Here is a 51,741-nt window from a genome sequence, read left to right as displayed (position 1 = left end):
GACAATCGCGTCAATCAGCAACTCGGGAATGCCGCACAGACCAAACCCGCCCGCGGAAATCAGCATGCCATCACGCAGCAAACCGTCCAGCGCCGCAGACGCGCTACCGTATACTTTCTTCATAGCGGACACCTCTTTCAGCCGTTTTGCACGGATATGAGGCGCAGCGCAGGCAAGAGTCAACGTGCCTGCCCCGGAAAGCGGCGGTTATTAGGATTACTACGTATGGGGCGGGTTTGATCCTGCCGCCACACCTATCTGAAAATAGCCATCTCTGAGAACGCCGTCATATCTGCCAGTTTTCAGACAGCATTTCTTGAAAGCACCGCTCGGATCCACAGGGGCAGGGATCGTTGCGTCCCAGTTTTTCGACCAGATAGACCTCGCCGCCGTGGGTTCTGCGCACGCCGCGTTTGACTTGGGTCTCAGACAGGAAACCCCTGCGGCGTTTCGACGTCCGCTCGAAAGGACGGCAGATCGTCATATTTGCGATGGCCGGTCATGGTCGCCTCCTTTCCTGATCCCAAAAGAAGGCACGTCTTAGCCGTGTCGCCGGGTGGCCGTCAACATCAGGCCGATTTTGCGGCCTTCTTCTTTGCCGGGGCTTTCTTGCGGCCCTTGCCTTTCTTGGCCGCCTTTTCCGCGATCAGTTCGACGGCCATTTCCATCGTGACATCCGCGGGCTCGACGCCTTTGGGCAGGGTCGCGTTCACCTTCTCCCATTTCACATAGGGGCCATAGCGGCCATCCATGACATTGACCGGGCCGCCATCGTTGGGATGTTCGCCCAACTCCTTGAGCGGTTTGGCCGCCGCGCGGCCACCTCCGCGGCTGGCAGCTTTCTTGGCCAGTTCCTCGACCGCGCGATTCATGCCGATGGTGAAGACGTCGTCGACCTCCTTGAGGTTGGCATAAAGGCGGCCGTGCTTGACATAGGGCCCATAGCGGCCGATCCCCGCCTCGATCATCTCGCCGTCATCCGGGTGTGGACCGACCTCGCGCGGGAGGCTGAGAAGTGTCAGCGCCTTTTCCAGATCCATGTCGTCGGCGGCCCAGCCCTTGGGCAGGCTGGCGCGCGGGGGTTTCTTGTTGTCCTCGGTGGCTTCGCCGCGCTGGACATAAGGTCCGAACCGGCCCGAGCGCAGGCTGATCTCGTCGCCCGCATCCTCGCCCAGTACCCGGTCGCCGCCCTCGGCCGCATCACCGCCGATGGGGCGGGTGTAACGGCATTCCGGGTAGTTGCCGCAGCCGACGAACCCGCCGGACTTCGACGTCTTGAGATGCAGTTTGCCCGTGCCGCAGAGCGGGCAGATCCGCGGATCGCTGCCATCTTCGCGCGGGGGGTAGAGCGTGGGGGCCAGGGCCTCGTCCAGCACGCTGAGCACCTCGGTGATGCGCAGTTCGGACGTCTCGGCAATCGCCGCCGAGAAATCGCGCCAGAACTTCGCCAGCACCTCTTTGTAATGCGCGTCTCCGGCGCTGATCACGTCCAGTTCTTCCTCGAGATCGGCGGTGAATTCGTAGCCAACATACTTGCGGAAGAAATTCAGCAGGAAAATGGTGACGATCCGGCCCTTGTCCTCGGGGATCAGGCGGTTCTTGTCCTTGCGGACATATTCGCGGTCCTGGATCGTGGTGACGATGCTGGCATAGGTCGAAGGCCGGCCGATCCCCAGCTCTTCCATGCGTTTGACCAGTGTCGCCTCGGTATAGCGCGGCGGGGGCTGGGTGAAGTGCTGCTCGGGCGTGACCTTGCGTTTCTCGGCGGTCTCGCCCTCCATGATCTGCGGCAGGCGCTTGTCATCGTCATCCACGACCGCGTCGTCGCGGCCTTCCTCGTAGACCTTCATGAAGCCCTCGAAAAGGATCACCTGACCGGTCGCGCGCAGGCCCACCTGGCCATCGGCACTGGCGATATCCACGGTGGTTCGCTCCAGCCGGGCCGAGGCCATCTGGCAGGCCAGCGTGCGTTTCCAGATCAGGTCATAGAGCTTGCGCTGATCCGCGTCGGTGGTCTTGATCTTCGATGCGTCGCGGGTCATGTCCGTCGGGCGGATACATTCGTGGGCTTCCTGCGCGTTCTTGGCCTTGTTCTTGTACATGCGCGGCGACTTGGCGACATAATCCTCGCCATAGCGGTCCTTGATGGCGTCGCGCGCGGCCATTACCGCCTCGGGGGCCATGTCGATGCCGTCGGTCCGCATGTAGGTGATGTAGCCCGCCTCATAGAGCCGCTGCGCCGCCGACATGGTCTGGCGCGCGCCCATGCCGAACTTGCGGCTGGCTTCCTGCTGCAGGGTTGAGGTCATGAAGGGCGCCGACGGATTGCGCGAGGCCGGTTTCGCCTCGACCGACTTGATCGTCAGGTCGCGGCTCTGGATCGCCTGCACAGCCAGTTCCGCCTGGGTTTCATTGGCGATGTCGTACTTGTCCAGCTTCTTGCCTGCCAGCACGGTCAGCCGCGCCTCGTATTCCTGGCCGCGCGGCGTGCCCAGGATCGCCCTGACAGACCAGTATTCCTGTGGCTTGAATGCCTCGATCTCCATCTCGCGCTCGACGATCAGGCGCAGGCAGACCGATTGCACACGGCCCGCGGATTTCGCACCCGGCAACTTGCGCCAGAGCACCGGCGACAGGTTGAAGCCCACCAGGTAGTCCAGCGCGCGGCGGGCCAGATAGGCCTCGACCAGGGGGCCGTCCACCTGGCGCGGGTTCTCCATCGCCTCAGTTACCGCGGATTTGGTGATCGCGTTGAACACCACGCGGCTGACCGGCGTGTCCTTCTTGATCGCCTTGCGTTTCCTCAGCGCCTCTTCGAGGTGCCAGCTGATCGCCTCGCCCTCGCGGTCCGGGTCGGTGGCGAGGATCAGCGCATTGTCGTCCTTGAGCGCGTCGGCGATGGCCTTGACATGTTTGCGGCTGTCGTAGCCGACCTCCCATTTCATCTCGAAATCGTTCTCGGTATCGACCGATCCGTCCTTGGGTGGCAGGTCACGTACATGTCCATAGGACGCCAGAACGGTATAGTCCGAGCCCAGATATTTGTTGATTGTCTTGGCCTTGGCGGGGGATTCGACAACGACAACGGGCATGGAAACTCCTTTCGACTCGGGACGAGGCTTATGGCGGCGGAACATGTGGGGTGGCAAGAGGAATTGTCAATGCACCCTGAAAAAGGCCTGTTCAGATTGGTGTTCGGTGGGAAGGTGGCGGCGATTGCGCACCGGGAGGCATACCGAGGATGTGCGGACACTGCCCGGTGCAGAGGTCAATCGGCCAGAGCGAGCAGCCCGCCGGCCTGGCGCTTGATTCGGCCTTCGAGCTCCAGGTCGACAAGCACAGGCGACACGTTATGTGCCGGTGCCGCAAGATCGCGGATCAGCTGATCCTCGGCGATGGGCGAGGGGCCCAGCCTCTGGAGGATCAGCGCGTGCAGGGTGGCCGTGTCGGCCTGCGGCCGAGAAACAACCGGCGCGGCCTGTGGTTGCTCCAGCGCGATTTCCATCTGTTCGGACACCGTTTCCGTCTGCGGCAGCGCCTCGATCACGTCGTCGGCATTGCGCACCAGCCGGGCCCCGTCGCGGATCAGCATATTGCAGCCGGCGGCGCGGGCATCGAACGGGTGGCCCGGTACGGCCAGCACCTCGCGCCCCTGATCCAGTGCGTTGCGCGCGGTGATGAGGCTGCCGGATTTCGCCGCCGCCTCGACCACGACCGTGGCGCGGGACATGCCGCTGATGATCCTGTTGCGGCGGGGAAAGTGGCGCGCTTGCGGGCTCAGCCCCATCGGCTGCTCTGACAGCCGCAGGCCGGATTGCGCGATGTCCCGGGCCAGATTGGTGTTTTCGGCCGGGTACATCACGTCGACGCCGCCGCCCAGCACGGCAATCGTCCCGGTGTCCAGCGCGGCCTGATGCGCCGCCGTGTCGATACCGCGTGCGAGGCCGGAGACGACAATATGGCCTTTTTCGCCCAATCCCGCGGCCAGGGCGCGGGCCATGCGCAGCCCCAGCGACGAGGCGTTGCGCGCGCCCACCAGGGCAATCATCGGGCGTTGCAACAGGGAAATGTCACCGATGGACCAGAATAGCGGCGGGGCATCGGAAATCTGCAGCAGATCCGGCGGGTATGCGTCGCTGCCGGCGCAGACAAGCTGCGCACCGGCGTCCCTTGCGGCCTTCAGCTCGGCCAGGACAACGCCTTCGGGGCAGATCTCGTATTCCTTGACGCCGGCGGCGCGGGCCACCTCGGGCAGCGCCTCGAGCGCGGCCTGCGCGGTGCCATGTTCGTGCATCAGCCTGAAAAAAGTGGAAGGCCCGACCCGGCGGGAGCGCAACAGACGAAGCCACGATATCCGATCATCTTCCGTGGTGGGTGGGAGTGGGGGGTGAGTGGAAGGATGTTCTAAATCCTCGGTCATCGTGACTCCGCCTGCTTGCAACACCAGTTCTATGTTCAGGGTGGTTAATGGGCGGTAAATCAGAATAAGCAGGGCGACCTGAAATGACGGAAACGACTCTAAGCCATTGAAATATAGATATTAAAAATTTGATTGAAATGAAGCTTGAAAGCTTGGGGGTTGCCCGGAATGTCCTTGGGCTCCCCATTTATGGCGAGGCAGAATTGGCGCCGCCCCATACCAGGCCCCGATAATCCGTTAAAGCTGCGCAAGCGGGTGCTCGCATGATTCCGGTTTACCGCGAAGGCGGCCGTTCATGGAGCGGGTGATGTGGCGGCCCGAAGCGGTCAGGTGCGAGTGCGCTGCCCGGTGACCAGCCACACGCGGTGGGGGATCTGCAGCAGGTCGACCGGGAACTTGCGGGCAAGCAAGGCGGCGTGCTCTGAATCAAAGCGCGTCACCGCGGCTGCGTCAAGGCTGGCGGATATGCCGGCACTAGCCCGGATGCGGCCTCGCCAAGCGGCGTGACTGTAGGGCTGTGTGAGGTCGAAGGACGCAGTTTCGATCCCGGCGAAACCGGCTCTGGCCAGATCGGCAAGCCAATCGGGATAAATACCGCTGCCACCCGCCCCGGCCCAATCGGGATTATGGGCGAGAATTAGGGCCTCGGTCGCGGCAACAACCGTTCCGGGCAAGGGCAGCCAGTCGAAATGTGCAATGATCATCCTCCCTCCGGGCCGGAGCAGTTGCGCGGCCCAGGCGGCGACACTCGCCCGGTCGAACCAGTGCCAGCATTGCCCGGCTGTGATCAGATCGAAGCTGCGCGCTGAGAATGGTGGTGCTTCGGCAGTGCCACAGACATAGGTGACAGAAACATTTGCCCGCGCATCGAGTGTCTTTGCCTGATCCAGAAGCCGCTGCGCCGGGTCGAGACCGGTCACCTCGAGACCGGTCAGCGCCAGCCCGCGGGCCACGGAACCGGTGCCGCACCCTAGATCAAGCGCGCGCTGGCCGGGCCGGGCAAACCCGCGATCGCGCAGAAGATCGAAAAAGGCGTGCGGAAACCCGGCCCGGTGCGCGGCATAGTCGGCGGCGGTTCGACCGAAATCGACGGCGGCGCCAAAATCGCGCATCGCCTGTGGGTCGATCGTGCCATCGCGGCCGCTCATGCGGCGGACCCGCCCACCGTCAGCCCGCCGATCATCACCGTGGGCTGGCCCACGCCGACGGGCACCCATTGGCCCTGCTTGCCGCAATTGCCCATACCGGGATCCAGCGCCATGTCGTTGCCGAGGGCGCGAATGTGTTTCAGGGCGGTTGCGCCGTCGCCGATCAGCGTGGCGCCCTTGACCGGCGCGCCCACCTTGCCGTTTTCGACGCGATAGGCTTCGGTGCAGGAAAACACGAACTTGCCATTGGTAATGTCGACCTGTCCGCCGCCGAAGCCCACCGCATAGATGCCGTCCCTGAGATCGGCCACCAGATCGGCCGCATCGGCATCGCCGCCCAGCATGTAGGTGTTGGTCATGCGCGGCATCGGCGCGTGGGCAAAGCTTTCGCGCCGCCCGTTGCCGGTGGGGGCAACGCCCATCAGGCGGGCGTTTTGCCGGTCCTGCATGAACCCCACCAGGACGCCGTCCTTGATCAGCACGTTCCTGCCCGAGGGCGTGCCCTCGTCATCCACGGTGATGCTGCCGCGCCGGTCGGGGATCGTGCCGTCATCCAGGACGGTCACGCCCTTGGCCGCGATCTGCTGGCCCATGAGACCGGCAAAAGCCGAGCTGCCCTTGCGGTTGAAATCCCCCTCCAGCCCGTGGCCGATGGCCTCGTGCAGCAGGATGCCGGGCCAACCGGGGCCCAGCACCACGTCCATCACGCCCGCCGGGGCCGGCACGGCATCGAGGTTGACGGTGGCGATGCGTAGCGCCTCGCGTGCCTTGGCCTGCCAGTCCGACGGGTCAAGCAATCCATCCAGGCCCACGCGCCCGCCACCGCCCGCCGTGCCGGTTTCGCGGCGGCCGTCCTGCTCGACGATGACCGAGACATTGACCCGGGTCATCGGCCGCGTATCCGATACCTCGGTCCCGTCCGGGCGCAGGATCGTGACCTCCTGATGCGCGGCGGCAATCGTGGCCGACACCTGGACCACGCGGGAATCCAGATCGCGGGCAAAGGCATCGATCTGGCGCAGGGTTTCCAGCTTGACCGGAAATGCCGCGCCGCTGATCGGGTCGACATCGGTATAGAGGCGCTTGTTGGTGCGGGCAGGGGCATCGGCCAGCGTGCCGCCGCCGGCGCCCACGGCAAGACGCGCGGTCTCGACCGCCCGTGCCAGCGCCGCCTCCGAAACCTCGGAGGAATGGGCATAGCCTGTGACCTCGCCCAGCACCGCGCGCAACCCGAACCCCTCGGAGGCGTCGTAGCTTGCGGTTTTCACCCGGCCGTCGTCAAAAACCAGCGCCTCGGCCCGGCGCCGTTCGATGAACAACTCGCCGTCATCTGCACCGTCGGTCGCCGACCGAAGCAGCGACAATGCCGCGTCGCGGTCAAGCGCGGTCTTGAAAGGGCGGAAGGAATTATCGCTCATGAGGGCCTCTTGTACGTGGGCAGGGACAAATTTTTTGATCCAAATCAAAAAAAGCGTCCGTTTGCCGCAATGGTCATTCTTGTCTGTTGACGTAGAATATGGTTTCTAACGGCGACGAAACAAAGGGATTCCGTGATCTGTCTGGTCCCATCCGTACAGACCGCCGGGAACCGCTTCAACCGATCTGGGTGCATTATGCGTTTTACAAAACCACTGCTGGCCGCGATGGCCGCTTCTTCTGCCCTCCCCGCTGCTGCGCAGGAAAACCTTGAAATCATTGGCAGGCCGGAAACGGGCGGCGTCGGGTTTCAGCCTGCCGCAACAGAACTGATGCGCGATATCGTGTGGCTGGACAGCATGGTTTTGGTCATCATCACGGTGATTTCGCTGTTCGTGACAGCGTTGCTGGCCTTTGCGATTGTCCGCTACAACAGCCGCGCCAACCCGAACCCGGCGAAATTCACCCATAATTCGCCGCTGGAGGTTGCCTGGACCGTCATCCCGATCGTGATTCTTGTGCTGATCGGCGCGTTCTCGTTGCCGGTTCTGTTCAAGCAGCAGGAGATCCCAGAGGGCGAGATCAACATCAAGGTGACGGGTTACCAGTGGTACTGGGGCTATGAATACACCGATCACGAGTTCGGCTTTGAAAGCTTCCTGATCGGCGAAGGCAAGGTGCTGAACGACGAGGTCGTGGCCGAACTGGAAGCGGCGGGCTATACCCGCGACGAATTCCTGCTGGCGACGGATACAGCCGTGGTCGTGCCGGTGGACAAGACCGTTGTGATGACCGTGACCGGCGCCGACGTGATCCATGCCTGGACGATCCCGGCTTTCGGCGTCAAGCAGGACGCGGTGCCGGGCCGGCTGGCGCAGCTCTGGTTCAAGGCCGAAAAGGAAGGCGTCTATTTCGGTCAGTGTTCCGAACTGTGCGGCAAGGACCATGCCTATATGCCGATCACCGTCAAGGTTGTCAGCCAGGAAGCGTATGACGCGTGGCTGAAGGGCGCGATCGACGAATATGCCGGTGATCCGTCGACCTTGCCTGCCGCGGTCAAGCTGGCCTCGGCCGAGTGAAATGACGGTGGTGGGATAACCTTCTCACCATTTCGGGGAAGCTGATGAGCGACGCGAGCCTGAATACCACGACAGCGCAGACCGGCGAAGCCGGTTTCGGCGACTTCTTTGCCCTGCTCAAGCCGCGGGTGATGTCACTTGTGGTGTTCACCGCGCTTGTCGGGCTGCTGGCGGCGCCGGTGGGAGTGCATCCCGTCATCGGCCTGGCGGCGATCCTCTTCATCGCGGTGGGCGGTGGCGCCTCGGGCGCGTTGAACATGTGGTGGGACGCCGATATCGACCGGATCATGAAGCGGACGCGGGGGCGGCCGATCCCCGCCGGGCGGATCACCGAGGGCGAGGCGTTTGCCTTTGGCATGACGCTCAGCGTGATGTCGGTGGTGATGCTGGCGCTGGCGGCGAATTTCGTGGCTGCGGGCCTGCTGGCCTTCACGATCTTCTTCTACGTCGTGATCTACTCGATGTGGCTGAAACGCTGGACACCGCAGAATATCGTGATCGGCGGTGCGGCAGGGGCCTTTCCGCCGATGATCGGCTGGGCCGTTGCCACCGGTGGCGTCAGCGTGGAAAGCGTGCTGATGTTCACGCTGATCTTCATGTGGACACCGCCGCATTTCTGGGCGCTGGCCCTGTTCATGAAATCCGACTACGAAAATGCCGGCGTGCCCATGCTGACCGTGACGCATGGCCGCAAATCCACGCGGCGGCACATCCTGGCCTACACGCTGCTGCTGGCGCCGATCGCCATCGGTACAGCGTTTACGGGTATCGGCGGGCCGATCTATCTGGTCGTGGCCCTGGTACTGAACGCGCTGTTCGTGAAGGGCGCGGTGGATATCTGGCGCCGGGACGAGATCGCTGCCGAGGCCGATGGTTATCGTGCCGAGAGGAAATTGTTCAAGCTGTCGCTGTACTACCTGTTCGGCCATTTCACCGCGATCCTGTTGCAGGCCACGCTGGGCGGCTACGGGCTGGGAGGCTGGTCATGAGCCTGTCCAAGCAGCATGAGATGCACAAGCGCCGCTTCAGCCGCAACCTGGGCCTTGGCCTGGTGCTCGCCGGGTTCGTGGCGCTGGTTTTCGGGCTGACGATCGCCAAGGTTTCGAATGAAGATTTCGCGATCCCCGCGGCCGAGGAGGCCAATTGATGGCGATGGATGCAAAAACCAGAACGGTGACGCGGCTCGTGGGGGTCGTGGTGCTGATGGGCGGGCTGGCCTGGGCGTCGGTGCCGTTCTATGACTGGTTCTGCCGGGTGACCGGTTTCGGCGGTACGCCGGGCGTGGCGACGGCCGGGGCCGATAACGTGCTGGACCAGACCATCAAGATCCGCTTCGACGCCAGCAAGGAACGTGGGATGCCGTGGGAATTCAAGCCCGTGGCGCGTGAAATGGAAATCAGGATCGGCGAGACCGGTCTGGCCTTTTACGAGGCCTACAACCCCACGGACAAACCCATCGCCGGACAGTCGAGCTACAATGTCACGCCCTACGAGGCCGGGGGATTCTTTGTCAAGATCGACTGTTTCTGTTTCCAGGAACAGGTCCTGCAGCCCGGCGAGCGGGTCGAGATGCCCGTGACCTTCTATGTCGATCCCGAGATCGTCACCGACCGGGACGCGAAATACACCCACACGATCACGCTGTCCTATACATTCTACGAAATCGACCTGCCGCAAGAGCAAGCCGCCCTTGCGCAGGATGCTGAAACCGATAAAAACACGAACTGAGCCTTCCAGCGAGGGAACCGAAGATGGCACATGAAAAAAACCACGATTATCACATTCTGAACCCCTCACTCTGGCCGTTCCTTGGCGCGTTTTTCGGGTTCGTGATGCTCTTTGGCGCGGTCCTCTGGATGTCGCCGCGGATCGACAACAACCAGCCCTGGGTGTTCCTGATGGGCTTTGCCGGCGTCTGTTACGTGATGTATGGCTGGTGGGCCGACGTGGTGACCGAAAGCAAGGTGGGCGATCACACCCCCGTGGTGCGGATCGGCCTGCGCTATGGCTTCATCATGTTCATCATGTCCGAGGTGATGTTCTTCTCGGCCTGGTTCTGGACCTTTTTCAAGCACGCCATGTACCCGATGGGGCCGGAAAGCCCGATCAAGGATGGGGTCTGGCCGCCCGCGGGCATCGAAACCTTCGACCCCTGGCATCTGCCGCTGATCAACACGCTGATCCTGCTCTGCTCGGGCTGTGCGGCGACTTGGGCGCACCACGCGCTGGTGCATGAAAACAACCGCGAAGACATGAAATGGGGCCTGATCATCGCGATTGCGCTTGGCGCCCTGTTCACGGTCTTCCAGGGCTATGAATACAGTCACGCAGCCTTTGGTTTCTCGGGCAATATCTACGGCGCGTCCTTCTTCATGGCCACCGGCTTCCACGGTGCGCATGTGATCATCGGCACGATCTTCCTGTTCGTCTGCCTGCTGCGCGTCTATCGCGGCCACTTCACCCCGGAAAAACATATCGGGTTCGAGGCGGCGGCCTGGTACTGGCACTTCGTCGACGTGGTCTGGCTGTTCCTGTTCGCCGCGGTCTATATCTGGGGCGGCTGAGCGGTGGCTTAGCACCCACCCGACGACACAATCGAAGCGCGCGGAGATTTCGCGCGCTTTGTCTTTTCTAACGGAGCCGCAACGTGCGCCGCATTCTCATACCTCTGATCTTCGGGCTGGCCGGGGCGGTCGTGCTGATCTGGCTGGGCGTCTGGCAGGTGCAGCGGCTGGCCTGGAAAGAAGGGGTTCTTGCCGAGATCGAGGCGCGGATCGCGGCCGAGCCGGTGGCGCTGCCCGCACGGCCCGACCCGGTGGCCGACCGCTATCTGCCGGTCCGGGTCACGGGCACGCCGGGGAGCGAGGTGCTGCGGGTCTTGGTCAGCCGGAAACAGGCCGGGGCGGGATACCGGCTGGTGACGGCGCTTCGGACGGCAGATCGCGCGGTTCTGGTCGATCTGGGGTTCATCAAGGTGGACGCACCCCTGCCAGAGATACCCCCAGGCCCGGTCACCGTCATCGGCAACCTGCATTGGCCCGACGACCGCAACAGTTCGACCCCGGATAATGACGTTATCGGCAATATCTGGTTCGCACGCGACTTGGACCAGATGGCCGACCGGCTTGGCACCGAACCGCTGCTGGTAGTGGCACGCGATTGGTCGGAAACGGACCTTGGCGCGACGCCGCTGCCGGTGGACACGAGCGCCATTCCGAACGATCACTTGAACTATGCAATCACCTGGTTTTCCCTGGCCGCGATCTGGCTGGCGATGACCGGATATTTCCTCTGGCGGACCACCCGCAAACCGAAAGGCGATGTGACGTGAGATATATCTCGACAAGGGGCACGGCCCCGGTTCTGAGTTTCGAAGAGGCGATGTTGACGGGGTTGGCGCGCGATGGCGGGCTTTACCTGCCCGAGATCATCCCGCAGATGAGCCGCGCCGACATCGCCGCGCTGGCGGGCGTTTCCTATGAAGAGGCCGCCTACCGGATCATGCAGCCCTATATCGGCGGGGCGTTCGACGAGGAGGAGTTCCGCGCCATCATCGCCCGCGCCTATGCGGGTTTCGGCCATGCAGCCCGGGCGCCGCTTGTCCAGCTTGACAGTGGGCATTTCCTGCTGGAGCTGTTCCACGGGCCGACGCTCGCGTTCAAGGATTTCGCCATGCAGCTGATCGGCCAGCTGTTCGAGGCGTCGCTGAAGCGATCGGGCAACCGGGTCTGCATCGTGGGGGCCACGAGCGGGGATACCGGCAGCGCCGCGATCGAGGCCTTCAAGGGGCTGGACGCGGTGGACGTGTTCATCCTCTATCCGCATGGCCGTGTCTCCGAGGTGCAGCGGCGTCAGATGTCGACGCCGGCAGAGGCCAATGTCCACGCGCTGGCCGTCGACGGGCATTTCGATGATTGCCAGGCACGCGTGAAGGATATGTTCAACGATTTCGACTTCCGCGATGCCGTGGGACTGGCCGGCGTCAACTCGATCAACTGGGCACGGGTGCTGGCGCAGGTGGTCTATTACTTCACCTCCGCCGTCAGCCTCGGCGCGCCACAGCGCCCGGTCAGCTTCACCGTGCCCACCGGCAATTTCGGCGATATCTTCGCGGGCTACATCGCCAAGCGCATGGGCCTGCCGATCGACCGGCTGGTGGTGGCCACCAACCAGAACGACATTCTGCACCGCTGCCTGAGCACCTCGGATTACAAGCCCGATGGCGTGATCCCCTCGATCAGCCCGTCGATGGACATTCAGGTCAGCTCGAATTTCGAGCGTGCTCTGTTCGAGGCCTACGGGCGCGACGGTGCGGCGGTCAGCCAGTTGATGGATGAGCTGAAGGGCGGCGGCTTCAGCGTGTCGCAAGGCGCGCTTCAGGCGCTGCGCGAGAGTTTCGACAGCGGGCGCTGTGACGAGGATGAAACCCGCGCCATGATCCGCGACGCCCATGCCCGGACGGGCGAACTGCTGTGCCCGCACACGGCGATCGGCGTCAAGGTGGCCGAGGAACACCGCAGCCCGGGAACGCCGATGATCACGCTGGCCACCGCCCACCCGGCCAAGTTTCCCGACGCGGTGGAAGGCGCCAGCGGCACGCGTCCCCCCTTGCCGGAACGTATGTCGGACCTGTATGAGCGGTCGGAACGGATTACCCGGGTGGAAAATGACCTGGGCGCCATCGAGACACTCATAAAGGAACGGACCGGGAATTGACTGTCAATCTTACTACGCTTTCAAACGGATTTCGCATCGTCACCGAGCATATGCCGGGGCTTCAGTCAGCCTCGATCGGGATCTGGGTTCTGGCCGGCGCACGGCATGAGGAAGCCAGCCAGAACGGCATCGCGCATTTCCTCGAACACATGGCCTTCAAGGGCACCAAGCGGCGCAGCGCGTTGCAGATTGCCGAGGAAATCGAGGATGTGGGCGGCTATATCAATGCCTATACCTCACGCGAGGTGACGGCCTATTATGCGCGCGTCCTGCAAGACGACGTGCCGCTGGCGCTGGACGTGATTGCCGATATCCTGCGTAACCCGGTTTTTGATCCGAACGAGATTGAGATCGAACGCGGCGTGATCCTGCAGGAAATCGGCCAGGCGCTGGATACGCCTGACGACATCATCTTTGACTGGTTGCAGGAAAAGGCCTATCCGGACCATCCGCTGGGCCGCACGATCCTGGGGGCAGAGGAACGGGTGCGGGCGTTTTCGCGCGGCGACCTGCAGGGTTTCGTCGATCAGCATTACCGGCCCGGGCAGATGATCCTGTCGGCGGCGGGGGCGGTGGATCACGCCGCGCTGGTCAAATCCGCAGAGGCGCTGTTCGGCGACATGGCCGCGGCCCCGGCGCATCTGGCGCCGGTGGCAAAGTTCACCGGGGGCGAAAGCCGCCATGTGAAAGACCTGGAACAGGCGCATTTTGCCCTGGCCTTCGAGAGCCCGAATTACAGTGATCCGGCGATCTACACGGCGCAGATCTATGCCAGCGCGCTTGGCGGGTCCATGTCGTCGCGGTTGTTCCAGGAGGTGCGCGAAAAACGCGGCCTCTGCTACACGATCTACGCGCAGGCCGGGGCCTATGCCGACACCGGCATGACCACGATCTACGCCGGCACCTCGGCCGCGCAGATGGCCGATCTGGCGCAGATCACCGTGGACGAGATGAAACGTGCCGTGGATGACATGACCGACGTCGAGGTGGAGCGTGCCCGCGCGCAAATGAAAGCGGGCCTGCTGATGGGGCTGGAAAGCCCGTCGAACCGGGCCGAGCGCCTGAGCCGGATGCTGCAGATCTGGGGCCGGGTGCCCGGGCTGGATGAAGTCGTCGCGAATATCGACGCGGTGACGCTTGCGGATGTTCGCAGACTGGCTGAACAACTGGCCAGCAAGGCGCCCGCGGCGATGGCGCTATATGGCCCGGTTGAGGGCGCCCCGACGCTGGATGCCCTGCAGGAAAGGCGCGCGGCCTGATGTTCATCCCGCGCCGCAAGCTTCGGATCGAGACCGAGCGCATGACCTTGCGTCAGCCGCTCCTGAGCGATTTCCGGACGTGGCGCAGCCTGCGCGAACAATCTGCCGAGTTCCTGACGCCCTGGGAACCGGTCTGGGCGGGCGACCACCTGTCACGAAAGGGGTTCACCAACCGGGTCTACTGGGCGCAGCGGTCGATCAGCAACGGCTCGGCGGTGCCGCTGTTTCTGATCCGGCGCGAAGATCAGAACCTGCTGGGGGCGATCACGCTTGACAATATCCGCCGCGGCCCGTCGCAAGCCGGTACGCTGGGATACTGGATCGGTGAACCACATGCCCGGCAGGGCTACATGCAAGAGGCGATCCGGAGCGTCGTGCACTACGCCTACGAGCGGCTCGATCTCAGCCGGGTCGAAGCCGCCTGCCTGCCGGAGAACGAAGCCTCTCGTGCGCTTCTGGAAAAATGCGGCTTCAAGTATGAAGGCGTGGCGCAGAGCTATCTGCAGATCAACGGCCGCTGGCGCACCCATGTTCTCTATGCCGCGCTGCGTCTGGACCGCCGGGGCAGAACGGACGCAGGCTAGGCTCTGGGCCCTGGTGTGCCGCGGTTGAGACAAGACGTAATGAAAACGGTGGTTGCAAGCGCTTTGCTGAAACCAGGGCCGTTTTCTTCAAAGAAAACGGGGCGGAAAATTTGAAATTTTCCGATACGGAATTTTCTAAAATTCCGTCGCCGTCTACGACAATCTCGTTCTTCATGCGAACAAAGTAGAACTCAGACTCAATGCCCCGTAGAAATCAATCCGGGGCGTGCTATCATCTGGGAAAAGCGAGGGCGCTCATCCGGTTCTTTCTGACATATATCTTTCTCTTGCTGCCCGTCGCCGTGGCCGCGCAGGAACGTCCGCCCAGCCATTGTCTTGCCTTTGCGGATCGGGTGCCCGGGGTGACCTGGTTGCAGCAGGCCGCCTTCCTTGACCCGGTCGAGGATGGCACCGTTCGCCTGCGCTATCTTTCGCACGCGAGTTTTCTCTTGCAGACCCCCGGCGGGCTGTCGGCGGTCACGGATTTCACCGGCTTCGTCGGCAATGTCGATTTCATGCCCGATGTGGTGACGATGAACCACGCCCACTCGACCCATTACACCGCCTATCCAGACCCTGCCATTCCGCATGTCCTGCCGGGATGGGGGCCCTTTGGCGAAGGCATCGATCATTATCTTGATCTGGGCGAAATGCTGATCCGCAACATTTCCACGGATATCCGCTCGGGCGGGGGCGTCGAACCGAAGGGCAATTCCATATTCGTGTTCGAGGCAGCCGGGCTGTGTATCGGGCATCTGGGGCATCTGCATCACGAACCTTCTGCCGAACAATATGCCGCGATCGGTCGGCTGGACGTGGTGATGGCCGCGGTCGATGGCGGGGTCACGCTGGACCTGGCGACGATGCTCAAGGTCATGGACCGGTTCCGCGCGCGGATCGTCATCCCGATGCACTGGTTCGCAGATGGCTCGCTGGGCCGGTTCCTGAACGGGATGGAGGGCGATTTCGACATCGTCGATGCGGGCGGTTCCGAGTTGTCGCTGTCGCTTGATCATCTGCCCACCCGGCCAACGGTGATGGTCCTGCGCCCCTCTTTCCTGCGCAAGGATGAATGAGCCGCGGGTCTGGACCCGGCTTGCGAAGGTGCTAGAGATAACCCATGAAACTCAACCCCGCCGTTCCCGCCTTCGTGGACCATCTGCGCCGCCAGTTGCCGCCATCGTGTTTTCGTGAGGCCGCACCGCACTACCTGGAAGAGCCGCGCGGCAGGTGGTCCGGGCAGGCGGGGGTTGTGCTGGCGCCAGCCACGGTCGAGGACGTGGCCACGGCCATTCGTGCCGCGTTCACCGCCGGGGTGGGCGTTGTGCCCTATGGCGGCGGCACCGGACTGGTTGGCGGGCAGATCCTGCCAGAGGGACCGGCGCCGGTGCTGCTGAGCCTGGAGCGGATGCGCGCGATCCGGGGCGTTTACCCGCAGGAAAACGTGATGGTGGCCGAGGCGGGCACAATCCTGTCCGACATTCACGATGCCGCAGCGGCCGTCGACCGTCTGTTCCCGCTCAGTATTGCGGCCAAGGGGTCGGCCCGGATCGGCGGCAACCTGGCGACCAATGCCGGCGGGGTGAACGTGCTGCGCTATGGCAATGCGCGTGACCTCTGCCTGGGGCTGGAGGCCGTGCTGCCCAACGGTGAGATCTGGCACGGGCTGAAACGGCTGCGCAAGGACAACACCGGCTACGATCTGAAGAACCTGCTGATCGGGTCCGAGGGCACGCTGGGGGTGATCACGGCGGCGGCGCTCAAGCTTTTCCCGCGCCCCGCGGGCGAGGGGACGGCGCTGATTGTGGTGCCCGGCCCCGGGGCGGCGCTGGACTTGCTGGCGCTGGCGCGTAATCACCTGGGCGAGGGGGTCAGCGCATTTGAACTGATGCACCGGACGGGCCTGGATTTCCTGGCCGAGACGCTGCCCGATCTGCGCCAGCCATTCGACGCGCCGCCTGACTGGTTCGTTCTGATCGACGTGGGCCTCGCGCGGGGGCTGGACCCGGCGGCGGCGCTCGAAGATCTCTTCGCCGACGCGGTGCAGGCAGGGTTGGTCAGCGACGGGATGATCGCCCAGTCCGAGGCGCAGCGGCACCAGTTCTGGGAGGTCCGCGAACAGATCCCCGAAGCCAACCGGCGGGTCGGGTCGATCAGTTCGCACGACATCTCGGTGCCGATGGGCGCGATCCCCGAATTCATCCGCCGCGGTGGCGAAGTCATAGCCAGGCTGGGCGATTTCCGGGTCAATTGTTTCGGCCATCTGGGCGACGGAAACCTGCATTACAATGTCTTCCCGCCAAAGGGTCAAAGCCGGGATTCGTACCTGGACTTGCGCGAGGCGATCAAGCGCGCAGTGCATGACCTGGTTCACCGGATGGGCGGGTCCGTCAGCGCCGAGCACGGGATCGGCCGGCTCAAGGTCGATGACCTGGAACGCTATGGCGATCCGGTCAAAATGTCCGCGATGCGGGCGATCAAGGCCGCGCTGGACCCCAAAAGGATCATGAATCCCGGCGCCGTGCTGCGCCAGCCCGCTGACTGAAGATTTGCGGTTGTTTCCGGCCGCGGCGCGCGGTTAACTGCGCGTCGGATGCCCCGGGCTTGCCGGGGTGAGGGGAAAACTGCCTGCAATGTCAGAGCTTTGGGACGGGATCGCACAGGCCTTCTGGCTGATTGTCACGCTGGATGCGGATCTGGTGGAAATCACGCTGCGGTCGTTGCAGGTGACGCTAAGTGCGTTGCTGATCGCCAGCCTGATCGCCCTGCCGCTGGCAGCCGTGCTGTCGGTGCGGCGGTTTCCGTTCCGGCGGATCACCATCGCGGTGCTCAATGCGCTGATGGGGCTGCCGCCGGTGGTGGTGGGGCTGATCGTCTATGTGTTCCTGTCGCGGGCGGGGCCCTTCGGGGTGCTGGGCCTGCTTTTTACGCCCACGGCGATGATCATCGCGCAGGTGATCATCATCGTGCCGCTGATCGCCTCGATCGCCCACCAGTCGCTGCGCGATCTCTGGGCTGAATACCACGATCTGCTGATCTCTATGAACACCACCCAGACGCAGCGAATCAAGACGCTGTTATGGGACAGCCGCCGGGCGCTGCTGACGGCGGCGCTGGCCGGGTTCGGACGCGGGATCGGCGAGGTCGGCGCGATCATGGTCGTCGGCGGTAATATCGACCACGCGACCCGGGTGTTGACCACGGCCATCGCGCTGGAGACCGGCAAGGGCAATTTCGCGCTGGCACTGGGCCTGGGTTTCGTGCTGATCGCCCTGGCGATTGCCATCAACCTGACCATCCACTGGCTGAGCCATACCGAGCGGGAGGGCAGGTGGTGAGCGATCTCTTTCCCCTCAACGTTTCTGGTGCACAGGTGCGCCGGCGCGGCAAGGTGCTGGTCGGGCCGATCGACCTGACGCTCGGTTCCGGTGGCGTGACCATCGTGATCGGGCCGAACGGGTCCGGCAAAACCAGCCTTCTCAAGATGTTGCACGGTATTCTTCGCCTGAACGGCGGTCAGATTGACTGGGCCTGCAGTACCGAGGAGGCGCAGCGGCGACAGGCCTTTGTCTTTCAGACCCCGGTGATGCTCCGCCGGACGGTGCTGGAAAACCTGATCTATCCGCTGCGCCTGCTGAAATTGCCGAAAGCCGAAGCGCGCGCGCAGGCCGAAGCCTGGGCAGAACGGATCGGGCTGTCCGAGGCGACAGCGCGGCAGGCCACGGTCCTGTCGGGCGGCGAGCGGCAGAAACTGGCCCTGGCGCGGGCGCTGATCCGCAACCCGGACCTGCTGTTTCTGGACGAACCCTGCGCCTCGCTCGACGGGCGGGCAATGCGCGAGATCGAGGCCATCCTGCAGCGCGCGGTCGCCGATGGTACGCGCCTGATCATGTCCACCCATGACATGGGGCAGGCAAGACGCCTGGCCAGTGAAGTGATTTTCATCCTGCACGGGCGCGTGCAGGAATTCGGCCCGGCGGGCGGGTTTTTCGACCAGCCGGAAACGCCGCAGGCGCAGGCCTTTCTGAATGGTGACATCGTGGAGTGAAGGAGACCAGAGCGATGACAAGACTGATTACGGCACTCATCGCGGCTATGGCCGTGGGCACCGCCGCCCTGGCGGAAGAGATGAAGATGGCGGTGACAACGTCATTTCACAATTCCGGACTGGCCGAGGTGCTGCTGCCCGAGATTCGCAAGGACACCGGTATCGAGGTGCACTTGCTGGTGGTGGGCACCGGGCAGGCGCTGCGCCTGGGCGAGGCGGGCGACGTGGATGCCATTCTGGTCCATGCCAAGGCCGCGGAGGAGAAGTTTGTGGCCGCAGGCAATGCCCCCCACCGGACCGAGATCATGTACAATGATTTCGTGGTGATCGGCCCTTCTGCGGATGCGGCCGGGGTCGGTGGCGCGGCGGATGCAACCGACGCGCTGCAAAGGATCGCGGGGACCGGGGCGGCTTTTGTCAGCAGGGGCGATGACAGCGGCACCCACAAGAAAGAGCTGAGCCTGTGGACGGCCGCCGGGATTGCACCCGAAGGCGAATGGTACAACGCCGTGGGCGCGGGCATGGGTGCGGCACTGAACACCGCGTCGGGAATGGGGGCCTATATCCTGTCGGACCGCGCGAGCTGGCTCAATTTCGGCAACAAGGGTGATCTTGCGCTGCTGTTTTCGGGCGATCCGGTGCTGTTCAACCAATATGCCTACCTGCCGGTAAATCCGGAAAAACACCCGCATGTCAAATCGGGTCTTGCCGATCAGCTTGAGGCATGGCTGGTATCCGACCGGGCACAGGAACTGATCGACGGCTATCGCCTCAACGGTGAGCAGCTCTTTACCTTCAACGCAGACAGGTAACACGCGGGCCGGGAGAGATTATTGCAATCTTTCCCGCGCCTTGCGCCTACATCTTGATGCGGGCCATGTCGGGGTCGTAAAGCGGTGCCAGATGCACGTTTGCGGGCACACGTTCGGTTGCGACCTCAAGTTCGTAGTCCCCGGACAGCACATGGTCGGCATCGACACCCTCGGCATTGCGCACGTAGCCCAGCCCGATCGACTTGCCGACCGTATGGCCGAACCCGCCCGAACTTAACCAGCCGACGCGCTTGCCATCGCGGTAGATCGTCTCGCGCCCCAGCAGCACGACGTCCGGCGCCACCGTGAATGTGGCCAGCATCTTCTGCACGCCGCCGGATTTCTGCGCCTCGGCCGCGGCGCGGCCCTTGAAATCGGTATTGCTTGCAAGCTTCACGGCCCAGCCCAACCCGGCCTCGAACGGGGTATGATCCGGCCCGATATCCGACCCCCAGGCGCGATAGCCTTTTTCAAGCCGCAGCGACTCGATCGTGCGGTAGCCGGCATTGACCAGCCCGCGTGCCTTGCCCGCCCGCATCAATGCATCATAGACGGTCTGCGCGTATTCGACCGGCAGGTGCAGCTCCCACCCCAGCTCGCCCACATAGGTGATGCGCAGGGCTTGCACCGGGCATCCGGCGATGCCGATGGTCCGCACGGTGCCGAATTTGAACGCGGCATCCGACATGTCCGCACGCGTGACTTCCTGCAGGATATTGCGTGCCTCGGGGCCCATCAGGGACAACACCGCGTTGGACGAGGTGACATCGAAGAGCTGGCAATTCATGCCGTCGGGGATGTTGCGGCTGATCCAGTTGAAATCATGGGTCGCGAACCCGGTACCGGTGACGATGTAGAATTCATCCTCGGCCACCCGTGCGACGGTCAGGTCACATTCGATCCCGCCCTTGTCATTGAGCATCTGGGTATAGGTCAGGCGGCCCACCGGCTTGTTGATATTGTTGGCGCAGATCCAGTTCATCGCGGACAGGGCATCGGGGCCCTTGAGGGCGAATTTGGCAAAGGAGGTCTGGTCGAACAGCACCGCCGCCTGCCGCGCTGCCGTGTGCTCGCGCGCGTTGGCGGCAAACCAGTTCTGGCGGCCGAAGCTGTAGGCATCCTTTGCGGTCTCGCCGTCCGCCGCGAACCAGTTGGGCCGTTCCCAGCCCAGCTTCTCACCAAAACACGCGCCTTGCGCCTTGAGCGTGTCATAGAGCGGCGATTTCCGGCAGGGGCGGCCGCTATCATGTTCCTCGTGCGGCCAGGCCATGGTGTAGTGCTTGCCGTAGGCCTCGACTGTGCGGGTGCGCACCCAATCGGTGTCGAAATGCGGGCGGCCAAAGCGGCGGATATCGGCAGACCACAGGTCAAAGGGCGGCGCGCCCTTGTGCGCCCATTCCGCCAGCGCCATCCCCGCGCCCCCGCCTGAGGCGATGCCGAAGGCGTTGAACCCGGCGCCGACATAGAAATTCCTGAGTTCCGGCGCCTCTCCGATGATGAAATTGCCATCGGGGGTAAAGCTTTCGGGCCCGTTGGTCAGCGTCTTGATCCCGGCGGTCTGCAAACCCGGAACCCGGCCAAGCGCCTGTTCCATGATCTGCTCGAAATGGTCGAAATTGCTGTCGAGCAGGGTATAGTGGAAACCCTCGGGGATACCCTCTACCGCCCAGGGGATCGGGTTGGGCTCGTACCCGCCCATGACCAGCCCGCCGACCTCTTCCTTGTAGTAACACAGCCGGTCCGGGTCGCGCAGGGTCGGCAGGGTCGAGGGTACGCCCATCGGTTCGGTCAGCATGTATTGATGCTCCATCGACACCAGCGGCACGTTGACGCCGAAGCGCGCGGCGAAATCGCGGGTCCATTGACCGGCGCAGCAGATCACTTTTTCGCATTCGATGCGGCCCTGATCGGTGATGACCGCGCGAATCCTGCCGTTTTCGATTTCAAGGTCGGTCACCTTAGTATCCTCGAAGATCGCGGCACCGGCCATGCGCGCGCCCTTGGCCAGCGCCTGCGTGATGTCCGAGGGGTTGGCCTGTCCGTCAGTGGGCATGTAGGCCGCGCCGACAAGGTCCGAGATGTCCATCAGCGGCCACAGTTCCAGCGCCTCCGCCGGGGTCAGCAGCTCCATCTCCAGCCCGAAACTGTGGGCGGTTGTGGCCTGCCGCTTGACTTCGGTCCAGCGTTCCTGATTGCAGGCCAGCCGCAGCCCGCCATTCATCTTCCAGCCGGTGCCAAGGCCGGTTTCCTCTTCGAGCTTGGTGTAGAGATCGACCGAATAGCCCAGAAGCTGCGTGATATTGGCGTTTGACCGCAATTGGCCTACCAGCCCGGCAGCGTGAAAGGTGGTTCCGCTCGTCAGTTTCTTGCGTTCCAGCAGCACCGTGTCGGTCCAGCCCAGTTTCGCCAGGTGATAGGCGGTGGAACAGCCAATGATGCCGCCGCCGATGACGACTGCCTTGGCCGTGGTGGGAAGCTCTGCCATGATGGTGCCTCAGCTATTGTTGAAATTTCGGTGCGCGGCGCGGAAACGGTCAAGGTTTTCAGCCGTGTACGCGCCATAATCAAAGTCGATTTCCGAGGTGATCTCGGACACCATGCTCCACATCGTTTCGCGCAGGAGCGAGGCGCATTTCATCGCCGAATAGCGGTTCAGAAGCCCGCCGGTGACAGGGGCCTCGAAATAGGTCTCGAGCATCCAGGTTTCCTGCGCCTCGCTGAGCCCGTTATTCGAGGCCAGCCCGCCCAGATCAAAAAGCGGCGAATTGAACCCCGCATAATCGTAATCGATCAGCCACAGGCGGCTGCCGTCATCCAGGAAATTGCCGCAAAGCAGATCGTTGTGGCCGAAAACGATGTCATAGGGACCAGCGGCCTGTTCCAGCTGTCCCGCAATCTTGACCAGTTCCGGCACTATCGCCGCATGGCTGCTGTCGCGTTCCAGCAGGGTCGCGCCATAATCGCGGATGACGTGGAACACCCAGAAGACGAGTGACGGCCCGCGCAGGTGTTTCGGCACCTCGCGGTGGCAGCGCATCACCAGGTCAAGCGCATGGGGCAGCATCGCGGGGTCGCGCACGTCCTCTTCGGTAAGCGTCTTGCTGTCAATGTATTCCAGCACGGTGATCCCCGGCGCCGAATGAACCACGGCGGGCGAAATACCGGCGGCATGGGCGGCGCGGCTGGCGGACAGTTCGTTGAAGCGCATGACCTGGTGCAGCGGGATGTCGTCGCCCACCCGCACCACGTATTTGCGCCCCGCATCCTCGACCAGGTAGTTCACGTTGGTGATGCCGCCGTCCAGCGGCGTGGCGGTGATCTCTCCCTGCCAGAAGGGCAGGCTGCGGAAATCGGCGTGGCTCATGGCTCAGCTCTCCAATCCAAAGCGTTTGCGGGCGCCGCGGGCGCTGGCATTGACCAGCCGGTCGGCGATGATGGCGATGAAGGCGATGGCCAGCCCGGCGACGATGCCGCGACCGGTATCCGCCTTGGTCAGCGCGATATAGACCTCTTGGCCCAGATCGCGGGTGCCGACGAGGGCGGTGATGACCAGCATCGACAGGGCCAGCATGATGGTCTGGTTGATGCCCAGCAGGATCTCGGGCAGGGCCAGGGGCAGGCGCACGAGGCGCAGAAGCTGCCGGGGGGTGCAGCCCGAGACGATGCCGGCCTCGATCAGGTCGTGGCTGACATTGCGCACGCCGTGGGCGGCATAGCGCACGGCAGGGGCGAGGGCATAGAGGACGATGGCGATCATGGCGGTGAAATCGCCCACGCGGAACAGCATCACCACCGGGATCAGGTAGACGAAGCTGGGCAGGGTCTGCAGCGTGTCGATCAGCACGTTGATGACCACGCCGGCGCGCTTGTTCAGCGCGGCCAGAACGCCAAGGGGCACGCCAATGAGCGTGGCGATGATGACCGAGGCGCCGCAGAGATAGACAGTGACCATCGCCTTGGGCCACAGCCCGGTAATGGCGATCAGCCCGGACATCCCGCCGCAGAGAAGCGCCAGCCGCCAGCCGCCCGCGCGCCAGCCCAGCAGGACCAGCATGGCGATGGTCCAGGGCCAGGGAATGCCCAGAAGCGTGCGTTTGATCGGCAGCAGGAACCAGGTGAGGAAGAAGACCTTGATCGCCTCGAACGTGTCGAAGAAATTGACGTTGAGGTACTTGACGGTGTCATCCCAGAAGGCGCCGGTGGTGATGGTCTGCGATGGCGGATAATCCATCAGGGCAGGGGCGAAGCGCCCGAATGCCCAGGTCAGCACCAGCAACACCAGCACGATCACCGTGCGCTTGTGAGATACCAGCCAGCTCTGGCCGGTGACCGGGTGGTGGATCTGGCCCATGCGTTCGGCGAAGGCCTGGCTTAGCCGGTCGACGGCAATGGCCAGCACGACAATGGCGATACCGGCCTCGAACCCCGCGCCGATATCCAGTCGCCTGAGCGCCGCCAGCACGTCAAAACCCAGCCCGCCGGCGCCGATCATCGACGCGATGATGACCATGTTCAGTGTCAGCATGATCACCTGGTTCACGCCCACCATCAGGCTGTGCGAGGCCGAGGGTACCAGCACGCGCCACATCAGTTGGCGTGGCGTCGTTCCGACCATGCGCCCGAAATCGACCAGTTCCGGATCGACCGATTTCAGCGCCAGGATGGTGACCCGCACCATCGGCGGCGTGGCATAGATGATGGTGGCCACCAGCGCCGAAACCGGGCCGAATCCGAACATGAACAGGATCGGCACCAGATAGGCAAAGATCGGGATGGTCTGCATCAGGTCCAGGACCGGCATCAGGATACGCTCGCCCAGGGGATGGCGATAGGCCCAGACCCCCACCAGCAGCCCGCCGCCCGCGCCGATCGGCACGGCAATCAGGACCGAGGCCAGCGTGACCATCGCGCTGTCCCATTGGCCGAAGACCGCAAGATAGACGAAACAGGCGCCCACCAGCGCGGCCAGCAGCCAGTCGCGACAATACTGGCCAAGCGCCATGACGGCGACGGTCACGACGACCCAGCTGACAGGGGGCAGGATGGTGCGTGTCTCTGCCCCGCGCCCGGTCGTGTAGCCGTCCGCCAGCAGGGACAGGACAAAGCGGTACGGCTGTTCGATCAGCCAGGCGATGAACCGGGTGACATCGGTAAAGGATAGCGGCCCGATGGCGGCCTCTTCGACCAGCCATTTCATCGCGGCTGAGATGTATGTCTTGAACGGGATGATCCAGGCCGAGGGGAATTTCACAAGCCAGCGCGCATCCAGCGCCTTGGACAGGTCGCTGCCATAAGCGCCCAAAAGGATCGTGACGGCGATCAGGGCCAGCGTGATCAGAAGTGCGGGGCTGAGCCGTCTGGTCATGTGCCACCCCCGGAGCCGAACAGGACATGCGCGATGGCCTTGCGGTCGATCGTGCCGACGATGGCGCCGGAGGCATCGGCCACGGGCACCGGCCCCTCGGCCATGATGATGCGTTCGGCCACGTCCGAAATGCGGGCGCTGGCGGGGATCGGCATGCCCTCGGCGGTGCCGCTGCTGGTCATCAGCCCGCCGGCTGTCAGCACCTTGTCGCGCGGGATGTGGCGGGTGAACTCCTCGACGTAATCCGAGGCCGGGTTGACCACCAGTTCCTCGGGCGTGGCCACCTGGATGATTTTGCCGTCCTTCATGATGGCGATCCGGTCGGCCAGGCGCACGGCCTCGTCGAAATCATGGGTGATGAACACGATGGTCTTGTGCAGGCGCGCCTGCAGGCTCAGGAATTCATCCTGCATCTCGCGGCGAATGAGCGGATCAAGCGCCGAAAACGGCTCGTCCAGGAACCACAGGTCCGGTTCCGTGACCAGAGAGCGCGCGATGCCGACGCGCTGTTGCTGCCCGCCGGAAAGTTCGCGCGGGTAGTAGTCTTCGCGCCCTTCAAGGCCGACCAGCTCGACCACTTCGCGGGCCTTTGCCTCGGCTTTCGGTTTAGGAACGGCCTGCACGGTCAGGGGGAACATGACATTCTGCAATACGCTCAGATGCGGCAGCAGCGCGAAATGCTGGAACACCATGCCCAGCTTGTGACGCCGGATTTCGATCATTTCCGCGTCGCTGGCGTGCAGCAGGTCCGCACCGTCAAACAAGACCTCGCCGCCGGTGGGTTCGATCAGCCGCGACAGGCAACGTACCAGCGTCGACTTGCCCGAGCCCGACAGCCCCATGATGACGAAAATCTCGCCCTCGGCGATATCGAGGCTGGCGTTGCGCACCGCTCCGATGATGCCGGCGCCGCGCATTTCCGCGTCCGACGGGTCGGGATTGTGACGCAGGAACCCGTCGGCCTCTGTGCCGTAAAGCTTCCAGATGTTGCGGCACGAAAGCTTGAAAGTCGAATTCATCAAGAGACCCCGATTCTGACCGTTGAACCGGCAGAATGATAGCAAACCTGTTGAGATTTAGACCGGGGAAGACTCGCGTGCCCGCCCCGGCCTGGGGAGATTACTGCCCGATCCAGCCGGACCAGCGGTCCTTGTTCTCGGCCATCCAGTCGGCAACAACCGTATCGACATCGACACCTTCCAGGTCGGCCCGGCCGACCATGGCGCTCATCTCTTCGTTGCTCAGCTTGTAGGCTTCGATGATCGGATAGGCGCCGGGCCATTTTTCCTGCAGGCCTGCCCAGGCGGCCTTCCAGATCGGGCCGCGGGGCTTGCCGCAATCATAGGCCATGTTCGGGTTCACGCCCACTGACGGGTCTTCGTAGCATTCCGGTGTGTAGGGCGGAAATTCGACGAATTCGCCTTCGTATTTAGCCGGGGCCCAATGCGGCACGTAAACCCACAGAATGACCGGATCTTGCCGTTGATAGGCAGATTCCAATTCGGCAAACAGCGCCGCGTCGGTGCCCGCGTGCACCACTTCGAAATCCAGCTCCAGCGCCTCGACCCGTTCATCGTCAAACCCGCCCCAGGTGACGGGGCCGCCTACATAGCGTCCGTTGGGCGAGGTTTCGGCGGTGGCGAATTCCTCGGCGCAGTCTTTCAGCGCCTCCCAGTCGGGCAGGCCGGGGCAACGCTCCTTCATGTACATCGGATACCACCATTCCTCGATCGCCATCAGGCCGGTTTCGCCCACATTGACGACATTGCCGGTGGCAGTGGCCTCGTCCAGCGCGCCGCGCCCGGTGGTTTCCCAGATTTCCATGGCAAGATGCAGATCGCCGGTCTTCAGCCCGGCAAACTGGGCGATGTAGTCGGCCTGTACATATTCGACGTTGTAACCGGCCTCTTCCAGGATGCTGCCCATGATCTTGGTGTTGATCAACTGGCCGGACCAGTCGTGCAGCGTCAGCTTGATCGGGTCGGACGAATCTGCTGCCCACCCTGCCGAGGCTGTTGCGGCGGCTATCGCCATCGCGCCCAAAATTTTGAAATTAAACATTTTATTACTCCCCGTCTGTTTTGCAGTCTTTGGTTTTTATGTGATTGCAGGAAAATCCTGCGGCAAAATTTGGCTTTAGTCAATCATTACCACATTTTCCCACATAATTGGCCCAATTATCAGGTGAGCACGCCCTTTTCAGTGCAAATTTGACTTGGCGTGCGTTGCTTTTTGTGGCTTTCTGGGGGTGTCAAACAATCAGGATGATCATGCAGACACAGGGAAAGACCACCAACCAGCGCGAAGAAGAAATCCTCAACGAGCTGAAGAAGGCCGGGGGATCGTGCCGCGTCAGTTTCCTGGCCGAGGTTCTGGGTGTCACCAACGAGACCATCCGCCGGAATATCCGCACGCTGGAACAGAGCAACATCGTCCGCAAGGTACATGGCGGCGTGCACCTGGTCGAGGATCTGTCGGAGGCGACATTCGAGAGCCGCATTTCCACCCACGCCGATGTCAAGGCGCGGCTTGGGTCAGCTGTGGCCGACACGATAAGCGACGGGGATTCGGTGTTTCTGGATATCGGCTCCACCACCGCCTATGTGGCGATGGCGCTGAAACAGCGAAGCGATCTGTTCGTGGTGACCAATTCCGCCTTTGTCGCCAGCACCCTGGCCACGCGCAACGGCAACCGCGTCTTTCTGGCAGGCGGCGAACTCAGGGCGCATGACGGCGGCGCCTTCGGGGCCGAGGCACTGGACCTGATCGGCCGGCTGAAGGTGCAGTTCGCGATCTTTTCCGTGGGGGCGGTGAATGCCGAGACGGGTTTCATGCTGCATGATCTCGAAGAGGCCAATATCGCCCGCGTGGCGGCGCGCAATGCGCAAGTCAAAATCGTGGTGGCGGATAATGGCAAGTTTAACAAGCGCGCGCCCGTGGCGTTGGGCACCTCGCCGGGTTTTGACGTGTTCTATACCGATACGCAGCCGCCTGCGGCCATCAGGTCCATGCTGGAAGACCGCGAGGTTGACCTGGTGGTGGTTGACTGACCTTCATGCGGTCCGCCAAATGAAAAGGGGCGGCACCTTCGATAGGTACCGCCCCTTGCCTGCTCTGCCCTGTATCAGTCCCAGCCGACTTCGTTGAAGATCTTCTGTGCCTTACCGGCGTTGCGGCTGAACGCGGCGGTGGGGGTGGTCTCGTCCCCCTTGAATTCGCCCAGGCGTTCGGTGGTTTCGGTGCCGGTTGCCCCGGTCACGGCGGGATATTCGTGGTTTTGAACCGCCAGGTGTTCCTGGGCAAAATCACTGGTCAGGAATTCGACCAGCTTGGTGGCATTCTCGGCATTCGGCGCGTTGGCCAGAATCGCCGCGGTGGACAGGTTCACATGGGTTCCGCGATCATCCTGGTTCGGCCAGACCCAGCCGATATTGTCGATGCCGCTGGTCAGCCCGTCCACATCCTTGGAAAAACCGCGCAGGAAATAGTAGTGGTTGCCGACCGCCACGTCGCATTCGCCTGACACGATGCCGCGCAGCTGATCGGTATCGCCACCCTGTGGATCACGCGCCATGTTGGCCAGCACACCGGCGGCCCATTCCCGGGCAGCGTCCTCGCCATGGGTTTCGATCATCGACGCCATCAGCGACTGGTTGTAGATGTTCGAGGACGAGCGAATACAGATCGTGCCTTTCCATTTCTCATCCGCCAGTTCCTCGTAGGTTGCCGGCGGGGTATCGACGCGATCCTTGGCGTAATAGATGATCCGCGCACGCTGAGAGATGCCGAACCAGAGGTTGTCGGGATGCTGGAAATGCGCCGGGATCTTCTGTTCGACCACATCCGAGGAAAATGCCTGCAGCAGGCCGGCTTGTTCGGCGCGGTCCATCCGGCCCACATCGACGGTGATCAGCACGTCCGCCGGGCTGTTGTTGCCTTCGGCCTCAAGCCGGGCAATCAGCTCGTCCGCCTTGGCCTCGACCCGGTTGACCTTGATGCCTGTTTCTTCGGTGAACTTGGCATAGAGCGCATCATCGGTGTCGTAGTGGCGCGAAGAATAGACATTGACCTCCTGTCCGATGGCGGGCGTGGCCAAGGCAAGGGCGGCGGCAAGGGTAAGGGTCCTCATGGGGCTTCCTTTTCTGACAAAATTACTCGGCAACCATTCTTATTTCCTACTAAAATAGTCAAGTCAAAAATCTGACTCTGCACAAATCCGCTGAACGGCTGAGGTTTCACGCCGGTTTCGTCGCTGGGCCAAGCTGATATTGCTGATCCTGTTGGGCGGTACGTTGCGTAAAACTTGCGCGCGGACACAATCCCTCCCATTCTGGGGCGCACAGAACAGGACATGCCCGGCGCTCCGGGCGATTTGGGAGGATCGTAGATGAGCTTTGCCACTCGGGCGGATGTGCTCGCCATTCAGGATGAAATGCCGTGGGAAGCGCGTGAGCGACCCGAGACGCTGTACCAGATGTTGCGGCAGACGGCCAAGGCATTCCCCGACCGGGCGGCGATCTCCTACCAGCTGTTCTCGGGGCCCGATGACAAGGCACAGACCCTGACCTGGCAGCAGTTCCATGACCAGGCCTGCCAGGCGGCAAACCTGTTCCGCAGTCTGCGGATCAATGAAACGGACGTGGTGGCGCTGGTGCTGCCCAATTGCCTTGAAACCGCGATGGCCACGATCGGCGGGATGATCGCGGGGATCGTCAACCCGATCAACCCGCTGCTGGAACCCGAACAGATCGGCGCCATCCTGCGCGAGACAGACGCCAAGGTCGTCGTCACGCTCAAATCCTTTCCGAAAACCGACATCGCCCAGAAGACCGCCGAGGCCGTGCGCCATGCGCCGGGGGTGCACACGGTGCTTGAAATCGACCTCAATACCTATCTCAGCCCTCCCAAAAGCTGGATCGTGCCGCTGGTGCGCCCCAAGAATCCGGCGGGCCACCATGCCGATGTGCTGAGCTTCCAGAAAGAGATGGCGAAACAGAACACGTCGCTGGATTTCGAGGACCCGGATGCGGACAGGGTAGGGGCCTATTTCCATACCGGCGGAACGACCGGGATGCCCAAGGTGGCGCAGCACCGCTATTCCGGCATGATCTACAACGGCTGGCTTGGTCACACGTTGCTGTTCAAGGAAACCGACGTCGTCATGTGTCCGCTGCCGCTGTTTCACGTCTTTGCCTGCCATGTCATCCTGATGGCGATGATCAAATCCGGCGCGCATGTGGTCTTTCCCACGCCGGCCGGTTTCCGCGGAGACGGCGTTTTCGACAATTTCTGGAAGCTGTGCGAACGCTGGAAGATCACCTTTGTGATTACCGTGCCCACCGCGACCGCCGCGCTGATGCAGCGCAAGGTGGATGCCGATCTGTCGACGGTCAAGAACGCGTTTTCAGGCTCGGCGCCGATGCCGCTTGAGCTGTTCAAGCGGTTCGAAAGCGCTACGGGCATGACGGTGATCGAAGGGTACGGCCTGACCGAGGCGACCTGCCTGGTCTCGTGCAACCCGCCCACGGGCCAGAAAAAAGTGGGCTCGGTCGGGGTGCCACTGCCCTATACCAACGTCAAGATCTTCAACAGTTCCCCGGATGGTCCGGTGGAATGCGGCACCGACGAGGTGGGAGAGATCTGTATCGACAATCCCGGGGTTTTTGCGGGGAACACCTATACCGAGGCCGCCAAGAACCGAGACCTCTATCACAAGGAGAAATTCCTGCGGACCGGCGATCTGGGCCGGATCGACGAGGATGGCTATCTGTGGATCACCGGGCGCGCCAAGGATCTGATCATCCGCGGCGGGCACAATATCGACCCGGCCGATATCGAAGAAGCGCTGATGGCCCATAAGGCGGTGGCAATGGCCGGCGCGATCGGTCAGCCCGATTCCCATGCCGGAGAGATCCCCTGCGCCTATGTCGAACTGGTCGAGGGCGCCAGCGTGACCGGCAAGGAACTGCGTGAGCACTGCAAGATCCATGTCCACGAACGCGCGGCCGTCCCGAAATATATCGAGGTGCTGGACGAATTGCCCAAGACCGCCGTCGGCAAGGTGTTCAAGCCCGACCTTCGAAAAATGGCCATCACCCGGATCTACAACGCCGATCTTGAAAAGGCCGGGCTGGCGGCGCGGGTCGTTCAGGTGGTCGATGACAAGAAACGCGGCCTGGTGGCGCAGCTGGAAAAGACCGGCGATGTGGACGAGGCGAAACTGGGCGAAGTGCTGGGCAGCTACACCCGGCCCTGGGAATGGGCGGAGTAGGGGGCGGTCACGCCGTCCCGGTACGCGACCCCCCCCCCGGTCTTGGCCGGTGTGCTTCACCATGACACCCCGCCCGGGCGGTTCGCATCGGGCTGGCCGCGCATCGCCCTTGCCCGGGCAAGCTCTTTGGTGTGGCGGCGCAAGGCGCGGCTTGGCAAACAGCAAAGAAAATGGCAGGTTTCACGTCCCGTAGCCAAATTGCCGCGCCAGGCTCAGATGAACAAATGGACCCTCAGAAACGCGCGTCCGGGTGATGCGAACCGATGCCTGGATATCGAGGTTTCGGCATATGAGGGCGCTGAGGCGGCGACCCTTGAAAAAATCGCCAGGCGCATCGCCACCTACCCCGAGGGGTTCCTGATCCTGGAGGTCGGGCAGAACGTGATTGGCTTCGTCAATTCCGGGTGCGCGCATGAGGTCACTCTGTCGGACGAGGCGTTCAAGGAACTGACGGGGCACGATCCGGACGCACCGAATGTCGTGATCTTGTCCGTCGTGGTCGATCCGGATTACCAGGGCAGGGGCTGGTCAAATCTGCTGATGGATGAATTTGTCAGGCGGATGCTGGAAATGGGCAAGCGCACGATTCATCTGATCTGCAAGGAACACCACATCCCCCTGTACGAGAAATTCGGGTATCGCTACATCCGGCCCTCGGCCTCGGATCATGGCGGGATGCCATGGCACGAGATGTCGATGAGCTTGCACAAGCGGCATTGACCACCGCGCCGCCCCGCTACCTGCCGAAAACTGATTGTTGGCCCGGCCGGGACACCGGTGGGCCATCGGTTGGCGGCTTTGTGGGGGCGTGCGCGACCCGCGGGCGATACCGGGGGCCGATGTCGGAGCTATAGCGCGGCCGGGGGTCAGGCAGCCCGTGCTGAGCTGACGGGTTGCTGCCCGCAACCGAAAACCCCCGCACAATGGCGGGGGTTTGTCTTGTGGGTGTGCTGTCCGGATTATTGCGGAATGTCGCCTTCCAGCCCCTCGACATAGAAATTCATGCCTGCCAGCGTGCCGTCATCGGCAACCTCGCCCTCGGCCAGCCAATCGCTGCCGTCCTGCTTTTTCAGCGGGCCGGTGAAGGGATGGTAGTCACCCGAGCCGATGGCCTCGACCATCGCCAGCGCCTCGGCTTTCACGTCTTCGGGTACCGCATCGCTGATCTCTCCGATCTCGACCATGCCGGGCCCGATCCCGTCCCAGGTGTTCACGGTTTCCCAGGTGCCGTCCATCACCGCCTGGGTGCGGGCGATATAGTAGGGCGCCCAGTTGTCGATGATCGAGCTGACCCGAGGCAGGGGCGCGTATTCGCTCATGTCAGAGGCCTGGCCGAAGGTGATGACATTCCCGGCCTTTTCAGCGGCGGCCTGTGGCGCGGTGGAATCCGTGTGCTGCAAGATCACGTCCGCGCCCTGTTCAATGAGCGCGGTGGCCGCATCGGCCTCTTTCGCCGGGTCGAACCAGGTATAGGCCCAGATGATCTTGAACTGGACGTCCGGGTTGACTTTCTTGGCGTGGATATAGGCCGAGTTGATGCCGCGGATCACTTCGGGGATCGGGAATGAGGCGATGTAGCCGATGATGTTCGATTTGGTCATCTTGCCCGCGATGTGCCCTTGAACCGCGCGACCTTCGTAGAAACGCGCGGAATAGACCGACATGTTGGGCGCGGTCTTGTAGCCGGTCGCGTGTTCAAATTTCACATCCGGAAACTTGTTCGCCACGGCCAGGGTCGGCTCCATATAGCCAAAGGAGGTGGTAAAGATCAGGTCCGCCCCCTGCAGCGCCATCTGGGTGATGGCACGTTCCGCATCCGCCCCCTCGGGCACGCTTTCCTGATAGACGGTTTCGACCTTGTCGCCGAAATGCGCCTCGACCGCCAGGCGGCCCTTGTCATGTTCATAGGTCCAGCCGCCGTCACCGATGGGGCCGACATAGATGAACCCCACCTTGGTCTTGTCCTGTGCTACCGCCGTGGTCGCCAGCCCAAGCGCCAGAGCCGCGCCGGTCAGAAGTTTCGTCAGTTTCATGTAAGTCTCCCTGTTGGTTTCGTGCGGGTCTCAACCCGAGGCGTGGAAGATGCGGCCAAGCGAGGCGGGCGCGCGCGAACGGTCCGCCGACATGATGACCAGCACCAGAATGGTGATGAGATAAGGCGACATTGAAAGATACTCGACAGGAATATCAACCCCTGCCGCCTGCAGATTGAGCTGCAAGACCGTAACGCCGCCAAAAAGATAGGCACCCAGCAAGACGCGCCCTGCCTTCCAACTGGCAAAAACCACCAGCGCCAGCGCGATCCATCCCGCACCCGCAGTCATGCCTTCGGTCCATTGGGGCACACGGATGAGGCTGATATAGGCGCCCCCCAGCCCGGCGCAGGCCCCGCCGAAGAGGATCGCCATGACCCGCACCCGCACCACCTTGTAGCCAAGCGCATGGGCGGCATCGTGGTTTTCCCCCACCGCGCGCAGCACCAGCCCGCCACGGGTGTATTTCAGAAACGCCCAGATCGCCGCCACCAGCGCCAGCCCGACATAGACCATCAGATCGTGCGCAAAGAGGATCGGCCCCAGCACCGGGATGTCGCTCAGGAGCGGGATGTCCAGCTTGGCGGTCGCGGGTGGCTTGATCCCGACATAGCCCTGGCCCATCAGCGAACTCAGCCCCAGCCCGAAAAGCGTCAGCGCAAGGCCAGAGGCGACCTGGTTGGCCAGCGCGAACTGGGTGAGCAGCGCAAAGAGCGATGACAGCAATGCACCCCCGGCGGCGGCGGCGACAAATCCCACAAGGGGAGAGCCGGTTTCGACCGCGACAGCAAAGCCGCAGATCGCCCCGGTGATCATCATCCCCTCGACGCCCAGGTTCAATACGCCCGCGCGTTCAACCACCAGTTCTCCGAGTGCTGCGATTAAGATCGGCGTGGCCGCGACCATCAAAGAGGCCAGTAGGAGGGTCGGATTGATTGACGACAGGTCCATCAAAAGGCTTCCTCTAGGCAGTATGTTAATAATCCGGCAACTGCTCCGAGCGAGAGGCAATTATTGAGGAAACGTTTGCCGAAAAGCTGGACTGGTAATGGCGGCTCCTTTCTTTTGGCTCGCAAAGAACGTGAATTCGCATAATTATAGAGTTTGACGATCAGCCAGACTAGGACCCGGAACGGCAAGTAAATAATCATAAATAATATTGCGATCCCAAGGTAACCTGTAAGAATATCCTGTACCGCTTCAACCTTGCCTACCAGCAAGTTGTGCAAGATTGGTGCGAATAATATCTTGGTTGAGAAGTATGTGAAAAAAGCCCCGATACCGATGTAGGCTGGAATTGCGATGGATTTCAGGACCCATCCTGCTTGCGGTGATTCACTCTCTGTCATAAGGCCACCTCCGCCGACTTGAACCGGATGCGATAGTTGGTCAGTACGTCCACAGCCAGCAGGAAGAAAAGAAGCATCCCCTGGAAAAGCTGGATCGCGGCGGCGGGCAGGCCGAGGTTGGATTGTGCGATCTCGCCGCCGATATAGGTCAGCGCCATCAGTAGGCCCGCCAGCAGGATGCCCACAGGATGAAGCCGCCCCAGAAACGCGACGATAATCGCGGTGAAGCCGTAGCCGACGTTGAAATCGATGCTGATCTGGCCCGCAGGACCGGCAACTTCGAAAAGTCCCGCCAGCCCGGCCAGTGCGCCCGATGCGCCAAGGCAAAACAGGATCAGCAGCCGGGGCCGCACCCCGGCAAACTGCGCCGCGCGCGGGGCCTGGCCCGTCAGGCGGACTTGGTAACCCAGGATGTGACGGTTCAGCAGGATATAGGCAAAGATCACCGCGATCAGCGCGGCGACCACGCCCCAGTGCATCCCCGACCCGGCAATGATCTCTGCATTATGGGCCGAAGGGTATTCCTTCAGGTTCCGGCTGCCCGGAAAGCCGAAGCCCTCGGGGTTCTTGAGCGGCCCAAGCGCCATCGCCGCCAGAAGCTGCTCGGCCACGTAGACCAGCATCAGCGATACCAGGATTTCATTCGTGCCGAACCGCACTTTCAACAGCGCCGGGATCATTGCCCAGGCCCAGCCACCAAGCGCACCCGCCAGCACCATCAGCGGGAAAATGAAGAAGCTTTCCGCGGGGTAGAAGGCCAGCCCTACCGCCGCCCCGCAGATCGCGCCGATGATATATTGACCTTCGGCACCGATATTCCAGATCCCTGCCCGGAACCCCAGGCTGAGGCCAATGGCAATCAGCACCAGCGGCGCGCCTTTCACCAGCAGTTGCGGACGATAGTAGAAGGCAAACTCGCCAAAAAGCGGCTCCCAGAAAATCGTGCGGATCGCTTCGACGGGCGGCTTGCCCAACAGGCCGAACAGCAATCCGCCCGCCACCATCGTGACCACCACGGCAATCAGCGGTGTCAGCCAGGACCAGAAACCCGAGGGCTGGGGGCGTTTTTCCAGCCTCAGCATGCAGGCGCCCCTGCTTCACCTTGGCAAAAATACTCAAGAAACAACGATTTACACATGCGCCACCTCCATCCCGTGCGCGCCCCCCATCATCAACCCGATCTCGTCCACGCTCAGGCCCCGCGCGGGACGGATGTCTGACAGCCGCCCCTCGTTCAATGCGCCGAACCGGTCCGAGATTTCCATCAGTTCGTCCAGGTCCTGAGAAATGCAGATCACCGCCGTGCCGCCGGCGGCCAGGTCCAACAGCGCCTGCCGGATCGCGGCGGCAGCGGCGGCGTCGACACCCCATGTCGGCTGGTTGACCACCAGCACCTCGGGCCGTTGCAGCACCTCGCGGCCGATCACGAATTTCTGCAGGTTCCCGCCCGAAAGCGACCGCGCCGCATTGTCGGGCCCCGGCGTGCGCACGTCGAACGTGTCGATGATCCGTTCGGCGAAGCCGCGCGCCGCGGTCCATTTCAGGAAACCCCTGCGCATCAGACCTTCGCGGCTGGCCCCGGTCAGCAGGGCGTTTTCGATCAGGCTCATGTCGGGGGCCGCTGCATGGCCCAGCCGCTCTTCGGGGGCGCTCAGCAGACCCATCTCGCGCCGTGCATTCGGGCCGAGGCGCCCGATTGGACGACCGTTGAGCGCCACCGCCCCCGCGTCGCTGAGCAATTCGCCGGAAAGCGCGGCCAGCAATTCATCCTGGCCGTTGCCGGCAACCCCGCCAATGCCCAGGATCTCACCTTGTCGCACGGCAAAATGTATGTCTTTCAACGCGGTTCCGAACGCCCCTGGCGAGGCCAGGGACAGGCCGGCAACCTCCAGCGCGACATCGCCCAGATCCTTGCCGGCGCGGGCGGGGGCCTCGAACGCGCTGCCCACCATCATCTCGGCCATTTCCCGCGCCGAGGTTTCCCGCGGCACGCAGGTACCGACGTTCCTGCCAAGCCGCAGGATGGTGGCCGCATCGCACAGCGCGCGGATTTCCTCGAGCTTGTGGGAGATATAGAGGATCGACACGCCCTCGGCGGTCAGCTTGCGCAGGGTGGCGAACAGTATCTCGACCTCCTGCGGGGTCAGCACGCTGGTGGGCTCGTCCATGATCAGCAGCTTGGGGTCCTGCAGCAGGCAGCGGATTATCTCGACCCGCTGGCGTTCCCCCGCCGACAGGTCGCCCACCACGCGATAGGGGTCCAGCGGCAGCCCGTAGGTTTCCGACACATCCCGGATGCGCGTTGCCAGGTCACGCTGTTTCGGCGGTTTCTCCATGCCAAGGGCGATGTTTTCCGCCACGTTCAGCGCGTCGAAGAGCGAGAAATGCTGGAACACCATCGCCACGCCGGCGGCACGGGCCGCGCGCGGCTCTGCCGGGGAAAAAGGGGCGCCCTTCAGCATCATGCTGCCGCGATCGGGCTTGACCAGCCCGTAGATCATTTTGACGAGAGTCGATTTTCCCGCACCGTTTTCGCCCAGCAGGGCATGGACTTCGCCCACACCGATATCGAACGAGACATCGTCATTGGCGACCACCCCCGGATAGGCCTTGGTCAGCCCAGAAATTGTCAGAAGTGTGCTGGTCATCCCTTCCCCCGTCGGGCGCGATCCCGGTCTGCGCCGGGGCTTTTGACCCGAGTGTAGCAGCAATCCGAGGCGGGCGACTATAGCAATTCGGTCCCGCCTGTCGGAAGTGCTGGCAGCAGCGCCGGGGCTGACATAGGATGCGGCACATGAGCAGCCAGCCCCGATTCATCCACCTTCGCCTGCACACCGAATATTCCCTGCTGGAAGGGGCTGTGCGCCTGAAAAAACTGCCGGGCCTATGTGCCGATGCGGGCATGCCCGCGGTTGCCGTCACCGATACCAACAACATGTTCGCGGCGCTGGAATTTTCCGTGACCGCCAGCGGCGCCGGCATTCAGCCGATCATGGGCTGCCAGGTGGATTTCGGGAACGGGCAGGCGATGCCGGGCGAGAAGACCCAGCCGCCTGCACCGCTGGTTCTGCTGGCCCAGAACGAGCAGGGCTATGAAAACCTGATGAAACTCAACTCGGCGCTGTACCTGCGCGGGGACGGGCAGCTGCCGCATGTCACCATGGCGGACCTTCAGGCCCATGTCGGCGGCGTGATCTGCCTGAGCGGTGGCCCGGACGGCCCGGTGGGGCGGCTGTTGCAGGCCGGGCAACGCCCCGCCGCCGAGACGCTGATGCAGCAGTTGCACGAGGCCTTCGCTGACCGGCTTTATGTCGAACTGCAGCGCCATCCGGGTGAAAACGGCGCGCCCGAGGCGGAACGCCTGACCGAGCGCGGATTCATCGAGATGGCCTACGCGATGGGCCTGCCGCTGGTGGCCACGAACGATGTCTATTTCCCGACCGCCGCCATGTACGAGGCGCATGACGCGATGATCTGCGTGGCCGATGGGGCCTATGTGGATCAGTCGCAGCCGCGCCGCCGCCTGACCGCACAGCATTATTTCAAATCCCCGCACGAGATGGCGACGCTGTTTGCCGATCTTCCGGAAGCGATTGAAAACACGGTGGAAATTGCCCGCCGCTGTGCCTTTGGTGCGTATCGCCGCGATCCGATCCTGCCGAAATTCGCCGATGACGAGGTGGAGGAACTGCGCCGACAGGCTGAACGGGGCCTGAAGGAGCGGCTGGCGGTCATCCCCCATGCCACCTCTGTCGAGGAGTATGAAAAGCGGCTGGAATTCGAGTTGGGCATCATCGAGGGCATGGGGTTTCCCGGCTATTTCCTGATCGTTGCCGATTTCATCAAATGGGCCAAGGATCATGACATCCCGGTCGGGCCGGGGCGCGGCTCGGGTGCGGGCAGCCTGGTGGCCTATTCGCTGACGATCACCGACCTTGATCCGCTGCGCTACTCGCTGCTCTTCGAACGGTTCCTGAACCCGGAACGGGTCAGCATGCCCGACTTCGACATCGACTTCTGCATGGATCGCCGCGAGGAGGTGATCAGTTACGTGCAGGAGAAATACGGCCGCGACAAGGTGGGCCAGATCATCACCTTCGGTGCGCTTCTTTCCAAGGCGGCGGTGCGCGATATCGGGCGGGTGTTGCAGATGCCCTACGGGCAGGTGGACCGCCTGTCCAAGATGATCCCGGTCGAAGGGGTCAAGCCGGTCAGTATCGAACAGGCGCTGGCGCAGGAGGACCGGCTGCGCGAGGAGGCCAGGAACGAAGAGGTTGTCGACCGGCTGCTGAAATACGGGATGCAGGTCGAAGGGCTGCTGCGGAACGCCTCGACCCATGCCGCGGGCGTGGTGATCGGCGACCGGCCGCTGGATGCCCTCGTGCCGCTCTACCAGGATCCGCGCTCGGACATGCCGGCGACCCAGTTCAACATGAAATGGGTCGAACAGGCGGGGCTGGTCAAGTTCGACTTCCTGGGGCTGAAGACCCTGACCGTGATCCAGAACGCCATCGAACAGATCCATGGCGAGGGGCGCGACCTGCATATCGCCGCCGACAGCAGCACGATCTACGAACCGGCGCCGGGCGCCGAGAACCAGATCAACGCGATCCCGCTGGATGATCCGGAAACCTACGAACTTTATTCCCGCGCGCAGACGGTCGCCGTGTTCCAGGTGGAAAGCTCGGGCATGATGGATGCGCTCAAGCGGATGAAGCCCACCTGCATCGAGGATATCGTCGCCCTCGTGGCGCTCTACCGGCCCGGCCCGATGGAGAACATCCCGACCTATTGCGAGGTCAAGAACGGGCTGCGCGAGATCACCTCGGTACACCCGCTGATCGACCACATCCTTGAAGAAACCCAGGGGATCATTGTCTACCAGGAACAGGTGATGCAGATCGCGCAGGTCATGGCGGGCTACAGCCTTGGCGGCGCCGACCTGCTGCGCCGGGCGATGGGCAAGAAGATCAAGGAGGCGATGGACGCCGAGCGGCCGAAGTTCGAAAAGGGCGCGGCGGAAAATGGTGTCGAGAAGAAGAAGGCCAGCGAAGTCTTTGACCTTCTAGAGAAATTCGCCAATTACGGCTTCAACAAATCGCACGCGGCGGCCTATGCGGTGGTCAGCTATCAGACCGCCTGGCTGAAGACCAATCACCCGGTTGAATTCATGGCCGGGGTGATGAATTGCGATATTCACCTGACCGACAAGCTGGCGGTCTATTTCGAAGAGGTGAAGAAGGGCCTCGACCTGCCGTATGTCCCGCCCTGTGTGAACCGCTCGGAGGCGAAATTTGCCGTCAGGGGCGGCGCGTTGCACTACGCGCTGGGGGCGCTCAAGAACGTGGGTGTGGAGGCGATGAAGCTGATCACCGAAGGGCGCGGCGACAAGGAATTTGCCACGCTGTATGATTTTGCCCGCCGGGTGGACCTGAAGCGGATCGGTAAACGCCCGCTTGAGATGCTGGCGCGGGCAGGTGCGTTTGATGCGCTGGACCGCAACAGGCGCCGGGTGTTCGACAGTGTCGAGCGGCTGATGAACTATTCCGCGGCGATTTTCGAGCAGAAAAACTCCAACCAGGTGTCACTGTTCGGCGAGGCGGGCGATGACCTGCCCGAACCGCGGCTGGCCCCGGTCGAGGACTGGCTGCCCGCCGAACGCCTGACCGAGGAATTCAAGGCGGTGGGTTTCTACCTGTCGGGCCACCCGCTGGACGATTACATGACCGTGCTCAGGCGCAAGGACGTCAAGACGCTGGACGAGGTCACGTTGCGCGCCGAACGCGGCGCCGCGGTGCTGAAGATGGCCGGGGTCGTGGCTGGCCGGCAAGAGCGTAAATCCGCCCGTGGAAACCGGTTTGCCTTTGTGCAGCTCAGCGATACGACCGGCGGCTACGAGGTGACGATGTTCTCGGAAACGCTTGAGAAATCACGCGAATTCCTGGACACCGGATCCCAGGTTGTTATCACCGTCGAGGCCACGATGGAGAGCGAGCAGTTGAAGCTTCTGGCCCGGTCGGTTCAGCCGATCGACGGCGTGGTGGCCGATGCAGGCGCCGTGGGTCTGCGGATATTCGTCGACACGCCCGAGGTGGTATCGTCGGTTGCAAACGTTTTGCAGAACGCCACCGGCTCTGTCAGGAACGCGGGGCGGGGTCCGGTCGTATTTTGCCTTCTTGACAACAGCTTGCCGGGTGAAGTTGAGGTAAGCGCGGGGCAGGATTATCCCGTAAATCCGCAGATCAAGGGCGCGATCAAAAGCCTGGGCGGCGTGGTTACGGTCGAGGAAATCTGACGCCGGGCCGTTGGCGGAATGGGCCGTATTGCGGGCCGCTACCAGTGCGGCGGACGTTCATCGCCGCCCAGCACCACTTGTCCCCCAAGACCGGCCTCTCGTTCCGCCTCTCGTTCGATCAGCATCTGCACACGGCGTGTCAGCATGGCAATTTTCGTTTCCTGACGGGCAACCACGTCAGACAGGTCGTCGACGGTGCGTGTCAGGTGGGAAATCTGTTCTTCGAGGCGTCTCATGGACACATGACTTACCGGCATAATGCGCCGCTGGCAACCACACCGCCGCTTGCCCCCGCGCGGCCCATCCGCTAGACCGCGCCGCAACGACCAGCCGCAAGGACAGTGCCCATGGCAAAGGACAAGAAACAGCCCCGTCCCAGGGCGGAAACGCCCAAGGGTTTTCGCGATTATTTCGGCGCCGAAGTGTCGGAACGCGCCGAAATGCTGCACAAGATTGCGGGGGTCTACCATCGCTATGGCTTTGATGCGCTGGAAAGCTCGGGCGTCGAAACGGTCGAGGCCCTGGGCAAGTTCCTGCCGGATGTCGACCGCCCGAACGCGGGGGTTTTTGCCTGGCAGGAGGACGCCGAGGGCGAGAAACCCGGCGACTGGCTCGCCCTGCGCTATGATCTGACGGCGCCCCTGGCCCGGGTCTATGCCCAGCACCGCAACGACCTGCCCACGCCCTACCGGCGCTATGCGATGGGCCCCGTCTGGCGCAACGAGAAGCCGGGGCCGGGGCGGTTCAGGCAGTTCTATCAATGCGATGCGGATACGGTCGGCACCGCCAGCATGGCCGCCGATGCCGAGATCTGCGCGATGCTGGCCGACACGCTGGAAGAGGTCGGCATCCCGCGCGGCGACTACATCGTGCGCGTCAACAATCGCAAGGTGCTGAACGGCGTGCTCGAGGCGATGGGGCTGGATGACAGCGCGCAGAAGGATGCGGTCCTGCGCACCATCGACAAGTTCGACAAGGTCGGCGAGGCGGGCGTGCGCGAGCTTCTGGGCAAGGGGCGGCTGGATGCGTCTGGGGCCTATATCGATGGCGTTGGCCTCAGCGATGATCAGGCGGGTCCGGTTCTGGCCTTCCTGACCTCAAAAGGCGGCAGTGCCGCTGAGACGCTCGATAACCTGCGCGGGGCGATTGGCGCGTCGGTCACCGGTGCGGAAGGGGTACAGGAGCTTGAGACGATCGCGGCGCTGCTTGACGCACAGGGCTATGGCCCTGACCGGATCGAGATCGACCCCTCTGTCGTGCGTGGTCTCGGGTATTACACCGGCCCGGTCTTCGAGGCTGAACTGACCTTCGAGATCACCGACGAGAAGGGACGGCCCCGGCAATTCGGTTCCGTCGCCGGGGGCGGGCGCTATGACGACCTGGTCAAGCGCTTTACCGGGCAGGCCGTGCCGGCCACCGGCGTCAGTATCGGGGTTGACCGCCTGCTGGCGGCGCTGCGTGAGAAGGGCCGGATCGGCGGTGCGGCCGAAGGGCCGGTCGTGGTCACGGTGATGGATCGTGACCGGATGGCCGATTACCAGGCGATGGTTGGTGAACTGCGGCAGGCCGGTATCCGCGCCGAGGTCTATCTGGGCAATCCAAAGAATTTCGGCAACCAGCTGAAATATGCGGATCGGCGCAACTCGCCCGTGGCGGTAATCGAGGGCGGAGAGGAAAAGGCAAAGGGCATCGTCCAGATCAAGGACCTGATCCTAGGGGCGAAGATCGCCGAAAATGCCACGCTTGAGGAATGGAAGGAACGCCCCAGCCAGTTCGAGGTGCCGCGCGACCAGCTTGTTGCCAAGGTGCGGGAAATTCTGGACGGGCAGGGCTGATGCCGGAACGCGCCGCGATCAAGGCCGAGGCGGCACGCCTGAGGGCTGCGTTCGAAGGCGCCGGCGCGCAGCCCATCGAGGCCGCGATCCTGCAACCCGCCGAGGTGTTGCTGGACCTCTATGGCGAGGATATCCGCGGCCGGGCCTATGTGACGTCGGATGCGCTGAGGGGCGAACAGATGCTGCGCCCCGATTTCACCGTGCCGGTTGTGCAGATGCACATGGCGCACGGCGCCGAACCGGCGCGATACACTTATGCGGGCGAGGTTTTCCGCCGGCAGGAGGACGACCCCGACCGCGCCAGCGAATATCTGCAGGTGGGCTACGAGATCTTCGAGCGCAATAATCCGGCTGCCTCGGATGCCGAGGTATTCGCGCTGATCGCAGATATGCTGGCGCCTCTGGGGTTACGCGCCGCAACCGGCGATATCGGCATCCTGATGGCGGCCGTCGATGGGCTGAACACGACGGATCGGCGCAAGCGGGCGCTCAGGCGGCACATCTGGCGGCCCCGGCGGTTTCGCGCCCTGATGGACCGGTTCTCGGGCCGGCTGCCGGTGCCGGAAAGCCGGGCAGAGCTGCTGGCCGATCTTGACCCGCTGGCGAACCTGCCGCCGGTCATCGGGCTGCGCAGCCGGGCCGAGATCGGCGCACGCATCACCGCGCTTCACGAAGATGCCGCCACACCGCCGATCTCGAAGAACGAGGTGGCGTTGATCGAATCCATCCTGGACGTGCGCGAGACCAGTCATTTTGCGCTTGAACAGCTCCGCGATATCGCGGTGGACATGCCGGCGATCACCGGCGCGGTGGACCGCCTTGCGGCCCGGCTGGACGCGCTGGGCGCGCTCGGCGTCGATATCGAAACTCTCGATTTCGAGGCATCCTATGGCCGGACACAGATGGAATATTACGACGGTTTCGTCTTTGGTTTCTACGCGCCACAGCGGCCGGATCTGCCGCCGGTGGCGACGGGCGGGCGGTATGACGCGCTGACCCGGCAACTGGGGCAGGGGCGAGAGATCCCGGCCGTGGGTGGCGTGATCCGCCCCGGGCTGGTGGTGGCATTGGGGGGGCAGACATGAGCATCAAGCTGGGTGTGCCGTCCAAGGGCCGGCTGATGGAAAAGACGTTTCAGTGGTTCGGCGCGCGCGGTGTTGTGCTGGGCTGGGCGGGATCGGACCGGGAATATGCGGGTTTCGTCGAGGGGATCGACAATGTCGAACTGGTGCTGCTGTCGGCGGGTGAAATCCCGCGCGAACTGGCCGCGGGGCGCATCCATCTGGGCGTGACCGGTATCGACCTGGTGCGCGAGAAGCTGGGACCGTGGAATTTGCAGGTGCGCGAACTGGCCACATTGGGTTTCGGCCATGCCGACCTGGTGTTGGCGGTGCCGTCAGCCTGGGTGGATGTCAGCACGCTGGATGATCTGGACGCGGCGGCGGCGGCGTTTCGGCAGGTGCATGGATTCCGGCTGAGGATCGCCACCAAGTATCACCGCCTGGTGCGGGATTTCCTGCGCGAACACGGCGTGGCCGATTACCAGCTGGTCGACAGTCAGGGCGCGACCGAAGGCACGGTCAAGAACGAGACCGCCGAAGCGATTGCCGACATCACCTCGACCGGCGACACCCTGAGGGCCAACCACCTGAAGACGCTTCGAGATGGCTTGATCCTGAAATCGCAGGCGACGCTCTTTGCCTCCTCTGCGGCGGCGGCGAGCGAGGCCGATCGCCAGACGTTGCGCCGGCTGGAGCAGATGCTGAAGCTGGATTAGGCCGGGTCGGGTGTGTCTTCGTGGGTGCCCGCAGTTGGCGTTTCCGAGGCGAGCCGGTGCAGATACCGGCGCACGGATTTCCCGACGACCGCGCCTGATTTGAACCGGATCGAGGTCATGTAGGGCCGCGCCGCCACCGCCATGCCGGCGGCGTTCGGGGCGGAAATCACCCCGCTGCGGATCAGCTGTGCCTGCATTGCCCGGGCCGTTGCCGGGGACACGGCCAGTTGTTGGCTCAGCATCCCCACCGAGCAGAGCCCGGTCGATCGCGCCAGATGGGCGGCCAGACCGTACATATAGGGCGTGAAGGTCGGCGCGGGCACCGGCGCCGCGGCAATCGCGGGCAGCGACGGCGCCAGGGGCGCAAGGCTCAGGGCCGCCAGAGAACGGGTGAAGTCGCGTCTGTTCATGGCTCAGATATGGGGGACGGCGGGGCCAAATACGAGGAATTTGTGCCAAGGGCACTGAAATTGCCCCGCGCGGCATCTGAAATCGGTTTCGGGTTCCTTTCGGCGGGGACCCGTGTGGCGAGCGCCGCCTATCCGCAGCTATCGGTGGCGGCGCGTCATCTGAGCGATGCCAGTCAGACAGTATTGCGCTGCTTCGCGGACGACGTCGCCCGGGGCGTTGCAATGCAGCAGGAATCGGGCAGTGACCGTGGCAGTTTCAGGAAGGGTTGTGCAGGATCAGAAGCGGAACGTGCCGCGGACCTGGACGGTGGTGGCGTCGATATCGGTGGTCGTGCCGCTGAAATTGTCGAACTCGTGATAGAGCACTTCGCCGCCAAGGCTGAAATTCGGCGCGACCAGCCGTTCGTAGCCGGCACCGATGAAGAACCCGTCATCGTCGCCCAGCGTGTCGGTGTCGGCATTGGCGTAGCCAGCCGTTCCGTAGGCCAACCCCTGGCCGATCTTGTAACCGCCGCGGAATTTTATCCGCCAGACCTCTTCAAGATCGGCGGCGGCGCCAAGGCTGATATCGGCAAAGTCGTAATCCGCCCCAAGTCCCACGACCCAGTCACCCAGATCCCAGTCATACCCGCCAACGATACCGGCAATGAACCCGTCGCCGCTGACCCCGGGGAGATTGCTGTCGATATCGGCGAAACCAAGCTGTGCACCGGCATAGGGCCCGGTCCAGTCCGGCGATTGTGCAAACGCTGCCCCGGCGCCGAGCGCACCGATGACAAGAGTTGCAAATGCCGTTTTCATACCCGGTTTCCTCGTTGTACGGTCCCGGCGCCCGGAGGCAGCGCGGACGGCCGTTTAGAATCACAAGTATAGCATACAACCAGAAATTGGGTCTTGCGGTATCAATTGGTCGTGAAGGTGGTGCCCGCGGTCAGTCCGCAAGCCGCAGGTAGGCGGTGTTTCGTTTTATTTTCAGATGGTTGAGATGTACCGGCAACCATGTTCGACGGGCATACGCAATCGCGAGGTTGCAGGAAATGCCCCCGGATGGGTCCGGGGGCATCAAGGTCAGGTAATCGAGCTTCAGAAGCGGAAGGTACCGCGCAGCTGAACGGTGGTGGCCTCGACATCCACGCCGGTCGAGTCGAAATTGTCGAACTCGTGGTAGAGAACCTCGCCACCCAGGCTGAAGTTCTGGCTGATGAGATGCTCGTAGCCGGCGCCGATCACGTAACCGTCGTCATCGCCAAAGTTGTCTGCATCCGCATAGGCGTAACCGGCAGTACCATAGAGCAGGCCCTGGCCGATCTTGTAGCCGGCGCGTGCCTTCAGGCGGCCGATCTGTTCGACATCGCCACCGGCGAAGTCGTAGTCAGCGCCGACACCGGCAACCCAGGTTCCCAGGTCCCAGTCGTAACCGCCGACGATACCGCCGATGAATTCGTCCTCGTCACCGCCGGGGGACGCGTCGAAATTGCCATAGCCCAGCTGGGCACCGGCGTAGAAGCCGGTCCAGTCAGGGGTGGAGGCGACCGGCGCCGGGGAGGCGATGACCGGTTCCGCCGGGGCGGGTTCGGGGGAGCCGGCAAGCGCCGGCGTGGTTGCCAGGGCCAGTGCGGCGGTGGCAAGCGTAATCTTCTTGAACATGTCAGCGTTCCTTTCCTAAGCCTCTTTCACGAGGCGCCTTCTTAGCGACCCGGACGGTATTGCCCGGGCTTGTCGCTGGTGACAAAGCGCTATCTGTTGCGCCTCTGCAGGCAAAACAAGGGCTGGTGGCGACAAGTTTCGTTCACGTTTTTTTGTGGTGATGTTTGCGCTAAAAAATGCCGGTAAACTGGCGGATTCCTGCAGGGTAGTGCGATGTTTTTGCAACGATTCCGGGGAAAGGCGCCGGCTGGCGGGGACGCGCCGCGGGCGGGCACCTATCTACGCCGGTTTGTCCGAAAATCCCCGGTTCGGATCGCCCCATTCGGGCGCCCGCCCACCCGCCCGTGTCCGCCCTCATGGGGCGATTTGGGCCTAGGTCAGAGGACGCCGATATCGGCCAGGGCCGTCGACAGGTCATCGGGCAGGGCATCGTCGTTTGCGCGTGTCCGGGGCAGGTCTGCGGGGGCATCGGCAGGGTCGAGATAGCGCCAGCCCTGGAACGGGCGGCGCTGTGCGCTGGTGGTGCGGATCACCTCGGGGTCCAGCACGAAGGCGCAGCGCCGGATGCCGTCATTGCCGATCACCTCGTCAAAGCGCAGCACCCGCTGCCGGCAGCGGATGAACCCCTGGATCACCCAGAAAATACTGCCGCCGGCGATGATCTCGCTTTCGCGTTTCGGCCACATCCGCGTGACATGGCGCGGCAGGCCGTCCGGGCCATGCGAACGCCCGGTTTTCTGCCAGGCCACAAGGCTGTCCACGCTTTCGCTGCCGACGCTGAGTTTAAGCAGGTGCATCATCGCCACAGAATCCCCCTTTGGCCCACATAGAGTAGTGGAAATGCTGTGCGCTTCAAGCTATTGTGGTTTCCTGCTGTGTCTTGAGGAATCGATCCATGTCCCGTTTCGCCGCCCCGATCGCCGAACAGATCTGGAACATGAAATACCGCTACACGCCCTCGGACGGGGCGAATGGCGACCAGTCGGTCGAGGATAGCTGGCGGCGGATCGCGCGGGCGCTGGCGGTGGTTGAGGACAAGCCCGAGGCATGGGAAGACACGTTCTATGCCGCGCTGGAAGATTTCAAGTTCCTGCCCGCGGGGCGGATCACCTCGGGCGCGGGAACGGGCCGCGCGGTGACGCTGTTCAACTGTTTCGTGATGGGCACGATCCCCGACGACATGAGCGGGATTTTCGATGCCCTGCGCGAGGCGGCGCTGACCATGCAGCAGGGCGGCGGGATCGGCTATGATTTCAGCACCATCCGGCCCAAGGGGGCCGAGGTCAGGGGCGTCGGCGCCGATGCCAGCGGGCCGCTGAGTTTCATGGATGTCTGGGACGCGATGTGCCGCACGATCATGAGCGCCGGCAGCCGCCGCGGCGCGATGATGGCGACGATGCGCTGCGACCACCCGGATATCGAGGATTTCGTCGGCGCCAAGGCCGACGCGGCGCGGCTGAGGATGTTCAACCTCTCGGTTCTGATCACCGATGCGTTCATGGAGGCGGTCAGGGCCGATGGCCCGTGGGAGCTGCAATTCGGCGGCAAGGTCTATCACACGATTCAGGCGCGCGATCTGTGGAACCGGATCATGCAGGCGACCTATGATTTCGCCGAACCGGGCGTGATCTTCATCGACCGGATCAACCAGGCCAACAACCTGAACTATGTCGAGGAAATCGCCGCCACCAATCCCTGCGGCGAACAGCCCCTGCCGCCTTATGGCGCCTGTCTGCTGGGGTCGATCAACCTGGCGCGGCTGGTGTGGCATCCGTTCGAGGAGGGCGCGCATGTCTGCCAGACCGAGCTGAACGCGCTGGTCACCACCGCCGTGCGGATGATGGACAACACCGTCGATGCCTCGCGCTTTCCGCTCGAGGCGCAGGCGCGCGAGGCTGAGGCCAAGCGCCGGATCGGGCTGGGGGTCACGGGACTGGCTGATGCGCTTTTGATGCTGGGGCTGCGTTATGGCTCGGACGAGGCGGCGCGCCAGACGTCAGACTGGTTGCGCGCGATTGCCCGCGCCGCCTACCTGGCGTCGGTGGAGCTGGCTAAGGAAAAGGGCGCGTTCCCGCTGTTCGATGCCGAGCCTTACCTGGCCAGCGGCACGATGCAGGGGATGGACGAAGATGTGCGCGAGGCGGTGGCCGAACACGGTATCCGAAACGCGCTCCTGACCTCGATCGCGCCGACCGGGACGATCAGCCTTTATGCCGGCAATGTCAGCAGCGGCATCGAGCCGGTCTTTGCCTATTCCTACACCCGCAAGGTGCTGCAGAAGGACGGCAGCCGGACCGAGGAAGAGGTGGTGGATTACGCGGTGCAGCTTTACCGCGAGAAATTCGGCGACGCGGCCGAGCTGCCCGATTATTTCGTGAACGCCCAGACGCTGAGCCCGTCGGATCACGTCAAAATGCAGGCGGCGGCGCAGAAATGGGTGGATTCGAGCATCTCCAAGACCATTAACTGCCCCGAGGACATCTCTTTCGAGGCGTTCAAGGATGTCTATCTGCAGGCCTGGGACAGCGGCTGCAAGGGCTGCACGACCTATCGGCCGAATGATGTGACGGGGTCGGTGCTGAGTGTTTCGCAGCAAACTCAAGATCTGCCGAAACTTGAAACAGTTGCAGAGCGCTTGAAGTGGGCACAATCCAACTCTGGCTATGAGACTCAGAAAGCGGCTGCCGATGCTTTGGGAATTCAGCGAAGCCGTTATTCAAACTGGCTTGGAGGTGCTCAGGGTCTTTCGAAAGAGGGCGCCGAGACAGCCGCAAAAGTATTTGGCGTTCCAGCAGGTTGGTTGCTTTTTGGTGAGAAGAATAGCGAACCGGAAGTCTTGGCCTATGACTCAGAACCCCAGACCCCGCATGGTGACGTGATCTACATGTCCGACCCGCTGGACCGGCCCGAGGCGCTGGAGGGCAACACCTACAAGTTGAAATGGCCCGACAGCAACCATGCGATCTACATCACCGTCAATGACGTGGTGCTGAACGGCCACAGGCGGCCCTTCGAGGTGTTCATCAACTCCAAGAACATGGAGCATTTCGCCTGGACCGTGGCGCTCACGCGGATGATCTCGGCGGTGTTTCGGCGCGGCGGCGACGTGTCTTTCGTGGTCGAGGAGCTCAAGGCCGTGTTCGATCCGCGCGGCGGCGCGTGGATGCAGGGAAAATACGTGCCCTCCATCCTGGCGGCGATCGGCGGCATTCTAGAACAGCACATGATCCAGACCGGGTTTCTGGCGGGCGAGGGGATGGGGCTCAAGACCGACCCGAAGGCCGACGTGGTCAACCTGGGCGGCGCGCCGCGGGGCCCGGCCTGCCCGGCCTGCGGAGAGTTCGGGATGCGGATGGTCGAGGGGTGCATGACCTGCCCCAGCTGCGGCCATTCGAAATGCGCCTAGGGTCCGGGCGGCCAACCGGCGGTTCGGCCATTGCGGGATTGTCGGACAAAGGCGCGCTCGCGCGGTGATCCCTGGGCGGCTGGACGGGCAACCCGGGATCACCGCGCGGCGCAGCACACCGGAGGTCCGAAAGGGATGGTCATGCGCGTGCCCCGGCTACAGGACAGGAAAGGGCCTGGGCGCACATGCGTTCGGACGTCCCGGGGTCAGTATGCGTCGCTGAAACCGCGCTGTGCGATACGGCATGGGCAACCGGGCGTGGCGGTGTTGACGATTAGGAACCGGCATTGGACGGCAGTGTCCTGCGGCGGCATGAGGGTTTCGTGATGGACGATCCCGAGATGGTTGTCGCCATTGCCGGCAGCGGCGATGCCGGTGCAGGCGATCAGCGCCAATGCGCTGGCAAAAAGCGGGGGTCTTGTCATGGTGACGCTCCTGTTTCCCTGTCGGAATGCTGGAACGAAACTGCCGGTGGTGCGTGGCCGTTTGGGTCAGAAATTGCGGCGGAAAACGGGCGATTGCCCCACGATTTGAGATGAATTGTCATCGTGCTGTGACCGCGCCGGCTCGGAGGCCGCCTGCCAGGCGGGTGACTTGGCTTCGGCCGAGCTATTCCGGCGCCTTATTCCCAGCAACTGACCAGCACGGTCATGTCAGCCGCCTTGCGGGTCAGCGTTTCGGGGGCGATCTGGGCGATGCCCGATGTGCCCTCCGCGGTGACCCCGGCCTCGCCCAGGACTTTCTGAACTGTGTCCGCATTGGCGGCAAAGCTGACGCCCTCGGGCAGTTTGCGGCCGCCCTGCGGGTCAGGCAGGAGCATTCCCAGGACCGCGCCGCCCGCATCGACAACCGGCCCGCCGGCATCACCGTCGAGCGGCGCCAGCGTCAGCCTTTTCATGCTTTCTTCGCCGTTCAGCCCGCGCAGATCGGCCAACTGGCCAAAGGTCAGCGTGGGCGCGCCCAATATGCCGCCATAGGAATATCCGGCGACCGCCACCACTGATTGCAGGCGCGGCACGGCGCTCTGGAACTGGGCGATGGAAATCGGCGCCAGGCTCTCCTGGGGCCGCAGGACCGCGATGCCAAGTCCGGTGTTGCTGAAGGCGACCTCGGCGTCATGATCCTGATCTATCGTGATCCGGCCGCAGCTTTCGACCACGTCCGACGTGGTCACGACCGTGCCGGCATTGTCCACGAAAAAGCCCGAGCGCGTCATCAGCGGCTTGCGGACCTCCAGCCCCGCGACCAGATCGATGCTCTGGTCTTCGGCCGATCCGGCGGTCGGATCCAGCACCCCGTCAATCGCCTTGAAACTTGTCTGCATTTCATTCAGCAGCCGGGTGCGGCGTTCCTCATCCCCGGCGGGCCAGAGCAGGGTGAACCCCTTGATCTTGCCATCCTCCAGCCAGGCCTTGGTGTAAGTGATATTCAGCGCGCCTTCGCCGACCAGCGTAAAACCCTTGTCATCAATCATGCGCGGCCCCGTCTCGGGCACGATCTCGAGCGTCTGCATGATGTCGTACAGCCCCTGCAGCGTGGAAGTGTCGCCTTGCTGGCTGATGAGCAACACCTTGGCATCCACATCGCCGACCGGGTCGAAATGGGCAAAGGGCGGCTCGTACCGGGACAATTCGACAAGCTTCGTCGGAATCAGCATTTCGATGCCCATATTCGCATCGCGGACGGTATCCAGACCCAGCCCGTCAAGCACGGCGTTGTACTGGCGCAGAAGCTCGGCGCGCTGCCGGGTGGTCAGAACACCGGTGGGTTCGAAATTATTGGCTGCCTGCCAGTCCGACATCGAAGACCGCGTGCCACGCCCGAAGGCCGCGTCGATGCGCCCGTCATAGAACCCGGCCCATTTCAGCGCG

At 63.2% G+C, this 51,741-nt stretch carries 45 protein-coding genes (1 of these 45 only partly in view); 22 read left to right on the top strand and 23 right to left on the bottom strand.

All coding sequences use genetic code 11. From position 1 onward, the window contains the following. The 5 genes from AAFO92_RS12785 to tldD form a co-directional block, all read right to left on the bottom strand. Positions 1-123, bottom strand: a 123-nt coding sequence (locus tag AAFO92_RS12785) for a CoA-transferase (RefSeq protein ID WP_347535689.1), incomplete at its 3' end; no start/stop codon positions are given. A 446-nt stretch (positions 124-569) separates the two neighbouring features. Then, positions 570-3,092, bottom strand: coding sequence for a type I DNA topoisomerase (topA, locus tag AAFO92_RS12780; RefSeq protein WP_347535660.1), 2,523 nt, complete (start codon positions 3,090-3,092; stop codon positions 570-572). Positions 3,093-3,268: 176 nt separating this feature from the next. Continuing rightward, positions 3,269-4,420 (bottom strand): DNA-processing protein DprA, encoded by a 1,152-nt coding sequence (gene dprA, locus AAFO92_RS12775; RefSeq protein WP_347535658.1) that lies wholly within the window; start codon positions 4,418-4,420, stop codon positions 3,269-3,271. Positions 4,421-4,746: 326 nt separating this feature from the next. Beyond that, positions 4,747-5,568 carry a class I SAM-dependent methyltransferase gene (locus AAFO92_RS12770; RefSeq protein WP_347535656.1) on the bottom strand — a complete coding sequence of 274 codons (822 nt, stop codon included), beginning with the start codon at positions 5,566-5,568 and terminating at the stop codon, positions 4,747-4,749. Then, positions 5,565-6,986: a metalloprotease TldD gene (gene tldD / locus AAFO92_RS12765; RefSeq protein WP_347535654.1), complete on the bottom strand. Its 1,422-nt coding sequence runs from the start codon at positions 6,984-6,986 to the stop codon at positions 5,565-5,567. The genes AAFO92_RS12770 and tldD overlap by 4 nt, the downstream gene beginning before the upstream one ends. A 195-nt stretch (positions 6,987-7,181) precedes the next feature. On the opposite strand from tldD, the gene coxB reads away from it, so the two are divergent. The 14 genes from coxB (at position 7,182) to AAFO92_RS12695 (ending at position 19,482) form a co-directional block, all read left to right on the top strand. Then, complete coding sequence (gene coxB / locus AAFO92_RS12760; protein WP_347535652.1) at positions 7,182-8,063, top strand: cytochrome c oxidase subunit II; 882 nt, start codon at positions 7,182-7,184, stop codon at positions 8,061-8,063. A gap of 44 nt (positions 8,064-8,107) precedes the next feature. After that, on the top strand, positions 8,108-9,052 hold the full coding sequence (cyoE, locus tag AAFO92_RS12755; RefSeq protein WP_347535650.1) for a heme o synthase: 945 nt from the start codon (positions 8,108-8,110) through the stop codon (positions 9,050-9,052). Beyond that, entirely contained in the window at positions 9,049-9,210 is a 162-nt protein-coding gene (locus AAFO92_RS12750) for a hypothetical protein (protein ID WP_347535648.1), read from the top strand. The genes cyoE and AAFO92_RS12750 overlap by 4 nt, the downstream gene beginning before the upstream one ends. Further along, complete coding sequence (locus AAFO92_RS12745) at positions 9,210-9,791, top strand: cytochrome c oxidase assembly protein (protein ID WP_347535646.1); 582 nt, start codon at positions 9,210-9,212, stop codon at positions 9,789-9,791. The genes AAFO92_RS12750 and AAFO92_RS12745 overlap by 1 nt, the downstream gene beginning before the upstream one ends. A 23-nt stretch (positions 9,792-9,814) precedes the next feature. Further along, the gene (locus tag AAFO92_RS12740; RefSeq protein ID WP_347535644.1) at positions 9,815-10,627 is read left to right on the top strand and encodes a cytochrome c oxidase subunit 3; all 813 of its coding nucleotides are present in this window, start codon (positions 9,815-9,817) and stop codon (positions 10,625-10,627) included. Positions 10,628-10,710: 83 nt separating this feature from the next. Continuing rightward, positions 10,711-11,394 carry an SURF1 family protein gene (locus AAFO92_RS12735; RefSeq protein WP_347535642.1) on the top strand — a complete coding sequence of 228 codons (684 nt, stop codon included), beginning with the start codon at positions 10,711-10,713 and terminating at the stop codon, positions 11,392-11,394. Then, positions 11,391-12,779 carry a threonine synthase gene (gene thrC / locus AAFO92_RS12730; RefSeq protein WP_347535640.1) on the top strand — a complete coding sequence of 463 codons (1,389 nt, stop codon included), beginning with the start codon at positions 11,391-11,393 and terminating at the stop codon, positions 12,777-12,779. Before AAFO92_RS12735 ends, thrC begins: the two co-directional genes overlap by 4 nt. Continuing rightward, positions 12,776-14,038, top strand: coding sequence for a pitrilysin family protein (locus tag AAFO92_RS12725; RefSeq protein WP_347535638.1), 1,263 nt, complete (start codon positions 12,776-12,778; stop codon positions 14,036-14,038). The genes thrC and AAFO92_RS12725 overlap by 4 nt, the downstream gene beginning before the upstream one ends. Then, entirely contained in the window at positions 14,038-14,622 is a 585-nt protein-coding gene (locus tag AAFO92_RS12720) for a GNAT family protein (protein WP_347535636.1), read from the top strand. Before AAFO92_RS12725 ends, AAFO92_RS12720 begins: the two co-directional genes overlap by 1 nt. A 200-nt stretch (positions 14,623-14,822) precedes the next feature. After that, complete coding sequence (locus tag AAFO92_RS12715; protein WP_347535634.1) at positions 14,823-15,698, top strand: MBL fold metallo-hydrolase; 876 nt, start codon at positions 14,823-14,825, stop codon at positions 15,696-15,698. A gap of 44 nt (positions 15,699-15,742) precedes the next feature. Continuing rightward, on the top strand, positions 15,743-17,167 hold the full coding sequence (locus tag AAFO92_RS12710; RefSeq protein WP_347535632.1) for an FAD-binding oxidoreductase: 1,425 nt from the start codon (positions 15,743-15,745) through the stop codon (positions 17,165-17,167). Between the two features lie 88 nt (positions 17,168-17,255). Further along, positions 17,256-17,960 (top strand): ABC transporter permease, encoded by a 705-nt coding sequence (locus AAFO92_RS12705; RefSeq protein WP_347535630.1) that lies wholly within the window; start codon positions 17,256-17,258, stop codon positions 17,958-17,960. Continuing rightward, complete coding sequence (locus AAFO92_RS12700) at positions 17,957-18,670, top strand: ATP-binding cassette domain-containing protein (RefSeq protein ID WP_347535628.1); 714 nt, start codon at positions 17,957-17,959, stop codon at positions 18,668-18,670. The genes AAFO92_RS12705 and AAFO92_RS12700 overlap by 4 nt, the downstream gene beginning before the upstream one ends. A gap of 14 nt (positions 18,671-18,684) precedes the next feature. Then, the gene (locus AAFO92_RS12695; RefSeq protein ID WP_347535626.1) at positions 18,685-19,482 is read left to right on the top strand and encodes a substrate-binding domain-containing protein; all 798 of its coding nucleotides are present in this window, start codon (positions 18,685-18,687) and stop codon (positions 19,480-19,482) included. 46 nt (positions 19,483-19,528) lie between these two features. Here AAFO92_RS12695 and AAFO92_RS12690 read toward each other — a convergent pair whose 3' ends face one another. The 5 genes from AAFO92_RS12690 to AAFO92_RS12670 all read right to left on the bottom strand — a co-directional run bounded on the left by AAFO92_RS12690 (position 19,529) and on the right by AAFO92_RS12670 (position 26,908). Next, positions 19,529-21,967 (bottom strand): FAD-dependent oxidoreductase, encoded by a 2,439-nt coding sequence (locus tag AAFO92_RS12690; RefSeq protein ID WP_347535624.1) that lies wholly within the window; start codon positions 21,965-21,967, stop codon positions 19,529-19,531. A gap of 9 nt (positions 21,968-21,976) precedes the next feature. After that, a complete protein-coding gene (locus AAFO92_RS12685; RefSeq protein WP_347535622.1) occupies positions 21,977-22,846 on the bottom strand; it encodes a choline/ethanolamine kinase family protein in 870 nt (289 codons plus the stop codon). 3 nt (positions 22,847-22,849) lie between these two features. Beyond that, the gene (locus AAFO92_RS12680) at positions 22,850-24,847 is read right to left on the bottom strand and encodes an ABC transporter permease subunit (protein WP_347535620.1); all 1,998 of its coding nucleotides are present in this window, start codon (positions 24,845-24,847) and stop codon (positions 22,850-22,852) included. Beyond that, a complete protein-coding gene (locus tag AAFO92_RS12675; protein ID WP_347535618.1) occupies positions 24,844-25,866 on the bottom strand; it encodes a betaine/proline/choline family ABC transporter ATP-binding protein in 1,023 nt (340 codons plus the stop codon). Before AAFO92_RS12675 ends, AAFO92_RS12680 begins: the two co-directional genes overlap by 4 nt. A 100-nt stretch (positions 25,867-25,966) precedes the next feature. Then, positions 25,967-26,908: an ABC transporter substrate-binding protein gene (locus AAFO92_RS12670; protein WP_347535616.1), complete on the bottom strand. Its 942-nt coding sequence runs from the start codon at positions 26,906-26,908 to the stop codon at positions 25,967-25,969. A 209-nt stretch (positions 26,909-27,117) separates the two neighbouring features. Here AAFO92_RS12670 and AAFO92_RS12665 point away from each other — a divergent pair, with 209 nt between their 5' ends. Continuing rightward, positions 27,118-27,897, top strand: coding sequence for a DeoR/GlpR family DNA-binding transcription regulator (locus AAFO92_RS12665; protein ID WP_347535614.1), 780 nt, complete (start codon positions 27,118-27,120; stop codon positions 27,895-27,897). Between the two features lie 74 nt (positions 27,898-27,971). Here the strand turns inward: AAFO92_RS12665 and AAFO92_RS12660 are convergent, their stop codons facing one another. Continuing rightward, on the bottom strand, positions 27,972-28,976 hold the full coding sequence (locus AAFO92_RS12660; protein WP_347535612.1) for a Fe(3+) ABC transporter substrate-binding protein: 1,005 nt from the start codon (positions 28,974-28,976) through the stop codon (positions 27,972-27,974). 258 nt (positions 28,977-29,234) lie between these two features. Between AAFO92_RS12660 and AAFO92_RS12655 the strand changes: the two genes are divergently transcribed. Both AAFO92_RS12655 and AAFO92_RS12650 read left to right on the top strand, forming a co-directional pair. Continuing rightward, positions 29,235-31,118 (top strand): acyl-CoA synthetase, encoded by a 1,884-nt coding sequence (locus AAFO92_RS12655; protein WP_347535610.1) that lies wholly within the window; start codon positions 29,235-29,237, stop codon positions 31,116-31,118. Between the two features lie 216 nt (positions 31,119-31,334). Continuing rightward, complete coding sequence (locus AAFO92_RS12650) at positions 31,335-31,838, top strand: GNAT family N-acetyltransferase (RefSeq protein ID WP_347535608.1); 504 nt, start codon at positions 31,335-31,337, stop codon at positions 31,836-31,838. 239 nt (positions 31,839-32,077) lie between these two features. On the opposite strand, the gene AAFO92_RS12645 is transcribed toward AAFO92_RS12650, so the two are convergent. From AAFO92_RS12645 to AAFO92_RS12625, 5 genes are read right to left on the bottom strand one after another with little or no spacing between them, the layout of a single operon-like run. Then, positions 32,078-33,151 carry a BMP family ABC transporter substrate-binding protein gene (locus tag AAFO92_RS12645; RefSeq protein ID WP_347535606.1) on the bottom strand — a complete coding sequence of 358 codons (1,074 nt, stop codon included), beginning with the start codon at positions 33,149-33,151 and terminating at the stop codon, positions 32,078-32,080. Positions 33,152-33,181: 30 nt separating this feature from the next. Next, positions 33,182-34,102, bottom strand: coding sequence for an ABC transporter permease (locus AAFO92_RS12640; RefSeq protein WP_347535604.1), 921 nt, complete (start codon positions 34,100-34,102; stop codon positions 33,182-33,184). Then, a complete protein-coding gene (locus AAFO92_RS12635) occupies positions 34,102-34,500 on the bottom strand; it encodes a hypothetical protein (protein WP_347535602.1) in 399 nt (132 codons plus the stop codon). Before AAFO92_RS12635 ends, AAFO92_RS12640 begins: the two co-directional genes overlap by 1 nt. After that, a complete protein-coding gene (locus AAFO92_RS12630; protein ID WP_347535600.1) occupies positions 34,497-35,582 on the bottom strand; it encodes an ABC transporter permease in 1,086 nt (361 codons plus the stop codon). The genes AAFO92_RS12635 and AAFO92_RS12630 overlap by 4 nt, the downstream gene beginning before the upstream one ends. Positions 35,583-35,630: 48 nt before the next feature. Then, the gene (locus AAFO92_RS12625) at positions 35,631-37,148 is read right to left on the bottom strand and encodes an ABC transporter ATP-binding protein (protein WP_347535598.1); all 1,518 of its coding nucleotides are present in this window, start codon (positions 37,146-37,148) and stop codon (positions 35,631-35,633) included. A 146-nt stretch (positions 37,149-37,294) separates the two neighbouring features. Here AAFO92_RS12625 and dnaE point away from each other — a divergent pair, with 146 nt between their 5' ends. Continuing rightward, a complete protein-coding gene (gene dnaE / locus AAFO92_RS12620; protein WP_347535597.1) occupies positions 37,295-40,795 on the top strand; it encodes a DNA polymerase III subunit alpha in 3,501 nt (1,166 codons plus the stop codon). A 38-nt stretch (positions 40,796-40,833) separates the two neighbouring features. On the opposite strand, the gene AAFO92_RS12615 is transcribed toward dnaE, so the two are convergent. Next, positions 40,834-41,031 carry a SlyX family protein gene (locus AAFO92_RS12615; RefSeq protein WP_347535595.1) on the bottom strand — a complete coding sequence of 66 codons (198 nt, stop codon included), beginning with the start codon at positions 41,029-41,031 and terminating at the stop codon, positions 40,834-40,836. Positions 41,032-41,142: 111 nt separating this feature from the next. Here AAFO92_RS12615 and hisS point away from each other — a divergent pair, with 111 nt between their 5' ends. From hisS to hisG, 3 genes are read left to right on the top strand one after another with little or no spacing between them, the layout of a single operon-like run. Then, positions 41,143-42,630 carry a histidine--tRNA ligase gene (gene hisS, locus AAFO92_RS12610; protein ID WP_347535593.1) on the top strand — a complete coding sequence of 496 codons (1,488 nt, stop codon included), beginning with the start codon at positions 41,143-41,145 and terminating at the stop codon, positions 42,628-42,630. Beyond that, positions 42,630-43,715 carry an ATP phosphoribosyltransferase regulatory subunit gene (locus tag AAFO92_RS12605; RefSeq protein WP_347535591.1) on the top strand — a complete coding sequence of 362 codons (1,086 nt, stop codon included), beginning with the start codon at positions 42,630-42,632 and terminating at the stop codon, positions 43,713-43,715. The genes hisS and AAFO92_RS12605 overlap by 1 nt, the downstream gene beginning before the upstream one ends. Beyond that, positions 43,712-44,407, top strand: coding sequence for an ATP phosphoribosyltransferase (gene hisG / locus AAFO92_RS12600; protein ID WP_347535589.1), 696 nt, complete (start codon positions 43,712-43,714; stop codon positions 44,405-44,407). The genes AAFO92_RS12605 and hisG overlap by 4 nt, the downstream gene beginning before the upstream one ends. Here hisG and AAFO92_RS12595 read toward each other — a convergent pair. The 4 genes from AAFO92_RS12595 to AAFO92_RS12580 all read right to left on the bottom strand — a co-directional run bounded on the left by AAFO92_RS12595 (position 44,404) and on the right by AAFO92_RS12580 (position 47,264). Then, entirely contained in the window at positions 44,404-44,817 is a 414-nt protein-coding gene (locus AAFO92_RS12595) for a hypothetical protein (protein ID WP_347535587.1), read from the bottom strand. The genes hisG and AAFO92_RS12595 overlap by 4 nt on opposite strands. Before the next feature lie 276 nt (positions 44,818-45,093). Further along, complete coding sequence (locus AAFO92_RS12590) at positions 45,094-45,618, bottom strand: outer membrane beta-barrel protein (RefSeq protein ID WP_347535585.1); 525 nt, start codon at positions 45,616-45,618, stop codon at positions 45,094-45,096. Between the two features lie 282 nt (positions 45,619-45,900). Continuing rightward, positions 45,901-46,464, bottom strand: coding sequence for an outer membrane beta-barrel protein (locus tag AAFO92_RS12585; protein WP_347535583.1), 564 nt, complete (start codon positions 46,462-46,464; stop codon positions 45,901-45,903). Positions 46,465-46,841: 377 nt separating this feature from the next. Next, entirely contained in the window at positions 46,842-47,264 is a 423-nt protein-coding gene (locus tag AAFO92_RS12580; protein ID WP_347535581.1) for a DUF1489 domain-containing protein, read from the bottom strand. A 95-nt stretch (positions 47,265-47,359) separates the two neighbouring features. On the opposite strand from AAFO92_RS12580, the gene AAFO92_RS12575 reads away from it, so the two are divergent. Beyond that, positions 47,360-49,870, top strand: a complete 2,511-nt coding sequence (locus AAFO92_RS12575; RefSeq protein ID WP_347535579.1) for an adenosylcobalamin-dependent ribonucleoside-diphosphate reductase — start codon at positions 47,360-47,362, stop codon at positions 49,868-49,870. A gap of 206 nt (positions 49,871-50,076) precedes the next feature. On the opposite strand, the gene AAFO92_RS12570 is transcribed toward AAFO92_RS12575, so the two are convergent. Both AAFO92_RS12570 and AAFO92_RS12565 read right to left on the bottom strand, forming a co-directional pair. Next, positions 50,077-50,295, bottom strand: coding sequence for a hypothetical protein (locus AAFO92_RS12570; RefSeq protein ID WP_347535577.1), 219 nt, complete (start codon positions 50,293-50,295; stop codon positions 50,077-50,079). Positions 50,296-50,492: 197 nt separating this feature from the next. Continuing rightward, positions 50,493-51,741, bottom strand: partial view of a serine protease gene (locus AAFO92_RS12565; protein ID WP_347535574.1) — the 3' portion only. The gene runs 536 nt beyond the window's last position; 1,249 of the gene's 1,785 nt are visible here — the last part of the coding sequence; the start codon falls outside the window, past its right edge; it ends in the stop codon at positions 50,493-50,495.

Source organism: Roseovarius sp. CAU 1744 (assembly GCF_039839345.1).
In the GTDB taxonomy this organism is placed as follows: domain Bacteria; phylum Pseudomonadota; class Alphaproteobacteria; order Rhodobacterales; family Rhodobacteraceae; genus Roseovarius.
Note: the sequence above shows the minus strand (reverse complement) of the source record. Positions and strands in the feature narration are given on the sequence as shown.

Coding starts and splice junctions, on each gene's coding strand:
- AAFO92_RS12615 (WP_347535595.1), bottom strand. CDS start 41,031: ATGAGACGCCTCGAAGAACAGATTTCCCACCTGACACGCACCGTCGAC.
- AAFO92_RS12580 (WP_347535581.1), bottom strand. CDS start 47,264: ATGATGCACCTGCTTAAACTCAGCGTCGGCAGCGAAAGCGTGGACAGC.
- AAFO92_RS12685 (WP_347535622.1), bottom strand. CDS start 22,846: ATGAGCCACGCCGATTTCCGCAGCCTGCCCTTCTGGCAGGGAGAGATC.
- dnaE (WP_347535597.1), top strand. CDS start 37,295: ATGAGCAGCCAGCCCCGATTCATCCACCTTCGCCTGCACACCGAATAT.
- AAFO92_RS12590 (WP_347535585.1), bottom strand. CDS start 45,618: ATGAAAACGGCATTTGCAACTCTTGTCATCGGTGCGCTCGGCGCCGGG.
- AAFO92_RS12750 (WP_347535648.1), top strand. CDS start 9,049: ATGAGCCTGTCCAAGCAGCATGAGATGCACAAGCGCCGCTTCAGCCGC.
- AAFO92_RS12605 (WP_347535591.1), top strand. CDS start 42,630: ATGCCGGAACGCGCCGCGATCAAGGCCGAGGCGGCACGCCTGAGGGCT.
- AAFO92_RS12695 (WP_347535626.1), top strand. CDS start 18,685: ATGACAAGACTGATTACGGCACTCATCGCGGCTATGGCCGTGGGCACC.
- tldD (WP_347535654.1), bottom strand. CDS start 6,986: ATGAGCGATAATTCCTTCCGCCCTTTCAAGACCGCGCTTGACCGCGAC.
- AAFO92_RS12630 (WP_347535600.1), bottom strand. CDS start 35,582: ATGCTGAGGCTGGAAAAACGCCCCCAGCCCTCGGGTTTCTGGTCCTGG.
- AAFO92_RS12670 (WP_347535616.1), bottom strand. CDS start 26,908: ATGTTTAATTTCAAAATTTTGGGCGCGATGGCGATAGCCGCCGCAACA.
- AAFO92_RS12655 (WP_347535610.1), top strand. CDS start 29,235: ATGAGCTTTGCCACTCGGGCGGATGTGCTCGCCATTCAGGATGAAATG.
- AAFO92_RS12570 (WP_347535577.1), bottom strand. CDS start 50,295: ATGACAAGACCCCCGCTTTTTGCCAGCGCATTGGCGCTGATCGCCTGC.
- AAFO92_RS12650 (WP_347535608.1), top strand. CDS start 31,335: ATGAACAAATGGACCCTCAGAAACGCGCGTCCGGGTGATGCGAACCGA.
- AAFO92_RS12680 (WP_347535620.1), bottom strand. CDS start 24,847: ATGACCAGACGGCTCAGCCCCGCACTTCTGATCACGCTGGCCCTGATC.
- AAFO92_RS12770 (WP_347535656.1), bottom strand. CDS start 5,568: ATGAGCGGCCGCGATGGCACGATCGACCCACAGGCGATGCGCGATTTT.
- AAFO92_RS12645 (WP_347535606.1), bottom strand. CDS start 33,151: ATGAAACTGACGAAACTTCTGACCGGCGCGGCTCTGGCGCTTGGGCTG.
- AAFO92_RS12710 (WP_347535632.1), top strand. CDS start 15,743: ATGAAACTCAACCCCGCCGTTCCCGCCTTCGTGGACCATCTGCGCCGC.
- AAFO92_RS12660 (WP_347535612.1), bottom strand. CDS start 28,976: ATGAGGACCCTTACCCTTGCCGCCGCCCTTGCCTTGGCCACGCCCGCC.
- AAFO92_RS12690 (WP_347535624.1), bottom strand. CDS start 21,967: ATGGCAGAGCTTCCCACCACGGCCAAGGCAGTCGTCATCGGCGGCGGC.
- AAFO92_RS12675 (WP_347535618.1), bottom strand. CDS start 25,866: ATGAATTCGACTTTCAAGCTTTCGTGCCGCAACATCTGGAAGCTTTAC.
- AAFO92_RS12595 (WP_347535587.1), bottom strand. CDS start 44,817: ATGAACAGACGCGACTTCACCCGTTCTCTGGCGGCCCTGAGCCTTGCG.
- hisG (WP_347535589.1), top strand. CDS start 43,712: ATGAGCATCAAGCTGGGTGTGCCGTCCAAGGGCCGGCTGATGGAAAAG.
- AAFO92_RS12745 (WP_347535646.1), top strand. CDS start 9,210: ATGGCGATGGATGCAAAAACCAGAACGGTGACGCGGCTCGTGGGGGTC.
- AAFO92_RS12665 (WP_347535614.1), top strand. CDS start 27,118: ATGCAGACACAGGGAAAGACCACCAACCAGCGCGAAGAAGAAATCCTC.
- topA (WP_347535660.1), bottom strand. CDS start 3,092: ATGCCCGTTGTCGTTGTCGAATCCCCCGCCAAGGCCAAGACAATCAAC.
- AAFO92_RS12640 (WP_347535604.1), bottom strand. CDS start 34,102: ATGGACCTGTCGTCAATCAATCCGACCCTCCTACTGGCCTCTTTGATG.
- hisS (WP_347535593.1), top strand. CDS start 41,143: ATGGCAAAGGACAAGAAACAGCCCCGTCCCAGGGCGGAAACGCCCAAG.
- coxB (WP_347535652.1), top strand. CDS start 7,182: ATGCGTTTTACAAAACCACTGCTGGCCGCGATGGCCGCTTCTTCTGCC.
- AAFO92_RS12715 (WP_347535634.1), top strand. CDS start 14,823: ATGCCCCGTAGAAATCAATCCGGGGCGTGCTATCATCTGGGAAAAGCG.
- dprA (WP_347535658.1), bottom strand. CDS start 4,420: ATGACCGAGGATTTAGAACATCCTTCCACTCACCCCCCACTCCCACCC.
- AAFO92_RS12575 (WP_347535579.1), top strand. CDS start 47,360: ATGTCCCGTTTCGCCGCCCCGATCGCCGAACAGATCTGGAACATGAAA.
- AAFO92_RS12625 (WP_347535598.1), bottom strand. CDS start 37,148: ATGACCAGCACACTTCTGACAATTTCTGGGCTGACCAAGGCCTATCCG.
- AAFO92_RS12720 (WP_347535636.1), top strand. CDS start 14,038: ATGTTCATCCCGCGCCGCAAGCTTCGGATCGAGACCGAGCGCATGACC.
- AAFO92_RS12740 (WP_347535644.1), top strand. CDS start 9,815: ATGGCACATGAAAAAAACCACGATTATCACATTCTGAACCCCTCACTC.
- AAFO92_RS12585 (WP_347535583.1), bottom strand. CDS start 46,464: ATGTTCAAGAAGATTACGCTTGCCACCGCCGCACTGGCCCTGGCAACC.
- cyoE (WP_347535650.1), top strand. CDS start 8,108: ATGAGCGACGCGAGCCTGAATACCACGACAGCGCAGACCGGCGAAGCC.
- AAFO92_RS12705 (WP_347535630.1), top strand. CDS start 17,256: ATGTCAGAGCTTTGGGACGGGATCGCACAGGCCTTCTGGCTGATTGTC.
- AAFO92_RS12635 (WP_347535602.1), bottom strand. CDS start 34,500: ATGACAGAGAGTGAATCACCGCAAGCAGGATGGGTCCTGAAATCCATC.